Consider the following 54,620-nt stretch of genomic DNA (forward strand, 5'->3'; position numbering starts at 1 on the left):
CGGAAGGGCCCCCTTTTTAAGAGATCGGCGATTCTAGAGAAAGCAAGGCAATAGGTCAATTTCCAACCAGCCATTCCTTATGGAAGGTCGAATCAGGGTAGATCGAATCTCCCTCGAATGATGACCGTTTGCCCGCGTGGACAAAACGCAGGCAAACAGAAAAAACAAAGAGGCATATAAAAAGCTTTTTTGAAGAACTTATAGATCTTAGCTGGACAACCTTCTGTGGATAAGCCTACCAAGGCCACGTTTTACAAGCTGTACAGAGCTTCACAACCTTGTCGGTAAAGGGTGCTCTGTCTGTGCGGGCCATGAGGACAACCTGTGGGCTGAATCGGTGTTTATCCACAGAGGTTTTATCCACAGAGCTCAGTCCGGGGTTGTGCATAGCCCACAGGTGCCGTTATCCACAGGGCTTATCAACACCGCTTGAGTGATGTAACCGTCAATTTTTGGCAGTTTTACCGTGATCGCGGTCGCCAGCACGTGTGGATAACTGGCCGCCTGCCCGGTACAATGGCGGTTTGTTTTGCCTCATCCGGCTTTCAACTCAGGGGATATCCGTGTCAGTGGAACTTTGGCAGCAGTGCGTGGAGCTTCTGCGCGATGAACTGCCTGCCCAGCAATTCAACACCTGGATCCGTCCGCTACAGGTCGAAGCCGAAGGCGACGAGTTGCGCGTCTATGCGCCCAACCGCTTCGTGCTTGATTGGGTCAACGAGAAGTACCTTGGCCGCCTGCTCGAACTGCTGGGTGAACAGGGCAGCGGCATTGCCCCTGCGCTTTCCTTGTTGATCGGTAGCCGTCGCAGCTCCGCAGCGCGTGCTGCCCCCAACGCACCTGTCAGCGCTGCCGTTGCCGCGACCCTTGCGCAGCAGACGCAGGCGCAGCCGTCGGTGGCTGCGGTGCAGCATGCAAATGCTCCAGTGGCTGAGCCTGCGCAGATCGCCGAGGTCGAAGAGCCTTCGAGCCGCGACAGCTTCGACAGCATGAGCGACACCACCACGGCGCCGAAGGTCAACGGGCGTACCGAGCAGCGCACGGTGCAGGTCGAAGGTGCCTTGAAGCACACCAGCTACCTGAACCGTACCTTTACCTTCGAGACCTTCGTCGAGGGTAAATCCAACCAGCTGGCCCGTGCCGCGGCCTGGCAGGTCGCCGACAACCCCAAGCATGGTTACAACCCGCTCTTCCTTTATGGGGGCGTGGGCCTGGGTAAGACCCACTTGATGCACGCTGTGGGTAACCACCTGCTGAAAAAAAATCCGAATGCCAAGGTGGTCTACCTGCATTCCGAGCGCTTCGTGGCCGACATGGTCAAGGCGCTGCAGTTGAACGCCATCAACGAGTTCAAGCGTTTCTACCGCTCGGTCGATGCGCTGTTGATCGATGACATTCAGTTCTTCGCCCGCAAGGAGCGCTCGCAGGAAGAGTTTTTCCACACCTTCAACGCCCTGCTCGAGGGCGGCCAGCAGGTGATCCTCACCAGTGACCGCTATCCGAAGGAAATCGAAGGCCTGGAAGAGCGCCTGAAGTCGCGTTTTGGCTGGGGGCTGACGGTCGCCGTCGAGCCGCCGGAGCTGGAAACCCGCGTGGCCATCCTTATGAAGAAGGCCGACCAGGCCAAGGTCGAGTTGCCGCACGATGCCGCCTTCTTCATCGCCCAGCGCATCCGCTCCAACGTGCGGGAACTGGAAGGCGCCCTGAAACGGGTGATTGCCCACTCGCACTTCATGGGCCGCGACATCACCATCGAGCTGATCCGCGAGTCGCTCAAGGACTTGTTGGCGCTGCAGGACAAGCTGGTCAGTGTGGATAACATCCAGCGCACGGTGGCCGAGTACTACAAGATCAAGATCTCCGATCTGTTGTCCAAGCGTCGCTCGCGCTCGGTGGCGCGGCCACGGCAGGTGGCGATGGCGTTGTCGAAAGAGTTGACCAACCACAGTCTGCCGGAGATCGGCGACATGTTCGGCGGCCGCGACCACACCACCGTGCTGCACGCCTGCCGCAAGATCAATGAATTGAAGGAATCCGACGCGGACATCCGCGAGGACTACAAGAACCTGCTGCGTACACTGACGACCTGATGGCCGTCTGCGCAGCTATTTGAAGGCAAGGGACTAGACCATGCATTTCACCATTCAACGCGAAGCCCTGTTGAAACCCCTGCAACTGGTCGCAGGCGTCGTCGAGCGCCGCCAGACCTTGCCGGTTCTGTCCAACGTCCTGCTGGTCGTGCAAGGCCAGCAGCTGTCGTTGACCGGTACCGACCTGGAAGTCGAACTGGTTGGCCGCGTACAGCTGGAAGAACCGGCTGAACCGGGCGAGATCACCGTCCCGGCGCGCAAGCTGATGGACATCTGCAAGAGCCTGCCCAGCGATGTGCTGATCGACATCAAGGTCGACGAGCAGAAGTTGCTGGTCAAGGCCGGCCGCAGCCGTTTCACCCTTTCCACTTTGCCGGCCAATGACTTCCCGACCGTGGAAGAAGGCCCAGGCTCGCTGACTTGCCAGCTTGAGCAGAGCAAACTGCGCCGCCTGATCGAGCGCACCAGCTTCGCCATGGCCCAACAGGACGTGCGCTACTACCTCAACGGCATGCTGCTGGAAGTATCCCCCGGCACCCTGCGTGCCGTGGCCACCGATGGCCATCGCCTGGCACTGTGCGCCATGCAGGCACCGATCGACCAAGCTGATCGTCATCAGGTCATCGTGCCGCGCAAAGGTATCCTGGAGCTGGCGCGCCTGCTGACAGACCCGGAGGGCATGGTCAGCATCGTTCTGGGCCAGCATCACATTCGTGCCACCACCGGTGAATTCACTTTCACCTCCAAGCTGGTGGACGGCAAGTTCCCGGACTACGAGCGCGTTCTGCCTAAAGGTGGCGACAAGCTGGTAATCGGCGACCGTCAGGCACTGCGCGAAGCGTTCAGCCGCACCGCGATCCTGTCCAACGAGAAGTACCGCGGCATTCGCCTGCAACTGGCCGCTGGCCAGCTGAAGATCCAGGCTAACAACCCAGAACAGGAAGAGGCGGAAGAAGAAATCAGCGTCGACTACAGCGGCAGCTCGTTGGAGATCGGTTTCAACGTCAGCTACCTGCTGGACGTGCTGGGTGTCATGACTACGGAGCAGGTGCGCCTGATTCTGTCGGACTCCAACAGCAGCGCCCTGTTGCAGGAAGCCGGCAATGACGACTCGTCCTACGTTGTCATGCCGATGCGTCTGTAACCCCCGTAGCAGGCGACATGTCCCTTCGACGTCTCTCGGTCACCGCGGTGCGCAACCTGCACCCGGTGACCCTCACACCCTCCCCTCGCATCAACATCCTTTACGGCGCCAACGGCAGCGGCAAGACCAGCGTGCTCGAAGCTGTGCACCTGCTCGGTCTTGCGCGCTCGTTCCGCAGCACCCGGTTAAACCCGGTGATCCAGTACGATCAGCCGACCTGCACGGTGTTCGGCCAGGTCGAATTGGCTGAGGGCGGTATGAGCAACCTTGGTGTGTCGCGGGAGCGCCAGGGGGATTTCACCATTCGCATCGATGGACAGAACGCGCGCAGCGCCGCGCAACTGGCAGAGATGCTGCCGTTGCAGTTGATCAATCCGGACAGCTTCCGGCTGCTCGAAGGTGCGCCCAAAGTGCGCCGGCAGTTCCTCGATTGGGGCGTGTTCCACGTGGAACCCCGCTTCATGGCCACCTGGCAGCGCCTGCAGAAGGCCCTGCGGCAGCGGAACTCATGGCTGCGGCATGGTACACTGGACGCCGTTTCGCAAGCCGCCTGGGATCGAGAGTTATGTCTCGCCAGTGCGGAGATAGATGAATACCGTCGCAACTATATCAAGGCCTTGAAGCCTGTCTTCGAGCAGACCCTGAGCGAACTGGTCGAACTGGACGGGCTGACCCTGAGCTATTACCGAGGCTGGGACAAGGACCGGGAACTCAATGAAGTTCTCGCCGCCTCTCTCCTCCGCGATCAGCAGATGGGCCACACCCAGGCCGGGCCACAGCGTGCTGATCTGCGCCTTAGATTGGGCGCGAACAATGCGGCCGACATTCTTTCGCGTGGGCAGCAGAAGTTGGTGGTCTGCGCCCTGCGCATTGCACAGGGGCACCTGGTCAGCCAGGTTCGTCGCGGTCAGTGTATTTATCTGGTGGATGACTTGCCGTCCGAGCTGGACGAGCAGCACCGCCGCGCCCTGTGCCGCTTGCTTGAAGAATTGAACTGCCAGGTGTTCATTACCTGTGTAGACCACGAATTTCTGAGGGAAGGCTGGCAAACGGAAACGCCAGTTGCCTTGTTCCACGTGGAACAAGGCCGTATCACCCAGACCCACGACCATCGGGAGTGAAGGCATGAGCGAAAATCAAACGTACGACTCCTCCAGCATCAAAGTGCTGAAAGGGCTGGATGCCGTACGCAAACGTCCCGGCATGTACATTGGCGACACCGATGACGGCAGCGGCCTGCACCACATGGTATTCGAGGTGGTCGACAACTCGATCGACGAAGCCCTGGCCGGACACTGCGATGACATCACCGTCATCATTCACCCGGACGAATCTATCAGCGTCCGTGACAACGGCCGTGGTATTCCGGTCGATGTGCATAAAGAAGAAGGCGTTTCTGCGGCCGAGGTCATCATGACCGTGCTGCACGCCGGCGGTAAGTTCGATGATAACTCCTACAAGGTGTCCGGCGGTCTGCACGGTGTAGGTGTATCGGTAGTGAACGCACTGTCTGAACAGCTGGTGCTCACCGTTCGTCGTAGCGGCAAGATCTGGGAACAGACCTACGTCCATGGTGTGCCCCAAGCGCCGATGGCTGTGGTGGGTGACAGCGAAACCACCGGTACCCACATTCACTTCAAGCCTTCGGCTGAAACTTTCAAGAACATTCACTTCAGCTGGGACATCCTCGCCAAGCGTATCCGCGAGCTGTCGTTCCTGAACTCCGGCGTCGGTATCCTGCTGAAGGATGAGCGCAGCGGCAAGGAAGAGTTCTTCAAGTACGAGGGTGGCCTGCGTGCGTTCGTTGAGTACCTGAATACCAACAAGACTCCGGTCAACTCCCAGGTCTTCCACTTCAACGTCCAGCGTGAAGATGGCGTGGGTGTTGAGATTGCCCTGCAGTGGAACGACAGCTTCAACGAAAACCTGCTGTGCTTCACCAACAACATTCCCCAGCGCGACGGTGGTACCCACCTGGTCGGCTTCCGCTCCTCGCTTACCCGTAGCCTGAACAGCTACATCGAGCAGGAAGGCCTGGCGAAGAAGAACAAGGTTGCCACCACCGGTGACGACGCCCGTGAAGGCTTGACCGCGATCATTTCGGTCAAAGTGCCGGATCCGAAGTTCAGCTCGCAGACCAAGGACAAGCTGGTTTCCTCGGAGGTGAAGACCGCCGTGGAACAGGAGATGAACAAATACTTCGCCGACTTCCTGTTGGAAAACCCCAACGAAGCCAAGGCCGTGGTCGGCAAGATGATCGATGCCGCACGTGCCCGTGAAGCGGCGCGTAAAGCGCGTGAGATGACTCGTCGCAAAGGCGCCCTGGATATCGCTGGCCTGCCGGGCAAACTGGCCGACTGCCAGGAGAAGGACCCTGCCCTTTCCGAACTGTACCTGGTGGAGGGTGACTCCGCGGGTGGTTCGGCCAAGCAAGGCCGTAACCGTCGCACCCAGGCGATCCTGCCGCTGAAGGGCAAGATCCTCAACGTCGAGAAGGCACGCTTCGACAAGATGATCTCCTCGCAGGAGGTCGGCACGCTGATCACCGCACTGGGCTGTGGCATCGGTCGCGAAGAGTACAACATCGACAAGCTGCGCTATCACAACATCATCATCATGACCGATGCTGACGTCGACGGTTCGCACATCCGTACCTTGCTGCTGACCTTCTTCTTCCGTCAGCTGCCGGAGCTGGTCGAGCGCGGCTACATCTACATCGCCCAGCCACCGCTGTACAAGGTGAAGAAAGGCAAGCAGGAGCAGTACATCAAGGACGACGAGGCCATGGAAGAATACATGACCCAATCGGCCCTCGAAGATGCCAGCCTGCACCTGGATGAAGCAGCGCCAGCAGTATCTGGTGTCCAGCTACAAGCACTGGTAAACGAGTTCCGCGGTGTGATGAAAACGCTGAAGCGTCTGTCACGCCTGTATCCGGAAGAGCTGACCGAGAACTTCATCTACCTGCCTAAAGTTACTGTCGAGCAATTGGCTGACAAGGCGCAGATGGATGAATGGCTCAAGGCGTTCCAGCAGCGCCTGGACAACAGCCAGCGTTCTGGTTTGGCCTACAAGGCTGACTTGCACGAGGACAAGGAACGTAATATCTGGCTGCCAGTGGTGGAAACCACGTCCCACGGCTTGGCCAGCTACGTCACCTTCAACCGTGATTTCTTCGGCAGCAATGACTACCGCAGCGTCGTCGCTCTCGGCGAAAACCTCGGTACATTGTTGGGCGAAGGTGCCTACGTTCAGCGCGGTGAGCGTCGCAAGGCGGTCACCGAGTTCAAGGAAGCCCTCGACTGGCTGATGAACGAGAGCACCAAGCGTCACACCATCCAGCGATACAAAGGGCTGGGTGAGATGAACCCGGATCAGCTGTGGGAAACCACTATGGACCCGACCGTGCGCCGCATGCTCAAGGTAACCATCGAGGACGCTATCGCCGCCGACCAACTGTTCAACACCCTGATGGGTGATGCGGTCGAGCCACGTCGCGACTTCATCGAAAGCAACGCGTTGTCGGTGTCCAACCTGGACTTCTGATCAGTTGTCGTTGGGCACATCAAAGTGCCGTGAATGAAAACCCCGGCCTTCGTGCCGGGGTTTTTCTTTAGGTGTGCGTAGCTTTCTTGTGCGGTTCACAATCTGTATGAACAGCTTCAAGCCGCTTTCACTGGTTTGATCAGGCTTTCAGCTGGTATGCCGAACAGATCGTGCAGCTTCCAGATCATAGGGAGCGTCAGCGAGCGCTTTCTATTCAGTACCTCATAGACACGATTCGTCTTGCCAATGGCCGGTACAAGATCGGCTGCTGTAAGGCCTGATTGTTCCATTCGGAATTTGATGGCTTCTATCGGGTCTGGCAGGTCTACCGGAAAATTCTTTGCTTCGTAAGCTTCGATCAAGGTGATCATCACTTCAAAAGCGTCACCCTCGGCAGTTCCAGGCTGAGGCTCATTCTCGAACAGTGGAGCGAGCTCCTTGAGTGCTGCCCGGTATTCATGGTCGGTACGGATTGGGCGGATATTCATATTGGGTCACTCCATCTCCACAGTATTTGCGTCGATCTTGTCGTACGCCTTGTGGGTACCAATAAATTTAATGTAGACAGCGCCAAACTGATAGGCAATGGCTACCACTAGCCTGTAGTCATTGCCCTTGATATTGAACACGACCCGTCTGCTTTTCAGGATGCTCGCGTTTCGGTACTGAGTTTTGATCGTATCCGGGTTAACCCATGTAGCTTTCCGGGCTTCATCGACCCAGGCGCGCAATGGCTGTTCACAGTCCGGATGGATTTCCCAAAAGGATTTCAGTTGGCTAATGGCGATGATCTTCATGATTTTCAGTGTAGTCCCAAGATGGGACTATGTGCAACGACGGTTTAGCGCCAGAATGTTTCACGTGGAACATTCACAGCCCGAGGGTTTTGAGTCGTCGATACAGCGTGCGCTCACTCATGCCCAGATGTGCTGCCAGCTCGTTACGTGATCCTTTGAAAGTCTCCAAGGCATGCGCCAGCTCGGCCATTTCATTGCGTCCGCGACGGCCGAAATGACTCTGATCTGATACTGGATGGATGTCTTCGGGTAGATGTTCCGGACGAATGAAACCATCATCGGCAAACAGCCGGGCCCGTTCCAGGATGTTCCTGAGCTCGCGAATGTTGCCTGGGAAGGTATGCAGGTTGAGGCGCTCAAGGGCTTCGGCGGTAATCTTGGGCGCGTGCTTGCCGGCCATGCGTTGCAGCAGGCTCTCACAGAGCAGCGGCAAATCCTCGGCTCGCTCACGTAGTGACGGCAGGCGAATCGGGAATCCGCTGATGCGGTAATACAGGTCTTCGCGGAACGTCCCTTCTGCCGCCATCTCTTTCAATGGCTTGTGCGTAGCGGAGACCAGACGGAAATCTGAATGGACCGTGCGCGTGCTGCCGACCGGACGGAAGCTTCCGGACTCGATCAGACGTAGCAACTTCACCTGCATGGCCAGCGGCACCTCACCGATCTCGTCGAGGAACAAGGTTCCCCCGTGAGCCGCTTCTGCCAGGCCGATCTTGCGCTGGGTCGCGCCGGTGAAAGCCCCCTTCTCATAACCGAACAGTTCACTTTCGAACAGCGACTCGGTCAGCCCGGTGCAGTCCACCACCACCAAGGGGCCATTGGCTCGTGGGCTACCCAGGTGCAAGGCCCGGGCGAACAGCTCCTTGCCCGTCCCGGATTCACCCTGGAGCAAGACCGGGATCTGCGCGGGGGCGGCACGTTGCAGACTGGAAACGGCGCTCTTGAAGGACGGAGCCCGGCCAACCAGACCCTGTTGTTGAGGTTGCGCCGATGCCAGGGTGACGCTGGTCAGCCGCTCGACGAACGCCACCACCCTGCCCTCGTCGTCGAGGATCGGACGCAGCTCTACATCCACATGTTCCGGCCCGCGCGGAGTGTGATGGATGTGCAGCACACGCTCGGGCACCTTGCTGTCCAACGACTTGCGCAGCGGGCAGTGTTCACCCGCCTGGTCGCAGGGAACGGCATAGTGATGGGAAACCCGATGGCACTTATCGCCGATTGGCGCGTGCTCCTCATTGCCGAACTGGCGACGGTAGGCGGCGTTGGCGGCGAGGATGTTGTAGTCGGTGTCCAGCACGATGCTGGGCAGCACATCGTGTTCAAGGTATGACACCAGCGCGATGATCGCGGGATGGGAAGCGGCTAGCATGACAGCACCAGAGGAAGGACCTGGCGAGCGTAGCAAGGACTGCCAAACACTGCCATCGACTGACAGTCGACTGCCAGGAACTGTCACCTTTGGGTTGCTGAAATGACGGCTGCTGCGTGCCCTTCGCGGCACGAGACCGTTCCTGCAGGGGCAACGCGCCTATCTGAAAGGCTGGCATGCATCTTGATAAAGCACCTCCCACTGCCTATGCCTTCAAGGAGGCTTGGGACAACTGGAGAGTGCAATGATCATCGGCAACAACCTTCACGTTGAAGAGTTCTTCGACAAGGCGACCTGGACCATCAGCTATCTGGTCATGGATGGCGAGACGCGGCAATGCGCGCTGATCGACAGCGTGCTGGACTACGACCCCAAGTCCGGGCGTACCTGCACCGATTCGGCGGACAAGCTGATCGCCCGCGTCAAGGCGCTGGATGCCAAGGTGCAATGGATCTTGGATACCCATGTGCACGCCGACCATCTGTCCGCGGCGGCCTACCTCAAGGCCCGGCTGGGCGGCAGCATCGCGATCGGTGCGCAGATCACTCAGGTACAGAAAGTCTTCGGCACCCTGTTCAACGCTGAGCCGGGCTTTGCTCGCGACGGCAGCCAGTTCGACGTTCTGTTCGAAGATGAAGAAGGATTCCGCATTGGCAACCTGCATGCCCGTGCCCTGCACACCCCTGGGCATACCCCGGCGTGCATGAGCTATATGATCGAGGATGCGGGTGAGACCGCCGTGTTCGTCGGCGACACCTTGTTCACTCCTGACTATGGCACCGCCCGTTGCGACTTCCCGGGCGCCAGCGCAAGAACCCTGTACAAGTCGATCCGTCGCCTGCTCGCCTTCCCGGACCAGACCCGGCTGTTCATGTGCCACGACTACCTGCCTGGTGGCCGTGAGCTGCGCTTCGTCACCACCGTGGCTGAGCAACGCGCCGACAACATCCATATTCATCAAGGGGTCAGCGAAGACAGCTTCGTGCAGATGCGCGAAGCGCGTGACAAGACCCTCGACATGCCCGTGCTGATCTTGCCGTCGGTGCAGATCAACATGCGCAGCGGGCAATTCCCCGAACCTGAAGAAAACGGTGTGAGCTATCTGAAGATCCCGCTGAACAAGCTGTAAGTCACGCCGTACCCATAACGAGATTTCCAAGGAACACCGCCATGCCTGCCCTGCCCCCTGCCGATTCCTCCCGTGCCGACCACCACAAGGTGGTGATCATCGGCGCCGGTGCCGCCGGTATCGCCACCGCCTCCAGCCTGATCGCCCGTGATCCTTCGCTGGATATTGCCCTGATCGACCCCGCCGATGTGCACTACTACCAGCCCGGCTGGACCATGGTCGGTGCCGGTGTGTTCAAGGCGTCGAGTACCGCCCAGACCATGGCCGCCACCCTGCCCCGCGGTGTGCGCTGGATCAAGGCGCGGGTGGACGGCTTCGATCCCCAGGGCCAACTGGTGCTGCTCGAGGGTGGTCGCGCTGTCAGTTATGAACAGCTGGTGGTCTGCCCGGGCTTGAAGCTCGATTGGAATGCCATCGAAGGCTTGAGTGAGACCCTCGGGCGCAACGGCGTCACCTCCAACTACCGCTATGACCTGGCACCCTATACCTGGCAACTGGTGCAGGACGTCAAGCAGGGGCGCGCCCTTTTCACCCAGCCGCCGATGCCTATCAAGTGCGCCGGGGCGCCGCAGAAGGCGCTGTACCTGTCGTGTGACCACTGGCTGCGCAGCGGCCACCTGGGCAACGTGAGGGCCAGCTTCTTCAATGCCGGCGCGGTGCTGTTCGGTGTGCCGGATTATGTGCCGGCGCTGATGAGCTACATCGACAAGTACGGCGTCGACCTGAACTATCAGTATCGCCTAACGGCGGTGGATGGCGCGAACAAGCGCGCTACGTTCGTGCGCACCCTCCCCGATGGCACTACCGAGACCCGCGTCGAAGCCTTCGACATGCTGCATGTGGTTCCGCCCCAGGTGGCGCCTGATTTCATCCGCCAGAGCCCACTAGCCGACGCGGCGGGTTGGGTGGACGTCGACCCGCACACCTTGCGCCATCGCCAGTTTGGCAATATCCATGCCCTGGGCGACGTGGCCAACACCACCAACGCCAAGACCGCCGCCGCCGCCCGCAAGCAGGCACCGGTGGTGGCCAACAATGTGCTGGTGGCGCTTGGTCGGCTCGCAACCCTCGCGCAATACGATGGTTATGGTTCCTGCCCGCTGACGGTGGAGCGCGGCAAGATCGTCCTGGCCGAGTTCACCTACGGCGGCAAGCTGGCACCGAGCTTCCCGCGTTGGCTGCTCGATGGCCGCAAGCCAACCCGCCTGGCCTGGCTGCTCAAGGCGCAGATCCTGCCGCCGCTGTACTGGAAAGCCATGCTCAAGGGCCGCGAGTGGCTGGCCCGGCCACAACCTCTGGTGGTCGAGGCGCAACAGTGATCGAGCACCAACTGCTGGGCGCCGGGCTTGGCGCGATCATTGGTGCGGTGTTGGCTTTGACCGGCGCCGGTGGCGGCATCCTCGCGGTGCCGCTGCTGGTGTTCGGCTTGGGGCTGAGCATGGTCGAGGCGGCTCCGATCGGCTTGCTGGCCGTGGGGTTGGCGGCGGCAGTCGGTGCGGTACTCGGCCTTCGCCAGGGGCTGGTGCGCTACCGGGCGGCCTTGTTCATCGCGCTGATCGGGATTGCCTGCGCGCCGTTCGGCCTGATGCTTGCCCATCGTGTGCCCAACACACCGTTGGCCTTGGCCTTCGCCGGGGTGCTGGTGTACGCCTGTTCGCGGATCTGGCGCAAGGCAGCACGTGAGCTGCGTGGCGAGTCACCCTGCGGTGAACGGGAGATCATGCCTTGCGTGCTCAACCCGTTGCAGGGGCGTTTGCGCTGGACCCTGCCCTGCGCCCGCGCGCTGGCGTTTACCGGAATGCTTTCGGGGTTGCTGTCTGGCCTGTTGGGCGTCGGTGGCGGCTTCGTGATCATTCCTGCCTTGAACCGCTACACCAACCTGAACATGCAAAGTATCGTCGCCACCTCGCTGGCGGTGATCGCCCTGGTGTCCACTGGCAGTGTGGTCAGCGCCAGCGTGGCGGGTGTGATGCATTGGTGGGTCGGCGCACCGTTCGCCGCAGGGGCGGTGCTGGGCTTGCTGCTGGCGCGGCCGTTGGCTAGCAAACTTGCCGGCCCGCGCCTGCAGCAGCTGTTCGCCGTGGTGGGCTGCGGCGCTGCCGTGCTGCTCGCCGGCAAGGCGCTACTCGGCTAGCAACTCATCCTGTTCGGCGGCGCACAGCGCCAGCAGGTAGTCCCACACCACGCGCAGGCGCACCGACTTGTGCAGCTCGCGGCGAGTGCAGATCCAGTAGCTGCGCTGGATGGTCTCGCCGGGCAGCACGCGTACCAGCTTCGGATCGTGGCGGGCCATATAGTTGGGCAGCACGGCGATACCCAGCCCGGCCTGGGCGGCGTGTTGCTGGGCGATCACGCTGGTGCTGCGGAACACCACGTTGGGCGCTCGGCAGAAGCTGTTGAGGAACAGCAGTTCCTGGCTGAACAGCAGGTCGTCGACATAACCGATCCAGTTGTGCCGGGCCAGATCTTCACGTGTGTCGAGCGGTGGCGCTTGATTCAGGTATTCCTGGCTGGCGTACAGGGCCAGGCGGTAGTCGGTGAGCTTGCGGGTGATCAGCAGGTCAGCGTTGGGTCGTTCCAGGTGGATGCTGATCTCGGCTTCGCGGTTGAGGATACTCACGAACCGCGGCACCGCCACCAGTTCCACCTCCAGCCCCGGGTAACGCTGGAACAGTGCCTTCATGCGCGGAGTGAAGAACATGATGCCGATGCCTTCGGTCACGCCAAGGCGGATCTTGCCCAGCGGCGTGATGGCCTGGGTGATCTCTTCCTGCGCCAGCAAGGCGACGTTCTCCATGGCTTCGGCATGCTTGAGCAGGGCCTGGCCCGAGGGGGTGAGCTCATAACCCTGGGCGTGCTGGACGAACAGCGCGGTACCCAGGTGCTTCTCGATGCTCTCGATATGCCGGGCCACGGTGCTGTGGGTGGTGTTGAGGCGCTTGGCGGCGCTAAGCAGGCGGCCGCTGCGCTGCAACTCGAGGAAAAACCGCAGATCGTTCCAGTCGAACATGCTGATCCCTTGGCTGTTCATTGGCCGACGATTCACTGTAGGAGCGGCTTTAGCCGCGATCATCCGCGAAGCGGATGCCAAGCACCGCGGAGGCTGCATCGCGGCTGAAGCCGCTCCTACAGGATTTGCGCCGATCATGACTCCGGCGCTGTGCTAAAACGCACAACGGCTGCGCGAAATCTCGTGTTTCCTCCGCGAAATTAATCAATAAGATGGATCGGGACAAGAATAATAATCAGGCGCGAGGTTGCACATGCCATCAGCCGATTCTGTCTACGACTATGTGGTCGTGGGTGCCGGTCCCGCCGGTTGCCTGCTGGCCAATCGCTTGTCCGCCGATCCATCCTGCCGCGTGTTGCTGCTCGAGGCGGGTGGCCGTGACAACTATCCCTGGATTCATATCCCCGTTGGTTACCTCTACTGCATCGGCAATCCACGTACCGACTGGTGCATGAAGACCGAGGCCCAGCCTGGGCTGAACGGGCGTGCCCTGGGCTATCCACGGGGCAAGGTGCTGGGTGGCTGTTCATCCATCAACGGCATGATCTACATGCGCGGCCAGGCCGCCGACTACGACCGTTGGGCCGAGCAAGGCAACGAGGGCTGGGCATGGAAGGATGTGCTGCCGCTGTTCAAGGCCAGCGAGAGCCACTATGCCGGTGCCAGTGACAGCCATGGCGCCGACGGCGAGTGGCGGGTCGAGCAGCAGCGCTACAGCTGGCCGATCCTCGATGCCTTTCGCGATGCGGCCGAACAGAGTGGCATCGCCAGGATCGACGACTTCAATACAGGCGATAACGCCGGCTGTGGATACTTTCAGGTCAACCAGCGCAGCGGTGTGCGCTGGAACTCGGCCAAGGCATTTCTCAGGCCCATTCTCAAGCGCCCGAACCTGACCGTGCTTACCGGCGTGCAGGTCGACCAGGTGTTGCTCGGCAACACCCGCGCCCGGGCTGTAAGGGCGCTGTGGCAAGGTGCATGGCATGAGTTCGCGGCACGCCGCGAGATTATTCTCTGCGCAGGTTCGGTCGGTTCACCCGGTATCCTGCAGCGCTCGGGGATCGGCCCACGCAAACTGCTCGAAGGGTTGGGCATCGCCGTGCGCCACGACATGCCTGGCGTCGGTGGCAACTTGCAGGACCATCTGCAACTGCGGTTGATCTACCAGATCCAGAACACGCGCACCCTCAACCAGATGGCCAACAGCCTGTGGGGCAAGCTGGGCATGGGCCTGCGCTATGCATACGACCGCAGTGGACCACTGGCCATGGCGCCGAGTCAGTTGGGTGCCTTCGCCCGTTCGAGCCCAGAGCAAGAGACCGCTAATCTTCAGTATCACGTCCAGCCCTTGTCGCTGGAGCGCTTCGGCGAGCCGCTGCACCGGTTTCCGGCCTTTACCGCGTCGGTATGCAACCTGCGCCCGGCTAGCCGTGGGCGTGTTGATATCCGCTCGACGGACATGAATGCCGCGCCGCTGATCGACCCCAACTACCTCAGCGCCCCCGAGGACCTGCGCGTGGCCGCCGACGCCATCCGCCTTACCCGGCGCATCGTCCAGGCCCCTGCCCTGGCCGCCTTCGAACCCCGCGAGTACCTGCCAGGCCCTGCCCTGCAGAGCGAAGAAGACCTGCACCAGGCCGCCGGTCAGATCGGCACCACCATCTTCCACCCGGTGGGTACCTGCCGCATGGGCAGTGGTGCGCTCGATGTTGTGGATAACCAGCTGCGCGTGCATGGCATTCCGGGCCTGCGTGTGGCGGATGCCTCGATCATGCCGCAGATAGTCTCCGGCAATACCTGTTCACCCACATTGATGATTGCCGAAAAGGCGGCACAACTGATCCTCAAGGGGGCCAACACTCAGACCAACCTCAGCGACAGCAACGCGATACCGACGCCCTGACCCGGGTGTGTGCAACAGCGGCAGCGCGGTCAGCGGCTGCCGGCAGTGGAACAACAAGAATAATCACTGTGGCCCCAAGGGCCGAGGACAGCAACGATGTCGGATTACATCCAGGAACAGGGTGCGGTGGCGAGCAGCCCGAGCCGCCGTGAGGAACGCAAGATCATTTTCGCGTCATCCCTCGGGACAGTGTTTGAGTGGTATGACTTCTTTCTCTATGGCGCCTTGGCGGCGGTGATCAGCAAGCAGTTCTTTGCTGGCGTCAACGACACCACCGCCTTCATCTTCGCCTTGATGGCCTTCGCCGCCGGTTTCCTGGTGCGCCCGTTCGGCGCCTTGGTGTTCGGCCGTCTGGGGGACATGATCGGGCGCAAGTACACCTTCCTGGTGACCATCGTACTGATGGGCCTCTCGACCTTCGCCGTCGGTCTGCTGCCCACCTATGCCAGCATCGGTATCGCCGCGCCGATTATCCTCGTGGTACTGCGCATGCTCCAGGGACTGGCGCTGGGCGGTGAATACGGCGGTGCGGCCACTTACGTGGCCGAACACGCTCCGCCCGGCAAGCGCGGTTTCCATACCGGCTTCATCCAGTCCACCGCCACGCTCGGCCTGCTGTTGTCGTTGATCGTGGTCCTGGCCAGTCGCTACATCAGCGGCGATCAGTTCGAGACCTGGGGCTGGCGTCTGCCGTTCCTGCTATCGATTGTCCTGCTGGCGATCTCCACCTGGATCCGCATGAGCATGCACGAGTCGCCGGCGTTCGTGAAAATGAAAGCCCAGGGCAAGATAAGCAAGTCGCCGATCCGCGAATCGTTCACCTCCTGGCCGAACCTCAAGGTGGTCCTGACCGCGCTGTTCAGCATCAACGCTGGGCAAGCTGTGACCTTCTACACCGCACAGTTCTACGTGCTGTTCTTCATGACCCAGATGCTCAAGATGGACCCGGCACAGGCCAATACCCTGTTGATCATCAGCGTGGTGATTGGCGCGCCGTTCTTCGTGTTCTTCGGCTGGCTGTCGGACCGTATCGGGCGCAAGCCAATCCTCATGGTCGGCCTGCTGCTGGCCACCGTGTGCTACTTCCCGATGTTCAAGGCGCTGAGCCATTACGCCAACCCGCAGATCGACGCCGCCAGCCGGGAAGCGCCCATCGTCGTCAGCGCCAACCCGCAAGGCTGCACCTTCCAGTTCGACCCGGTGGGCAAGGCCCGTTTCGACAGCCCCTGCGACAAGGTAAAGACCTTCCTGGTCAAACAGGGTCTGCCCTACAGCTCGGTCGAGGCTGCCGGCAGCGAAGTGCAGGTGAGCATCGGTGACAAGACCATCAACGGCTTCGACGAGGCGGCCATGCGCAGCGCCATCGAAGCGGCTGGCTATCCGGCCAAGGCCGACCCGGCGCATGTGAACCAGGTGATGGTGGTGGTGCTGATCGTTGCCATGATCCTGATCGCCACCATGACCTACGGGCCACTGGCGGCGGTAATGGTCGAACTGTTCCCCACGCGGATCCGCTATACCTCGATGTCCCTGCCCTATCACATCGGCAACGGCTGGTTCGGTGGTTTCCTGCCAACGGTGTCGTTCGCGTTGGTGGTGTATACCGGGGATATCTTCTATGGACTGTGGTATCCGGTGCTGATCACCGGGGTGAGTCTGGTGGTGGGGATCTTCTGCCTGAAAGAGACCAAGGACGTGGATATCGACAAGGTCTAGGCAGTACAGATGACACTGCGTGGGAGCGGGCTTGTCCCGCGATACCGGCGCAGCCGGTGCCATCCATCGCGGGGCAAGCCCGCTCCCACGTACTCGCTGTACCACCATCAAACGAGCACAAAAAAACCGGCGTAAAAGCCGGTTTTTTTATAGCGCGAAAAAACTTATGCACGATTTTAGCAAAAACGTCATACATGGAAATAAACAGCTAATTCAACCACTTAGCATGTATTCACGATCATCCATGCAAAACTTGCTAACAAGTTATCCACAGATCGTCAGGCTGGCTGCTGCTCCGGGTTTTCCGCCAGCGGCGGCAGTGAACCCATGGCTCGCTGGGTCGCTTCGTTCCAGGCCTGGGCGCGGTCGTTCAGCTCGGCGATGGCACGTGGGCCAGTGCCCACTGCATACATCGGTTCACCGATCACCACCTCGATAGTTCCAGGGCGCTTGCCCCAGCCTTCACGCGGCCAGAACTTGCCGGCGTTGTGTGCAATCGGCAGTACCGGCAGGCCGGCGTTGACCGCCAGGGCGGTACCGCCGCGGGAGAACTTGCCGATCTGGCCATGGGGCACGCGGGTGCCTTCGGGGAAGATCAGCACCCAGGTGCCTTGCTTGAGCAGCTCGTCGCCCTGGCTGGCGACCTGGCGCAGCGCTTCCTTGGGGTTCTTGCGATCGATGGCGATCGGCCGCAGCATGGCCATGGCCCAACCGAAGAACGGCACGTACAGCAGTTCGCGCTTGAGCACCTGGCTAAGCGGCGAGAAATACGCGGAGAGCAGGAAGGTTTCCCAGGTGCTCTGGTGGTTCGACAGGATCACGCAGGGTACTTTCGGCACGTTCTCGGCACCGGTGATCTTGTAGTCGATGCCCAGGATCGTGCGCACCAAAAACAACGCACAGCGGCACCAGTACACGTTGATGAACTTGTAGCGCTTGGGGAACGGCAGGAAGGGCGCGACGAAGAAGCTCAGCGAGCACCACAGCAGCGAACTGGTGCCCAACAGCAGGTAAAAAAGAAAGATTCTGATCGCCTGCAGGATCGACATAGTGGCATGTACCGTTGCGGGGCGTGCCCGCCTAATGAAAAGTGCGCCGTTCCTGGCGCACTCATTTAAATAAGTTCTCTGGCGATGGCTGCCAGATCGTCGAAAATCAGTGTAGTTTGCGGGACGCCTTTTTCCAGGGTCCTCTCGCCCTTGCCGGTTTTTACCAGCACGGGTTGTGCATCGACGGCCAAGGCCGCCTCCAGGTCACCTTTGCTGTCGCCAACGAACCACACGCCGGCCAGGGGCACCTGGTAATGCTCGGCAATGGTCCGCAGCATGCCGGGCTTGGGTTTGCGGCATTCGCAGCCCTCGTCCGGGCCGTGCGGGCAATGCACGATCAGGCCGACCTCGCCGCCCTGCTCGGCCACCAGCGCGCGCAGGCGCGCATGCATGGCCTCGAGGGTTTGCAGCGGGTAGTAGCCGCGGGCAATGCCGGACTGGTTGGTGGCAATAGCCACCGTCCAGCCCGCCTTGCTCAACTGCGCGATGGCCTCGATCGAGCCGGGAATGGGGATCCACTCCTCCAGCGACTTGATGTAGGCGTCGGAGTCGTGGTTGATCACTCCGTCTCGATCAAGAATCAGCAGTTTCAACGACTCACCCCAGCAGCGAGATATCGGCCACGCCCAGGAACAGACCGCGCAGGCGGCTGAGCAGGGCATAACGGTTGGCGCGTACCTTGGCGTCCTCGGCGTTGACCATCACCGCCTCGAAGAAGGCGTCGACCGGGTCACGCAGGGCAGCCAGGCGGGCCAGGGCTTCGCTGTACTGGCGGGCGGCCGCCATCGGTTGCACGGCCTGGTCGGCCTGCTGGATGGCCGAGTACAGGGAGAACTCGTTGGCGTTGTCGAAGTACTTCGGCTCGACCTGATCGGCAATGGCGCCTTCGGCCTTGCCCAGCAGGTTCGAAACGCGCTTGTTCGCCGCCGCCAGGGCTTCGGCTTCCGGCAGCTTGCGGAAGGCCTGCACGGCCTGCACGCGCTGGTCGAAGTCCAGCGCCGAGCCCGGCTTCAGGGCACGCACCGACAGGTAGGTGGAGACGTCGATGCCTTCGTCCTCATAGCGCGCGCGCAGGCGGTCGAAGACGAACTCCAGTACCTGCTCGGACAGGCCGGCGGCCTTGACCTTGGCACCGAACTGCTTGACCGCGAACTCGACCGCGACATTAAGGTCCAGGTCGAGCTGCTTCTCGATCAGGATACGCAGCACGCCGAGGGCGGCTCGGCGCAGGGCGTATGGGTCCTTGCTGCCGGTGGGCAGCATGCCGATGCCGAAGATGCCGACCAGGGTGTCGAGCTTGTCGGCGATGGCCACGGCGGCACCGGTGAGGGTCTGCGGCAGCTCGGCGCCAGCGCCGCGCGGCATGTACTGCTCGTTCAGCGCCAGGGCGACGTCTTCCGGCTCGCCATCGTTGAGGGCGTAGTAGTAGCCGGCAATACCCTGCATTTCAGGGAATTCGCCGACCATTTCCGAGGCCAGGTCGCACTTCGACAGCAGGCCGGCACGACCAGCGTTGGCGGCGCTGCCACCGATGTACGGGGCAATAAAGGCGGCCAGCTTGGAGACGCGCTCGGCTTTTTCGAACACGGTACCCAGCTGAGCCTGGAACACCACGTTCTTCAGGCGCTCGTTGAAGCTTTCCAGGGGCTGCTTCTTGTCCTGTTTGAAGAAGAACTCGGCGTCGGTCAGGCGCGGGCGCACGACCTTCTCGTTGCCCTGCACGATCTGCTTGGGATCACGGCTCTCGACGTTGGCCACGGTGATGAAGCGCGGCAGCAGCTTGCCTTCGCTATCCAGCAGGCAGAAGTACTTCTGGTTGTCCTGCATGGTGGTGATCAGCGCTTCCTGCGGCACCTCGAGGAAACGCTCCTCGAACGAGCAAACCAGCGGCACCGGCCACTCGACCAGGGCGGTTACTTCGTCCAGCAGCGCCGGCGGCACGATGGCCGTGCCTTCCTGCTGCATGGCCAGCTCCGCGGTGCGCTTGCTGATCAGCTCGCGACGCTCGGCAAAGTCGGCAAGCACGTGGGCCTTGCGCAGGTCCTCGACGTAGTTGGCCGGGGTGGTGATGAGTACGTTTTCCGGGTAGTGGAAGCGGTGGCCACGGGATTCGCGGCCGGCCTTCTGGGCCAGGATGGTGCAGTCGACGACCTGATCGCCCAGCAGCATCACCAGCCACTGGGTCGGGCGCACGAACTCTTCACGGCTGGCGCCCCAGTGCATGCGCTTGGGGATCGGCAGGTCGTTGAGCGAATCCTCGACGATGGTTGGCAGCAGGCTGGCAGTGGCCTTGCCCGGAATGTGCTGGGAGAAGCGCAGCTTCGGGCCGCTCTGGTCGATGTCCGACAGCTCGACGCCGCACTTCTTGGCGAAGCCCAGGGCGGCCTGGGTCGGCTGGCCTTCGGCGTTGAATGCGGCCTGCACGGGCGGGCCGTCGATGTTGATGCTGCGGTCCGGCTGCTGCACATCCAGCTGGCGGATCAGCACGGCCAGGCGGCGCGGCGCGGCGTAGACCTGCTTGCCGGTGTAGTTCAGGCCGGCGGCCTGCAGGCCTTTCTCGATGCCGGCGAGGAAAGCATCGCCCAGCGTGGCCAGGGCCTTGGGTGGCAGCTCTTCGGTGCCCAGTTCAACCAGGAAATCTTGAGCACTCATTGTGCAGCCTCCAGCTTAGCCAACACTTCGTCACGCAGTTCAGGGGTGGCCATCGGGAAGCCCAGGCGTGCGCGAGCTTGCAGATAGCTTTGCGCCACGTCCCGGGCCAGGGTACGTACGCGCAGGATGTAGCGCTGGCGCTCGGTCACCGAGATGGCGCGGCGGGCGTCCAGCAGGTTGAAGGTGTGCGAGGCCTTCAGGACCATTTCGTAGGTCGGCAGCGGCAGGTCCAGCTTGATCAGGCGGTTCGCTTCGCTTTCGTAGAAGTCGAACAGTTCGAACAGCTTCTCGACGTTGGCGTGCTCGAAGTTGTAGGTCGACTGCTCCACTTCGTTCTGGTGGAACACGTCGCCATAGGTGACCTTGCCGAACGGGCCGTCGGCCCACACCAGATCGTAGACCGAGTCCACGCCCTGGATGTACATGGCCAGGCGCTCCAGGCCGTAGGTGATTTCACCAGTGACCGGGTAGCACTCGATACCGCCGACTTGCTGGAAGTAGGTGAACTGAGTCACCTCCATGCCATTCAGCCAGATTTCCCAGCCCAGGCCCCAGGCGCCGAGGGTTGGCGATTCCCAGTTGTCTTCGACGAAGCGAATGTCGTGAACCAGCGGGTCGATGCCGATGGCCTTCAGCGAGCCGAGGTACAGCTCCTGGAAGTTCGCCGGGTTTGGCTTGAGCACCACCTGGAACTGATAGTAGTGCTGCAGGCGGTTGGGGTTTTCGCCATACCGCCCGTCGGCAGGGCGACGGCTGGGCTGCACATAGGCGGCGTTCCAGGTCTCCGGGCCCACGGCACGCAGGAAGGTAGCGGTGTGGAAAGTGCCGGCGCCTACTTCCATATCGTAGGGCTGAAGCACCACACAACCTTGAGCTGCCCAGTAGTTCTGCAGGGCGAGGATCAGGTCTTGGAAGGTACGCACGGCTGGCGTAGGCTGGCTCACGAAATTCACCTGTATCTGGGGATGCGGATGTAAAGAGCGGGAGTATACCCGATTCGCCTCGCCCTCTACGTTATTGGAGCCTTATGCCACGCTGCTTTTGGTGTTCCGACGATCCGTTGTATCAGGCCTATCACGACCACGAGTGGGGAACGCCGCAGCGCGACCCGGCGTTGCTCTTCGAGATGCTTTTGCTCGAAGGGTTCCAGGCGGGGTTGTCGTGGATCACGGTATTGAAGAAGCGCGAGCGCTATCGCGAGGTGCTGCACGGCTTCGATCCGCTGAAACTGTCGCAGCTCAGCGATGAACGCATCGAGGAGCTTATGCTGGATGCCGGCATCATCCGCAACCGCCTCAAGCTCAAGGCCGTGCGCCGCAATGCCCAGGCCTGGCTGGCTGTGGATAACCCCGCCGAGTGGCTATGGTCGTTCGTCGGCGGCGCGCCGAAGATCAACCATTTCCAGGGGCGTGGCGACGTGCCGGCGGTCACCGACGAGGCCAAGGCGATGAGCAAGGCCTTGCAGAAGGCTGGCTTCACTTTCGTCGGGCCGACCATCTGCTACGCCTTCATGCAGGCCACCGGCATGGTCATGGACCACACCACCGACTGCGATCGCTACGCCGCGCTGGTGCGCTGACGGGGTACAATGCGCGCCTTGCTGAAATAAGGAATTCGCCTGTGGAAAAGTTCAAGGGCGCCCTGATGGTCGGGGTGCTGCGCCTGTTTGCCAAGCTGCCCTGGGGCGCCGTGCAGCGCGTCGGCGCCGGTATCGGCTGGCTGATGTGGAAAATCCCCAACGGCTCGCGCAATGTCGTGCGCATCAACCTGGCCAAATGCTTCCCGGAGATGGACCCGGCCGAGCGTGAGCAATTGGTCGGTCGCGCGCTCAAGGACATCGGCAAGTCGTTCGTCGAAAGCGCCTGCGCCTGGATCTGGCCGCCGCAGCGCTCGCTCGACCTGGTCAAGGAAGTGCACGGCCTGGAAGTGCTGGAGCAGGCCCTGGCCTCGGGCAAGGGCGTGGTCGGCATCACCAGCCACCTGGGCAACTGGGAAGTGCTCAACCACTTCTATTGCAACCAGTGCAAACCGATCATCTTCTACCGCCCGCCCAAGCTGAAGGCTGTGGACGACCTGCTGCGTGAACAGCGGGTGCAGATGGGCAACCGCGTGGCGCCTTCGACCAAGGAAGGCATTCTCAGTGTGATCAAGGAAGTGCGTCGGGGTGGTCAGGTGGGGATTCCCGCCGACCCGGAGCCTGCCGAGTCGGCAGGGGTGTTCGTGCCGTTCCTGGGGACCCAGGCGCTGACCAGCAAGTTCGTGCCGAACATGCTCGCCGGTGGCAAGGCGGTCGGGGTGTTCCTGCACGCCCTGCGCCTGCCCGATGGCTCGGGCTTCAAGGTGTTCCTGGAGGCGGCGCCAGAGGCCATGTACAGCACCGATGTGAATGAATCGGCGGCGGCCATGAGCAAGGTGGTCGAGCGTTATGTGCGCGAGTACCCGAGCCAGTACATGTGGAGCATGAAGCGCTTCAAGAAGCGCCCGGCGGGTGAGGCGCGCTGGTACTGAGATTTTTGGGGGCGCTTTGCGCCCTCTCGCTGGCAAGCCAGCTCCCACATTGATCTCTGTGAGAGCTGGCTTGTCGTGGCGACGAACCGCAGCGAAAGGGCTGCAAAGCAGCCCCGGCAATATCAGACCTTGTTCAACTTCTTCAAGAACACCGCCATCTCCTTCTCGGCCTGCTTGTCGCCATGGGCCTGCGCCGCGACTATCCCCTCTTCCCAGGCCTTGCGCGCGCCAGCCAGATCTCCGCTGAGCTGATATGCCTTGCCCAGCAGCTTCCACGCCGCCGAATACTTGGGGTCCTGCTTCACGCAGCTGGCCAGGTGCACTGCTGCCTCAGCGCCATTGCCCTCGTCCAGCCAGGCCTTGCCCAAGCCAAAGCGCAGCAGCGGGTTATCCACACCCTTGGCCAGCATCTTCTCCAGCGATTCACGCATGCCCTTCCCTCCTAGAAGAAACTCAAGCCCACGTGGAACAGCTTCTCCACGTCCCGAATATGCTTTTTATCCACAACGAACAGGATCACATGGTCGCCCGACTCGATCACCGTGTCGTCGTGGGCGATCATCACTTCGTCCTCGCGGATGATCGCGCCGATGGTGGTGCCCGGCGGCAGGTTGATGTCCTCGATGGCCTTGCCGACCACCTTGCTCGACTTCGAATCGCCATGGGCCACGGCTTCGATGGCCTCGGCCGCACCGCGGCGCAGCGAATGCACGCTGACGATATCGCCACGGCGCACGTGGGCCAGCAGGGTACCGATGGTGGCCAACTGCGGGCTGATGGCGATGTCGATGTCGCCGCCCTGCACCAGGTCGACATAGGCCGGGTTGTTGATGATGGTCATCACCTTGCGTGCGCCCAGGCGCTTGGCCAGCAGCGACGCCATGATGTTGGCCTCGTCGTCGTTGGTCAGGGCCAGGAAGATGTCGGCGTCGGCGATGTTCTCTTCGAGCATCAGGTCCTTGTCCGAGGCGCTGCCCTGCAGCACCACGGTGCTTTCCAGGGTATCGGAGAGCTGGCGGCAACGGGCCGGGTTCATCTCGATGATCTTCACCTGGTAGCGGCTCTCGATGGCCTCGGCCAGGCGCTCGCCGATCTGCCCGCCACCGGCGATGACCACGCGCTTGTTGCTCTCGTCGATGCGGCGCAGTTCGCCCATCACCGCGCGGATGTCCTTTTTCGCTGCGATGAAGAACACCTCGTCGTCGGCTTCGATCACCGTGTCACCCTGTGGGGTGATCGGCCGGTCGCGGCGGAAGATGGCCGCCACGCGGGTGTCGACGTTGGGCATGTGGGCGCGGATCTGGCGCAGTTGCTGGCCGACCAGCGGCCCGCCGTAGTAGGCCCGGACCGCCACCAGCTGGGCCTTGCCCTCGGCGAAGTCGATCACCTGCAGGGAGCCGGGGTGTTCGATCAGGCGCTTGATGTAGTTGGTCACCACCTGCTCGGGGCTGATCAGCACATCCACCGGAATATGGTCGTTGTCGAACAGTTCCTCGCGGGTCAGGTAGGCCGACTCGCGCACGCGGGCGATCTTGGTCGGGGTGTGGAACAGCGAGTACGCCACCTGGCAGGCGACCATGTTGGTCTCGTCGCTGTTGGTCACCGCCACCAGCATGTCGGCATCGTCGGCGCCGGCCTGGCGCAACACCGTCGGCAGCGAGGCGCGGCCTTGCACGGTGCGGATGTCGAGGCGGTCGCCGAGGTCGCGCAGGCGCTCGCCATCGGTATCGACCACGGTGATGTCATTGGCTTCGCTGGCCAGGTGTTCCGCCAGCGTGCCGCCCACCTGCCCTGCGCCGAGGATGATGATCTTCATCCACTACTCCCTACGTTCTTGTGCTTACCGCGAGGCGGCGATCTTGATCAGCTTGGCATAGTAGAAGCCGTCGTGGCCGCCTTCCTGGGCCAGTAGCTGGCGCCCGTGGGGCTGGCGCAGACCGGCCTCGGTGGCCAGGTCCAGCTCGCGGGCACCGGGGGTGCGGGCGAGGAAGGCGTCGATCACTTCGGTATTCTCGGTCGGCAGGCTCGAGCAGGTGGCGTAGAGCAGCATGCCGCCCACTTCCAGGGTCGGCCACAGGGCGTCGAGCAGCTCGCCTTGCAGCGCGGCCAGGGCCGGGATGTCGTCGGCCTGGCGGGTCAGCTTGATGTCCGGGTGGCGGCGGATCACGCCGGTGGCCGAGCACGGGGCGTCGAGCAGGATGCGCTGGAACGGCTTGCCGTCCCACCAGCTGGAGGTGTCGCGGGCGTCGCAGGCGATCAGCTCGGCATCGAGCTTGAGGCGGTCGAGGTTCTCGCGCACGCGGGTCAGGCGCTTGGCCTCGAGGTCGATGGCGACCATGTGCGCCAAGCCCGGTTCGGCTTCAAGCAGGTGGCAGGTCTTGCCGCCCGGGGCACAGCAGGCGTCGAGCACGCGCTGGCCGGGGGCCAGTTCCAGCAGGTCGGCGGACAACTGCGCGGCTTCGTCCTGCACGCTCACCCAACCTTCGGCGAAGCCTGGCAGGCCGCGCACGTCGCAAGCCTCGGCCAGGACGATGCCGTCACGGCTGTACTGGCAGGCGCTGGCGCCGATACCGGCCTCGGCCAGCAGCGCTAGATAAGCGTCGCGGCTGTGATGGCGGCGGTTGATGCGCAGGATCATCGGCGGGTGGGCGTTGTTGGCGGCGCAGATGGCCTCCCACTGCTCAGGCCAGAAGGCCTTGAGCGACTTCTGCAGCCAGCGCGGGTGGGCGGTGCGCACCACCGGGTCGCGCTCCATGTCGGCCAACAGTGCCTCCCCTTCACGCTGGGCGCGGCGCAGCACCGCGTTGAGCAGGCCCTTTGCCCAAGGCTTCTTGAGCTTGTCGGCACACCCGACGGTTTCGCCGATGGCGGCGTGGGCCGGGATGCGGCTGTAGAACAGCTGGTATAGACCGACCAGCAGCAGCGCCTGCACATCGGCGTCGGCGGCCTTGAACGGCTTCTGCAACAGTTGCGCGGCCAGCAGGTCCAGGCGCGGCTGCCAGCGGGCGGTGCCGAAGGCCAGGTCCTGGGTCAGGCCACGGTCGCGCTCATCGACCTTGTCCAGTTGCGCCGGCAGCGAGCTGTTCAGCGAAGCCTTGCCGCTGAGCACAGCGGCCAAGGCACGGGCGGCAGCCAGGCGTGGATTCATTGGCCGAGCACCTTGCCACTGGCGAATTTCTCGCGGCGGCTGTTGAACAGGTCGGCGAAGTTGAGGGCCTTGCCACCCGGCAGTTGCAGGCGGGTCAGGCTCAGGGCCTGGTCACCGCAGGCGACCACCAGGCCATCTTTGCTGGCCGACAGGATTTCGCCGGGGGCGCCCTGGGCTGTGGACAAGTTGGCGGCCAGTACCTTCACGCTTTCGCCGTCCAGGGTGCTGTGACACACCGGCCAGGGGTTGAAGGCGCGGATCAGGCGCTCAAGCTCCACGGCCGGGCGGCTCCAGTCGATACGCGCTTCGTCCTTGTTCAGCTTGTGGGCGTAGGTGGCCAGGGCATCGTCCTGCACTTCACCTTGCAGGCTGCCATCGGCCAAGCCGGCGATGGCCTGCACCACGGCGCCCGGGCCCATGGCGGCGAGGCGGTCGTGCAGGGTACCGCCGGTGTCCTCGGCGCTGATCGGGGTGACCACCTTGAGCAGCATCGGGCCGGTGTCCAAGCCCGCTTCCATGCGCATCACGGTGACGCCGCTCTCGGCGTCGCCGGCTTCAACGGCGCGCTGGATCGGCGCGGCGCCGCGCCAGCGCGGCAGCAGCGAGGCGTGGCTGTTGATGCAGCCCAGGCGTGGGATATCCAGCACAGCTTGCGGCAGGATCAGACCGTAGGCGACCACCACCATCAGGTCCGGCTTCAGTGCGGCGAGCTCGGCCTGGGCGTCGGCGTTGCGCAGGGTCTGCGGCTGGTACACCGGGATTTCGTGGGCCACAGCCAGCGCCTTGACCGCGCTCGGCATCAGCTTCTGGCCGCGCCCGGCCGGGCGGTCGGGCTGGGTGTAGACGGCCACGATCTCGTACGGGCTGTCGAGCAAAGCCTTGAGGTGTTCGGCGGCAAACTCTGGAGTGCCTGCGAAGACGATGCGCATGGAGTTCTCGCTTCTTGAAAAAGAAAAAGGCTTGCCGGAGCAAGCCTTCTGGAAGGTGGGGATCAGGCTTGCTGGCGGTGCTGCTTTTCCAGCTTCTTCTTGATCCGGTCACGTTTGAGCTGCGACAGGTAGTCGACGAACAGCTTGCCGTTGAGGTGATCGAACTCATGCTGCACGCACACCGCCAGCAGGCCTTCGCATTCCAGCTCGTACGGCTTGCCGTCGCGGTCTTGGGCCTTGACCCGGACGCGCAGCGGGCGGTCGACGTTCTCGTAGAAGCCCGGCACCGACAGGCAGCCTTCCTGGTACTGGCCCATGTCGTGGGTCAGCTCTTCGACGCTGGGGTTGATGAAGACGCGCGGTTCGCTGCGATCTTCGCTCAGGTCCATCACCACGACTTGCTGGTGCACGTTGACCTGGGTGGCCGCCAGGCCGATGCCCGGGGCCTCGTACATGGTTTCGAACATGTCGTCGATCAGCTGGCGCAAGGCGTCGTCAAACACCGTTACCGGTTTGGCAATGGTACGCAGGCGCGGATCGGGAAATTCGAGAATGTTCAAAATGGCCATGGCGGTCAGGCAGTCACTGTGCGGTCGGTTGAAAACTGAGCACACATAATAAAGGGAAACGGTGGCCAAGGCACCTGTGAAAGCTCGGCTAGGGTCTTTATGGGCTTGATAGCTGCCATTTAATAGACAGCTTTTCAAAGTATTACCCACAAAGTTATCCACAGGTTGTGCCACGCCGATGGCCCCCTGTCGATCAAGGAGGATCACCCATGAGCACTCTCCGTTCGTCGCCTTGCTCGCCTGCCGAACTGGAGGCGCGGCTGCGTCTGCATCGCCTCCCCGACATCGGCCTGCGCCGCTTTCTTACCCTGATCGAAGCCTTTGGCAATGCTTCATCGGCACTCAGTGCGCCGGCCAGTGCCTGGCGTGCGCTGGGGTTGCCAGCCGCCAGTATCGATGCCCGTCGCAGCCCTGAGGTGCGCGACGGCGCATTGGCTGCAATGGCTTGGTTAGAGCGCCCGGGCCAGCATTTGCTGATGTGGGACGGGCCTGGCTACCCCGCATTGCTGAGTGAAATCGATGACCCGCCATCCCTGCTGTTCGTCGCCGGTGACCCCGCTTTGCTGGAGCATCCGCAGCTGGCGATTGTGGGTAGCAGGCGTGCTTCACCACCGGCGCTGGATACCGCGGCTGCGTTTTCGCGTTGCCTGGCGCAAGCCGGGTTCACCATCACCAGCGGGCTGGCGCTGGGCGTTGACGGTGCCGCTCATCGGGCCGCGCTGAAAGGCGGGGGGCAGACTATTGGGGTGCTCGGCACGGGGTTGCAAAAACTTTATCCACAGCGCCACCGTGACCTTGCCCGGACGATGCTCGACAGTGGCAGCGCGCTGGTTTCCGAGTACCCGCTGGATGCCGGGCCGCTGGCCGGTAATTTCCCCAGGCGCAACCGCATCATCAGCGGGCTGTCGCTCGGCGTGCTGGTGGTCGAGGCGAGCATCGCCAGCGGCTCATTGATCACCGCGCGCCTTGCCGCGGAACAAGGGCGCGAGGTGTATGCCATTCCGGGTTCGATCCACCACCCCGGCGCCAAGGGCTGCCACCAGCTGATCCGCGATGGTGCGCTGTTGGTGGAAAGCGTGGAACAGATCCTCGACAGCCTGCGCGGTTGGCAGAACCTGCCGGGCGCGCCTGTGGGTAAAGCCGACCATCCCCTGCTCGCCTTGCTCCACGCCGCACCCCACACCAGCGAGGGCTTGGCGCACAGCAGCGGCCAGCCGTTGGCCCAGGTGCTGGCCAGCCTGACCGAGTTGGAGCTAGAGGGCCGGGTCAGCAATGAAGCCGGGCGTTGGTTTGCCCGTTCCGGCTAAGTACACTGCGCACACGGCGTTTATGCGGAGAGACGGAAATGGTGAGCAGTTGGCGTGTGCAACAAGCCGCGCGTGAGGTGAAGGCGGGTGCGGTGATCGCCTATCCGACGGAAGCGGTCTGGGGCCTGGGCTGCGACCCGTGGAACGAGGACGCGGTGTATCGCCTGCTGGCGCTCAAGTCGCGCCCTGTGGATAAAGGCCTGATCCTGGTCGCCGACAGCATCCACCAGTTCGACTTCCTGTTCGAAGACTTCCCCCAGGACTGGATCGACCGCATGGCCGCCACCTGGCCGGGGCCGAACACTTGGCTGGTGCCGCACCAGGACCTGCTGCCCGAGTGGGTGACCGGGCAGCATGACAGCGTGGCATTGCGGGTCAGCGATCACCCACAGGTGCGTGAACTGTGCGCGCTGGTGGGCCCATTGATTTCCACGTCCTGCAACCCGGCCGGGCGCCCGGCGGCCAAGAGCCGGTTGCGGGTGGAGCAGTATTTCCACAAGCAGCTGGACATGGTGCTGGGTGGGGCGTTGGGTGGGCGGAAGAATCCGAGCCTGATTCGGGACCTGGCGACCGGCGAGGTTGTGCGCCCGGGGTGAAGACTTAAGCCCTGTGAGTAACCTTTGTGGGAGCTGGCTTGCCAGCGATGAGGCCAGCAGGGGCAGCATCATTGCCTGAACTGGCCCTATCGCTGGCAAGCCAGCTCCCACAGGGGCGGTGCTAGCTTCAGCATTTTCTGATCTTGATCCCCAAGGCTGCCCATCTCGAATTCAGAGAATTATCCTACGCAGTCTGTCGACTGCCATTACCTTCTCAGTGGGAACGCCTGCCTCTAGGCTCCAGACCGTCGCCGAATAACTTGGCGATCGGGTGTGGTAACCCGAGCTGGGAGAGATCTTCGCAGTCTATGGTGGCTGCATGCGGGAGGCCTCGTGCCTGCCGGGTTTTGAGATCTCTCCCGGTTTACCACCCCGTATGCAGCTGCCACCCATCCGTGTGGTAACGGATGCGTGCCGGCCTAGATGCGAGATCTCATGATGAAAAAGATCGTCCCCGACCCACCCCTCCCCAATACCTCCACCCACCCCTTCGGTCGCTGCGATGCCGGCCACCCACCGCTCTTCACCGTAAACCCCAACATCGAAGCCCACGACGCGCTGGTGCACGTAGCGCTTTACCTGCGCTGCGCCTATGACACCGGCATCAAGGCACTCGACCACCTGCGTGACGAGGGGCGCGGGATGTACTGGTCGAGCCTGCATTCGCTGGAAATGGCGGAGGGATTGGTGGAGGCGATGCTCGATGGCCTCGAGTCGGTGCCAGCGGCTAAGAACTCCGCCGGCTGAACTGACGCAATCGCGGAGCAAGCCCGCTCCCACGCCATGACCAGAGATCGGCGTGGGAGCGGCGGTTCGCCGCTGCGACGTGCCCCGCGATGAAATAGAAACAGGGAAATACCCTACGTGTCACACCGATCCAATCACGTTCCCGCTGAAGGTTTGGGCCGGTAATCTCCCTTTGCTTTGCGCAGCACTCCATCCCGAGTGATGAAGACGCCGACGGCGGGTCGTTGAGATTTGTACATAGCTTTGTACAATGTTCGCTCAGCTCTCCTTTGTAATCCGGGAAGGATTGGACAAATGCATGTACTGACTTTTAGCCAAGCTCGCGCCGACCTGAAGCAAACGATGGATGACGTATGCCGTGACCACGAGCCGGCGATCATCACGCGCCAACGTGGCGAGCCGGTGGTCATGCTGTCCCTGGAGGATTACAACGGCATGCAGGAGACCCTTTACTTGCTAGGGTCATCTGCCAACGCAAGGCGCTTGCGTTCATCAGTCGAGCAGCTGCGGTCGGGTCAGCCAGTTACTCAAGAGCTGATCATCGATGAACATGAAGTCAAAGCAACGCAACAAGACTGAGGCTCGGAATTCCGTGAGCGTTGCGTTCACTGCCGAGGGATGGGACGACTATCACCATTGGCGGGAAGCTGATTCGGCGATCTTCGAGACAATCAATGTGCTGATCCGCGAGTCCTGCCGTACGCCTTTCAAAGGAACGGGCAAACCTGAACCCCTAAAGGGTGATCTTTCCGGATTCTGGTCTCGCCGCATCACCCGAGAGCATCGTCTGGTCTACCTGTATGAGGGCGGCCAGTTGACGGTGCTGCAGTGCCGGTTTCATTACGACTGAAAAATCTTAATCGCGGGGCAAGCCCGCTCCCACGAGATCAACGCCGATCCAGCGTGGGAGCGGGCTTGCCCCGCGATAGGGACCTCAAGGCAAAAGAACAGTCGAGCCGACAGTCCGCCGCGCCGACAACTCCGTCTGCGCCTTGGCCGCCTCGCTCAATAGATACCGCTGCTGGATATCCACAACCAGCTTGCCACTGGCGATCATCGCGAACAGGTCATCTGCCATGGCCTGAGTATTCTCGGCATTGTTGGCATAGCTCCCCAGCGTCGGTCGGGTCACATACAGTGAGCCCTTCTGCGACAGGATCCCCAGGTTCACCCCGCTCACCGCCCCCGACGCATTGCCGAAACTCACCATCAACCCTCGCGGCCTGAGGCAATCAAGCGAGGTCAGCCAGGTATCGGCCCCCACGCCGTCATACACCACTGCGCACTTTTGATCGTCGGTCAGCTCCAGCACGCGTTTAGCCACGTCTTCATGGCTGTAGTCAATGGTCGCCCAAGCTCCGAGCGCCTTGGCCCGCTCAGCCTTCTCGGCGGAACTGACAGTACCGATCAGCTTCGCCCCCAGTGCCTTGGCCCACTGACAAGCCAGCGATCCCACCCCACCGGCAGCCGCATGGAACAGCACGAAATCCCCAGGCTGCACGGCATAAGTCTGCTTGAGCAGGTACTGCGTGGTCAGCCCCTTGAGCATCACCGCCGCCGCCTGCTCGAAGCTGATCGCATCCGGCAGCTTGACCAGGTTGGCCTCCGGCAGTGTATGCACCTCGCTGTAGGCCCCCAGCGGCCCGCCGGCATAGGCCACACGGTCGCCGACCTTGATCCGGCTGACGCCCTCGCCCACCGCCTCGACCACCCCTGCCGCTTCGGTACCCAGCCCGGAAGGCAGCGACGGCGGCGCATACAGCCCGCCACGGAAATAGGTGTCGATGAAGTTCAGGCCGATCGCATGGTTGCGCACGCGCACTTGCTGCGGGCCGGGCGGGGCCGGGTCGAACTCTACCAACTGCAACACTTCCGGGCCGCCATGCTGGCTGAACTGAATACGCTTGGCCATCACACACTCCTGTCATTGGGGCTGCAAAGGCCTCCTATCGGACGCCTTTGCTTGATCGCCGTCAACTGCGGCGCGGGGTTTGCCGGTGGTATGCTACGCGGCGAATTTTCCCCGCTCCTTCCAGGTGACCCGATGACCAGCCGCACCGAGGCCGTGAAAGCCTACCTGCTCGACCTGCAAGACCGCATCTGCACTGCCCTCGAGACCGAAGACGGCGGCGCCCGCTTCGTCGAGGATGCCTGGGTGCGCGATGCCGGCGGCGGCGGTCGCACGCGGGTGATCGGCGACGGCAAGGTGATCGAGAAAGGCGGGGTGAACTTCTCCCACGTGTTCGGCAGCGGCCTGCCGCCGTCGGCCAGTGCCCACCGCCCGGAGCTGGCGGGCCGTGGGTTCGAGGCGCTGGGCGTGTCGCTGGTGATCCACCCGCACAACCCGCATGTGCCGACCTCCCACGCCAACGTGCGGTTCTTCATCGCCGAAAAAGAGGGTGAAGAGGCAGTATGGTGGTTCGGCGGCGGTTTCGACCTGACCCCCTATTACGGCAATGAAGAAGACTGCGTGCACTGGCACCGCGTGGCCGAGCAGGCCTGCGCGCCGTTCGGTGCCGACGTGTACCCGCGTTACAAGGCCTGGTGCGACCGCTACTTCCACCTCAAGCACCGTGGCGAGCCGCGCGGCATCGGCGGCCTGTTCTTCGATGACCTGAACGAGTGGGACTTCGATACCTGCTTCGCCTTCATCCGCGCCATCGGTGACGCCTATGTCGAGGCTTACCTGCCGATCGTCCAGCGCCGCAAGGGCACCCCGTACACCCCCGCCCAGCGCGAATTCCAGGAATACCGTCGTGGCCGCTACGTCGAGTTCAACCTGGTCTACGACCGTGGCACCCTGTTCGGCCTGCAGTCCGGTGGCCGCACCGAATCGATCCTGATGTCGCTGCCACCGCAAGTGCGCTGGGGCTACGATTGGAAAGCCGAACCAGGCAGCGAAGAAGCGCGCCTGACCGAGTACTTCCTGCAAGACCGCGACTGGCTCGCCCAGTAAGCCTGTGGAAACCTGAGGATCACCCATGGACCAGTACGTCGTTTTCGGTAACCCCATCGGCCACAGCAAATCGCCGCTGATCCACCGTCTGTTCGCTGACCAGACCGGCGAGGACCTGGAGTACGCCACCCTGCTGGCGCCGCTGGACGAGTTCAGCGACTGCGCCCGTGGCTTCTTCAAGCAAGGCTGCGGCGCCAACGTCACCGTGCCGTTCAAGGAAGAGGCCTACCGCCTGTGCGACAGCCTCACCCAACGTGCCAAGCGTGCCGGCGCGGTGAACACCTTGAGCAAGCTGGCCGACGGTACGTTGCAAGGCGACAACACCGATGGCGCCGGGCTGGTACGCGACCTCACCGTCAACGCCGGGGTCGAGCTGGCCGGCAAGCGCATCCTCATCCTTGGTGCCGGCGGCGCGGTGCGTGGCGTGCTGGAGCCGATCCTGGCGCACAAGCCGCAGTCGCTGGTGATCGCCAACCGCACGGTGGAGAAGGCCGAGCAGTTGGCCCGTGAGTTCGATGAGCTGGGGCCGGTGGTGGCCAGCGGTTTTGCCTGGTTGCAGGAGCCGGTGGACGTGATCATCAATGCCACCTCGGCGAGCCTGGCTGGCGAGCTGCCGCCGATTGCCGACAGCCTGATCGAAGCCGGGCGTACCGTTTGCTACGACATGATGTACGGCAAGGAACCGACGCCGTTCTGCCAGTGGGCGACCAAGCTGGGTGCGGCCAAGGTGCTGGATGGGTTGGGGATGCTGGCTGAGCAAGCGGCCGAGGCGTTCTTTATCTGGCGTGGGGTTCGGCCTGAGACCGGGCCGGTGCTGGATGAGCTGCGCCGGCAGCTAGCTCGCGGCTGAATTCGAGATTTTGGGGCCGCTTTGCGGCCTTTTCGCTGCGGTTCGTCGCACGACAAGCCAGCTCCCACAGGTACCGCACTAGTCTTGAGCAAAGCGCGGTCTATGTGGGAGCTGGCTTGTCGTGGCGACGAACCGCAGCGAAAGGGCTGCAAAGCAGCCCCAGGATTTCAAAGCTCATTCCTCAAATCGAATGGGACACAGTTCAACCCCCTCCAGCTTCTGCAACTCCTCCATCACCTGCGGCCTTGCCCGCTGCAACGTCAGGCTCCCGCCACTGCGCATCAGCCGTCGCGCCTCGCGGTGCAACATATCCACACCCGAGTAATCGATGAAGTTCACCTGTCGCGCATCGATCACCACGTGTGGCCCCTGGCAGCGCTGAAGGCGCACCTGCAGATAATGCGCCGCGCCAAAGAAGATCGACCCGCCCACCCGCAAGATGTCCGCCTCCCCTTCCCGGCTTTGCTGCACCCGTGGCCGTGAGGTGCGCTTGAGGTAAAAGAACAATGAGGCCAGCACCCCGGCATAAATCGCCGTCTGCAACTCCAGCAGCAACGTCGCCGCCGCCGTCAGTGCCATCACCAGGAACTCCGAGCGGCTGACCCGGAACAGCGCGCGAATGCCGCGATGGTCTACCAATCCCCAGCAGATCAGCAGGATGCTCCCCGCCATCGCCGGGATCGGCAGGTGGGCGATCAGCCCCGCACCGGTCACGGCGAACAGCGCCACCCACAAGGCTGAGAACACCCCAGCCAGTGGCGAGCGGGCGCCGGCATCGTAGCTCAGGCCCGAGCGAGTGAAGGAACCTGCGGACAGGTAGCCGGAGAAAAACGCGCCGCCGATGTTCGACAGGCCCTGTGCGCGGATTTCCTGGTCAGGGTCGATCAATTGCTCCGAACGTGCCGACAACGAGCGGGCAATCGACAGGCTGGTGACCAGCCCCAGCATGCCCACCGCCACAGCGCTGGGCAGCAGGCGCAGCATCAGTTCCACGTCCAGCAGAGGCAGCGGGCTGAAGGGCGGGAGCTGCCCGGTGAACGCAGCCACCCTGGGCACGTGGCCGAACACGCTGGGTAATAGCCAAGCCACCAGGCTGACCAGCAGCAGGCTTATCAACAGGCTTGGCCAGCGCGGGCGCCACAGCTTCAGGGCAATACCTATGACCAGCGTGGCCAGGCCCAGGGCCAGCGATGGCAGATCCACTTCGCCCATGTGCCCAGCCAGGTCCTGCACGGTCTTCAATGCAGTGGCCTGGCTCGGTAGGTCCATCCCCAGCAGGTTCGGCAGTTGCCCAAGGGCGATGACGATGGCGGCGCCGAGGGTGAAGCCCAGCACCACCGAGTGGGAAACGAAATTGACCAGCGCACCGAAGCGCAACAGCCCCAGCAGTAACTGGAAGATGCCGCCGAGGAAGGTCAGCAGCAGTACCAGGGTCACATAGTCGGCGCTGCCGGCCACGGCCAGGGGGTTGATGCTGGCGTAGAGGACGATGGAGATGGCGGCCGTGGGCCCGCAGATCAGGTGCCAGGACGAGCCCCACAGGCAGGCGATCGGCACGGGGATGATGGCGGCGTACAGGCCGTACTCGGCGGGCAGCCCGGCGATCAGGGCGTAGGCGATTGACTGCGGCAGGGCGAGGATGGCGCCGCTCAGGCCTACCAGCAGGTCCTGCCGCAGGCTGCGACCCGATTGGCGGGGTAGCCAGGTGAGGAATGGCAGCAGGTGGGTCAGGCGGGGCATGGGGCAACTCGCTCAGGGTCGGTTCTTGTACTGGCCGTGCTGGCCTTATCGCCGGCAAGCCGGCTCCCACGGGGATACCACAAGCCTAAAGGCTGTCGCTGTACCTGTGGGAGCTGGCCTGCCGGCGATAAGGCAAGACTGGCAGCAAGGCTCTAGAGTCTGTCTTTTACGGCTTCTTGGGCGCTGCCACCGGCTTTGGTGGTCACCCCAGCCAACCACCCTTCCAACACCTGCGGATGCGCCTTCACCCAAGCCTTGGCCGCCTCATCGAAGCTCACCTTCTTATCCACAACCTCGGCCATGATGCTGTTCTCCATCTCCAGCGAGAACTTCAAGTTCCCCAGCAGCTTCGCCGCATTCGGGCAGGCTTGTGGATAACCTTTGCGGGTCAGGGTGTAGACATCGCCCTTGCTGCCGAACCATTTCTCCCCGCCCGTGAGGTAATGCATCTTCAGCTTCACGTTCATCGGATGCGGAGTCCAGCCAAGGAAGGTGATGAACTGCTGCTTCTTCACTGCCCGGTCCACTTGAGCGAGCATCGCCTGCTCGCTGGACTCGACCAGTTTCCACTGGCCCAGGTCGAACTCATTCTTGTCGATGATCTCTTTCAGCGACAAGTTGGCCGGCGCGCCGGAGCCGATGCCGTAGAGCTTCTTGTCGAACTGAGCAGCGTGCTTGTGCAGGTCGGCGAAGTCCTTCACGCCCGCGTTCCATACATAGTCGGGCACCGCCAGGGTGAACTCGGTGCCTTCCAGGTTCTTCGCCAGTTGCTGCACATCGCCATTGGCGATGAACTTGTCATGGAAGCCCTGCTGCGCCGGCATCCAGTTGCCGAGGAAAGCATCCACCCGGCCATCTTTCAGGCCGCCGTAGATGATCGGCACGGCCAGGCTGTCGATCTTCACCTGGTACCCCAGGCTTTCCAGGAGCAGCCGGGCCACGGCGTTGGTGCTGGCGATATCGCTCCAGCCGGGGTCGGCCATCTTCACGGTGCTGCATTGCGCGTCGCTGTCGGCGGCGTGTGCCGTGCCCAGGCTCAGGGCCAGGGTGAGCACGGCGGTGGAGAACTTCTGCATGGCGGTCTCTCTTCTCAATCCAGGGGTGCGGGCTGTGGATAACGTGCCTTGCGCTCGAGGTCGTCGAGATCGATATGGTTGCGCATGTACTGTTGGCTGGCGTCCACCAACGGTTGGTGGTCCCAGCTTTTCAGCTTGCCGATGGCCAGTGCCTCGGCCACCAGGCGGCGGCGCCGTTGGCTGGCCAGCACCTGCTGGCGCAGGGCCGGGATATCCCAGCGCTGCCTGGCTTCATCGGCAAATGCCTGCAGCAGCGCCTGGTGGCCCGGGCTGCCGGTGAGGTTCTCCCGCTCGTGCGGGTCGCGGCTCAGGTCGTAGAGTAGCCATGGGTCGTCTTCGCTGTACACGAACTTGTAGGGGCCACGGCGGATCATCATCAGCGGGCCGACCGTGCCTTCGGCCATGTACTCGCCGATTACCTCGTCATGCCCGCCCTGCCCTTGCAGGTGGCCGAGCAGCGAGCGGCCATCCAGGTGCAGGTGGTTATCCACAGCGCCGCCGGCCAGTTCGACCAGGGTCGGCAACAGGTCGCAGGTGGAAACGCTGGCGCTGACGCGAGCTGGCCCGAAGCGCTTGGGCGCATGGATCAACAGCGGCACCCGCGCCGCCATCTCGAACCAGTGCATCTTGTACCAGAGCCCGCGCTCGCCAAGCATGTCGCCGTGATCGCCCGAGAACACGATCAGGGTGTCGTCGGCCAGGCCACAGTCCTCGAGGGTTTGCAGGAGCTTGCCGATGTTGTCGTCGATGTAGCTGCAGGCGCCGAAGTAGGCGCGGCGGGCGTCGCGGATCTTGTCCACGGGCAGCGGCTTGTTCCACAGGTCGTAGACCTTGAGCAGGCGTTGCGAATGCGGGTCCTGCTCGCCTTGGGCGATCTCGTCCCGCGGCAGCGGGATATCCACAGCCTCGTACATGTCCCAGTAGTGCTTGGGAATGGTGTAGGGGTCATGGGGGTGGGTCATGGAGACGGTCAGGCAGAATGGCCGGTCGTCGTCCTCGCGCACATGGTCATAGAGGTACTGGCGCGCCTTGAACACCACCTCTTCGTCGAAATCCAACTGGTTGGTGCGCACGCAGGGCCCGGCCTGCAACACCGAAGACATGTTGTGGTACCAGCTCGGGCGCACGTCCGGTTCATCCCAGTTCACCGCCCAGCCGTAGTCTGCCGGGTAGATATCGCTGGTCAGGCGTTCTTCGTAGCCGTGCAGTTGGTCCGGGCCGCAGAAGTGCATCTTGCCCGATAGCGCTGTGCGGTAGCCGAGGCGGCGCAGGTAGTGGGCGTAGGTGGGCACGTCGGCGGGGAAATCGGCAGCGTTGTCGTAGGCGCCGATACGGCTGGGCAACTGACCGCTGACCAGGGTGAAGCGCGACGGCGCACACAGAGGGCTGTTGCAGTAGGCACTGTCGAACACCACGGCCTGTTCGGCGAGGCGGGCCAGGTGGGGCATCTTGATCGGCGACGGGGTGTAGATCGGCAGCAAGGGCGCGGCCATCTGATCGGCCATGATGAACAGGATGTTGGGTCGCTTCATGGGTGCCTTCCATCGTCGAGGGTTATGGGTGCCACTTGCAATCCAGCATGCGGCTGTGGATAACAGGGGTAAAGCCCATGCCGGGCAATGACTGGGATTAGCCAAGCTTATGTTTGAGCATCTTGCCGACCTGCCCCTCGACACCTTGCGCGTGTTCGAGGCCGCCGCCCGCCTGCGCAGTTTCACCAGTGCCGCCGTGGAGCTGGGCACCACCCAGCCGGCGGTCAGCCAGCAGATGAAGCGCCTGGAGGCGCAGCTGGGCACGCGGTTGTTCGACCGGATCTACCGGGGCATTGAGCTGACCGAGGCGGGGTTGCTGTTGTTCGAGCAGGTGCACCAGGGCTTGCAGGCGATGGATGATGGCGTTGCCCAAGCCAGTGGGCGCGGCCAGCGCGAGGTGCTGCAGGTGGCTACCGACTTCGCCTTTGCGGCGTTCTGGCTGATGCCGCGCCTGCAGCGTTTCCACGAGGCATATCCACAGGTGGACGTCAGCCTGGTGACCGGCGAGCGCAGCCAGGCGATGTTGCGCCCTGACATCGATGTGGCGGTGCTGTTCGGTGATGGGCGCTTCCATCAGGGCGAGAGCCGCTGGCTGTTCGATGAGGAAGTTTTTCCGGTGTGCAGCCCGCGGCTGATTCATGGCAAACCCTTGTCAGCCGTGGCTTTGCAGCGATTGCCATTGCTGCACTTGAAGGGTGAGCAGGCCAGTCGCTGGTTCGATTGGGCCGGGGTTTTCCGTGGTCTTGGTGTGGACAGCCCTCCTCCGTCCGGTCAGTTGCGGTTCGACAACTACACCCTGCTGATTCAGGCCGCAATTGCCGGCCAGGGCGTGGCGATCGGCTGGGCGCACCTGGTGGATGGGCTGGTCGAGCAGGGGCTGCTGTGCCGGCCGCTGGAAGGCAGTTTGCGCTCGAAGCGGGGGTATTACGTGGTGCTGCCGCCACGCAAGCGGCGTGGGGCGTTGATCGAGCGGTTTGTGGATTGGCTGGAGCAGGAGCGCCTGTAATGAGATGGCGTAGACTTCAAGATGTTCGCATTACTGCAATCAGGAGCCACCGTGCAAAGGATCAAGGGCTATCACGCCCACGTGTACTACGACGCATCGACCATGGAACAGGCCCGTGAACTATGCGAGGAGGCGACGCGGCTGTTCCCCGTGACCATGGGCCGCATGCACCAGAAACCGGTCGGGCCGCACCCGGACTGGAGCTGCCAGCTGGCGTTCGGGCCTGAGGTGGTGGGGGTGGTGCTGCCGTGGCTGGCGCTGTATCGCAAGGGGCTGGTGGTGTTCCTGCACCCGGAAACCGGGGATGAACTGGCGGATCACCGCGATCATGCGATCTGGATGGGGGCAATCAGGCCGTTGGATCTGTCGATTTTCGAAGGCTAGTTGCTTGGGCCGGCCAGCTCCCACGAGTCGTGTGGGAGCCGGCTTGCCGGCGATCGAGGGCGAAGCCCTCGCGCTTAGTTGCGTGCCGCGCGCACACCTTCGGCCAGCGCCGAGCACAGGCTCAGCACATCAATCACGGCCTGCTCGGCACCCTTGGCCTGGGCGATCTTGTCGACCAGCGCCGAGCCCACCACCACGCCATCGGCCAGGCGGGCGATAGCCGCAGCCTGCTCCGGCGTACGAATGCCGAAACCAACGCTGATCGGCAGGTCGGTATGTCGACGCAGGCGCGCAATGGCCTCGGTCACATGCTCGGTGGTCGCCGAGCCCGCCCCGGTCACGCCGGCCACCGAGACGTAGTAGACGAATCCGGAGCTGCGCTCCAGCACGCGCGGCAGGCGCGCGTCGTCGGTGGTCGGGGTGGTCAGGCGGATGAAGTCGATGCCGGCGGCCTGGGCCGGGGTGGCCAGCTCGGCGTCATGCTCGGGCGGCAGGTCGACGATGATCAGGCCATCGACACCAGCTTCCTTGGCTTCTGCGACGAACTGCTCCACGCCGAAGCGATGGATCGGGTTGTAGTAACCCATCAGCACGATCGGGGTGGTTTGGTTATCCACACGGAATTCACGCACCATCTGCAAGGTCTTGGCCAGGGTCTGGCCGGCTTCCAGGGCGCGCAGGGTGGCGAGCTGGATCGCCACGCCATCGGCCATCGGGTCGGTGAACGGCATGCCCAGCTCGATCACGTCGGCACCGGCGGCCGGCAGGCCCTTGAGGATTTGCAGCGAGGCATCGTAGCCGGGGTCGCCTGCGGTAACGAAGGTGACCAGTGCCGAGCGGCCTTCGGCCTTGAGATCGGCGAAGCGTTGTTCGAGACGGCTCATGCCTGTTTCTCCTGGGCGGCCATATGGTTCATCACGGTTTGCATGTCCTTGTCGCCGCGACCGGACAGGCAGATCACCATCAAGTGGTCCTTGGGCAGCGTCGGCGCGCGCTTGATCGCCTCGGCCAGGGCGTGGGAGCTCTCCAGCGCCGGAATGATGCCTTCCAGGCGGCAGCTGGTGTGGAAAGCGTCCAGCGCTTCGTCGTCGGTGATGCTGACGTATTCCACGCGCTTCACTTCATGCAGGTAGGCGTGCTCCGGGCCGATGCCGGGGTAGTCCAGGCCTGCGGAAATCGAGTGGGCGTCGGTGATCTGGCCGTCGTCGTCCTGCAGCAGGTAGGTGCGGTTGCCGTGCAGCACGCCTGGTACGCCGCCGTTGAGGCTGGCCGCGTGCTTGTCGGTGTGCACGCCGTGGCCGCCGGCCTCGACGCCGATGATCTTGACGCTCGGCTCTTCGAGGAACTCGTGGAACAGGCCCATGGCGTTGGAGCCGCCGCCGACGCAGGCAATCAGGCTGTCGGGCAGGCGCCCTTCCTTCTCGTGCAGCTGGGCGCGGGTTTCTTTGCCGATGATCGACTGGAAGTCGCGGACCATCGCCGGGTACGGGTGGGGACCTGCCACGGTGCCGATCAGGTAGAAGGTGTCATCGACGTTGGTGACCCAGTCGCGCAGGGCCTCGTTCATGGCGTCCTTGAGCGTGCCGGTGCCAGCGGTGACCGGGACGATCTCGGCGCCCAGCAGCTTCATGCGGAACACGTTGGCCTGCTGGCGTTCGATGTCGGTGGCGCCCATGTAGATCACGCAGGGCAGGCCGAAGCGCGCGGCGACGGTAGCGGTAGCCACGCCGTGCATGCCGGCGCCGGTCTCGGCGATCAGGCGTTTCTTGCCCATGCGCTTGGCCAGCAGCACCTGGCCGATGCAGTTGTTCACCTTGTGCGCGCCGGTGTGGTTGAGTTCTTCACGCTTGAAGAAGATCTTGGCGCCGCCGCAGTGCTCGGTCAGGCGCTCGGCGAAGTACAGCGGGTTGGGGCGGCCAATGTAGTCGCGCTGGAAGTAGGCCAGCTCTTCGAGGAACTTGGGGTCGGCCTTGGCGGCTTCGTACTCGCGGGCAAGGTCGAGTACCAGCGGCATCAGGGTTTCGGCCACGTAGCGGCCGCCGAACGAGCCGAACAGGCCGTTGGCGTCGGGGCCGGGGCGGTATTGGGTCTGGGTCATGGGGCGCTCCGTAGGCGAAGTAGAGATTCGATGGGCTTTACTCTAACCACGACGTGGCCGGCTGAAAACCGATAAGATTGCGCAAACCTGTCAGGAAAACTCACAAGTAAGATGGCTCAGGACCTTCCTCCCCTCAATGCGTTGCGGGCCTTCGAGGCGACAGCCCGGCTGAACAGCGTCAGCCAGGCAGCAGAAGCGCTTCATGTCACCCATGGCGCGGTCAGCCGGCAGATCAAGGTGCTTGAGGAGCATCTGGGGGTAGCCTTGTTCGTCAAGGACGGGCGCGGCGTCAAACTCACAGATGCCGGTGTGCGTCTGCGCGATGCCAGCTTCGAGGCCTTCGACCGGCTGCGCGGTGTCTGCGCCGAGCTTTCCCGCGATGCTGACGAAGCGCCGTTCGTGCTCGGTTGCTCCGGTAGCTTGCTGGCGCGTTGGTTCATCCCCCGCCTTGGACGCCTGAAAGCCGACCTGCCGGAGCTGCGCCTGCACCTGTCAGCGGGCGAAGGTGACCTTGATCCGCGACGCCCGGGGCTGGACGCACTGCTGGTCTACGCAGAGCCACCGTGGCCGGCGGACATGCAGGTGCATGTGCTCGCCGAGGAGCGCATCGGCCCGGTGATGAGCCCGCGCTTTGACGCCTTCGATCGTTTGAAAGCCTTGCCAGCCGTGGCTTTGCAGCATGTTGCCGTACTCCATACGACCTCGCGGCCGCAGGCTTGGCCTACCTGGGCGCGACAGCATGGGCTGGCGCCCGAGGCGCTGAGCTACGGGCAAGCCTTCGAGCATCTCTACTACTTGCTGGAAGCAGCGGTGGCCGGGCTGGGTGTGGCCATCGCCCCGCAACCGCTGGTGGCGGACGACCTGAAGGCCGGGCGGTTGGCCGCGCCATGGGGCTTTTCCCCCACCAATGCGGCACTGGCCTTGTGGGTACCCCGGCGCGCCGCGGACGGGCGCGCCGAGCAACTGGCGCAATGGCTGCGCCAGGAGCTGCAGCGACAGACGGGTTAGTTGCGGCGGCACATCAGGTAGGCGGCCAGCAGGCCCAGGGCGCCCACCGCGACACCTGCGGTGGTCCAGGGGTGTTCCTGGGCATAGTCGCGGGTGGCTACGCCGGTTTCGCGGGTGCGGGTCTTCACTTCCTCGTAGGCATCGCTGAGCAGGCTGCGTGAGTGCTTGAGGGCACTTTCGGCGTTGCCGCGCAGCGTCTTCATGGTCTTTTGCGTTTCTTCCGACGCATCGTGCTTGAGGCCTTCCAGAGTCTTGAGGAGGCTTTCGATCTCGGCTTCCATGCTTTCCAGTGAGGTTTTGCGCAACGCATTGCGTGCCATGTCGACTCTCCTTGCTGAGTGGGGATGTACAGGTTGCGACTGCGCAGCTGGGTGAAAGTGCGATCGAACTTTCCCCTGCGGCGATCGCTCGCAGGTAAACCGGGCCTGTGCTGCTAGGCTCAAGCCACTACCCACTAAGGAGAGCGCTCATGTCGGATCATCACACCTACAAGAAGATCGAGCTGGTCGGGTCTTCGCCCACCAGCATCGAAGAAGCGATCAACAATGCCCTGGCCGAGGCCGGCAAGAGCATCAAGCACCTGGAATGGTTCGAAGTGATCGATACCCGCGGGCATATCCGTGACAACAAGGCCGCGCATTTCCAGGTGACGCTGAAGGTTGGGTTCCGCATCGCCAACAGCTGAAACCAAGCTGGGCTAGGCTTGCCCGGCGTGTTGGAGTATCAAGGTTGCAGGGCGCGTGCTTCGCGCCCTTTTTGTCTTTGATCTGTACAAGGAAAGCGATCGATGAAGAAATTGATTCTGGCCGTGGGGCTGATGGTGTTGGCTGGCGGCGCGATGGCGGCGGGCAAGCCGTGCGAGGAACTCAAGGCTGAGATTGCGGCGAAGCTCGATGCCAAAGGGGTGAAGGGGTACTCGCTGGAGATCGTCAACAAGGGCGAGCCGGCCGGCAAGGTAATCGGCAGCTGCGAGGGTGGGACCAAGGAAATCGTCTACCGCCGCGGCTGATCGAATCCTTATCGCGGGGCAAGTCGCAGCGGCTTGCCCCGCGATTGAGTTCACTCGGCTTTGAGCGCCTGCGCCATCAGCTCATAGGACTTGATCCGGTCGGCGTGTTCATACAGGTCACTGGTAAAGATCAGCTCGTCCGCCCCCGTCTGCTCCAGCAACACCTCGACCTTCGCCCGCACCTTCTGCGGGCTGCCGATCATCGCCAGGCCCAGGAAGCTGCTCACCGCATCACGTTCATGGGGCAGCCAAAGGCCATTCATGCTCTCGACGGGCGGACGCTGCATCAGGCTCTGGCCACGGATCAGCGCGAGGATGCGCTGGTACACCGAGGTGGCCAGGTATTCGGCCTTTTCGTCGGTTTCAGCCACTACCATCGGAATGCCTAGCATCACGTAAGGCTTGTCCAGCGTCGTCGACGGTTTGAAATGGTCGCGATAGATACGGATCGCCTCGTGCATGTAGCGCGGCGCGAAATGCGAAGCGAAGGCGTAGGGCATGCCGCGCATGCCGGCGAGCTGGGCGCTGAACAGGCTGGAGCCGAGCAGCCACATGGGCACCTCGGTGTCGTGGCCGGGCACGGCGATGACCTTCTGGTCGTCGGTGCGCGGGCCCAGGTAGCGCGACAGTTCCTCGACATCGTCCGGAAAGTCGTCGGCGCTGCCGGAGCGCTCGCGGCGCAAGGCGCGGGCGGTCATCTGGTCGGAACCGGGGGCGCGGCCCAGGCCCAGGTCGATGCGGCCTGGGTACAGGCTGGCGAGGGTGCCGAACTGTTCGGCGATCACCAGCGGTGCGTGGTTGGGCAGCATCACCCCGCCAGAGCCGATGCGGATGGTCGAGGTACCACCGGCGAGGTAACCGATCAGCACGGCGGTGGCCGAGCTGGCGATACCGTCCATGTTGTGATGCTCGGCGACCCAGAAGCGGTTGTAGCCGAAACCCTCGACGTGTTGCGCCAGGTCCAGCGAATTGCGCAGCGATTGCGCCGGGCTGCCGTCGGCGCGCACGGGCACCAGGTCGAGGGTGGAAATCTTCAGGTCTCGCAGGTGCGTCATTGGAGCCTCCGCTACAGGTGGTTGGCCATGGGCCTTCTGGACTCTGTATGGGCACATTCGCTGGATTCAATGCCTTCTTGCAGATTGATCTGAACTTGGCGTGGGCCTGGTCCTCAGAACCTTAGACACCCCAACCCTGTGACAGGAGGCAGCATGAAGAAGACAGCATCGGCGGTCTGGCAAGGTGGCCTGAAGGACGGCAAGGGCCAGATCTCTACTGAAAGCGGCGCGCTCAAGCAAGCGCCCTACGGTTTCAACACCCGTTTCGAAGGCACGCCCGGGACCAACCCGGAAGAGCTGATCGGCGCTGCCCATGCCGGCTGCTTCTCCATGGCGTTGTCGATGATGTTGGGCGAGGCGGGATTCACGCCTGAACGGATCGACACTCACGCCGAGGTAAGCCTGGACAAGCAGGCCGATGGCTTTGCCATCACCGCCGTTCACCTGCCCCTCAAGGCCACCGTGCCTGGGGCCAGCGAGGCGCAGTTCCAGGAGATCGCCAACAAGGCCAAGGCCGGCTGCCCGGTGTCCAAGGTGCTGAACGCAACCATCAGCCTGGATGCCACGCTGCTTTCCTAGGCGGCGCAACGGCGGCGGTTTCCTGTAGTCTAATCAGCGTTGGCAGCTCGTCTGCCCTGCCTCAGGAGCCGTTCCATGATCCGCGTAGCATTTGGTGTGCTGGCTTCCCTGCTGGCCACCGCCGCACTGGCCGCGCCCAAGCCGTGCGAGGAACTGAAGGCCGAGATCGAAGCGAAGATCCAGGCGAACAAGGTTTCCTCCTACACCCTGGAGATCGTGCCCAACGCCGAGGTCAGTGACCCCAACATGATCGTTGGCAGCTGCGATGGCGGCACGAAGAAGATCATCTACCAGAAGAATGATCGGTAAGGCTCGACAGTCGGGGCTGCACAGCAGCCCCACCATCGATCAAGGAATGCAGGTGACGTTGCTCGGCTCGTTTACCACCACCTTGCGGCTGGCGTCGTACAACAACACCTGCGGCTGCATGGCCGGAGCCCGGGCCTCCAGGCGGTAACGCTCGCCCGCCTTGAAATCGTTGTAGCGCACGGTCAGGTAGCAGGTCCGCTCGGTCGGGTCGGTACTGAAACCACCGGCGTAGATCTCGTAGTCGAAGCGCACCACCAGTTCATGCCGGCCCGGCGTCACCTGAAAATAGCGGCCATCGTCCAGGCGCTTGCCGTCCAGGCGGTCGGCCATGAGGGTGCGACCGGGGGTGATGGTGTACATGTCGATCCAGGCCTTGCCGGGGTCGGCGGGGGGCAAGGGGCTGGCGCAAGCCCCCAAAGCACTGAGGGCCATCAGCATCATGGGCTGGCGCATGGTGAAACTCCCGCTCGCGGTTTACAGGCTACAAGCATAGCGCCGTTCGCGGTGTTCAGGTGCGCTGGCAGCCTGCCGGTTCGCCCTGGCCGATCAGCTTCTGGCGCTGGTCGTAGAGTTTGATCCACGGCCGGAAGCCGATGCTGCCGGCTTGCATCTGGTAGCGCTGGCCGGCAGTGAAATCCTTGAAGGTGAGGTTGAGCTGGCAGTCGCGCCACAGCGGCTCCTCCACCGGGCCGATGTTGCTGGGCGTCACGGCGAACTGGTAGCGCACGGTCAGTTCATGGTTACCGGGCTGTACCTCGAAATAGCGGCTGTCCGCCCAGTCGCGCTCATCCACTTGCAGGGCGTGCAGCGAATCGTTGTCACCCGGTGCCAGGTCTACCCAGGCCTGATTCGGGTCCGGGTCGGGCAAGGTGGAACACCCGGTCAACAGCACGAGCGTGCCGACGGCAAACAGTGTACGCATGGCAAAGCTTCCCCTTGGCGAGATAGTCTTGGTCGCATTCGGCCGACGAGCGAGATAGACAGCCTCGATGTTTGGACTTTTTCTTTTCATGCGCTGCAGCCGTCGGGCTCTCGACCGCGTTTTCACCCGGTTTGTTCCCGTGACGCTGGCTGTCCTGCTGAGCGGTTGCTCCAGCGTGGGCTATTACGGTCAGTTGGCCGAGGGGCAATGGCAGCTGTTGCGGGCACGCCAACCGCTGGATCGGGTGATTGCAGACCCTGCCACCAGCCCGGCCTTGCGTCAGCGCCTGCTGTTCGCCGAAAAAGCCCGGGCGTTTGCCAGCGCGCAACTGAAGTTGCCGGACAACGGCAGCTATCGGGTGTATGCCGATCTCGGCCGGCCATACGTGGTGTGGAACGTGTTCGCCACCCCGGAGCTGTCATTGCAGCCGGTGACCCATTGTTTCCCCATTGCTGGATGCGTGGCTTATCGCGGCTACTATCGCCAGGGTGCCGCCCGCGGAGCGGCGGCGCTGATGCGCCAGGACGGGCTGGATGTCTATGTCGGAGGTGTGGAGGCCTACTCCACCCTGGGCTGGTTCGACGACCCGATTCTTTCGACCATGACCGGCTGGGGCGAGGAGCGGCTGGCTACGGTGATTTTCCATGAGTTGGCGCATCAGCGCTTCTACGTACAGGACGATACCGAGTTCAACGAATCGTTCGCGTCGTTCGTGGAGCAGGAGGGCACCCGGCAATGGCGCGCGGCGCGCGGGCTGGCGGCGGTCGAGGATGGCGGAGTGGCGCAGCGCGAGCAATTTACCCGCTTGGTGCTGGCCAGCCGCGAGCGATTGCAAGCGATCTATGCGGGCCCCTTGGATGAGGCAGGCAAGCGTGCGGCCAAGCAGGCTGAGTTCGAGCGGTTGCGACGGGAATACCGGGAGGTGCGGGATCGGGATTGGGGCGGGGATCGGCGCTTCGATGCCTGGATCTTCGCGCCGTTGAACAATGCAAAGTTGCTGCCGTTTGGGTTATATGACCAATGGGTGCCGGCGTTTTCGCGGCTGTTCAAAGAGGTTGGTGGGGATTGGCTGCGGTTTTATGAGCGAGTAGAACAGTTGGGTCAGATGCCCATTGATAGGCGCAAGGCACAGTTGGAGCGTCTGATGCCATCGCGGGGGCAAGTCGCAGCGGCGAACCGCCGCTCCCACGCTGGCATCTGATCATGGCGTGGGAGCGGGCTTGCCCCGCGATGGGGTCAGCGTGTAAAGCCCTGGTGCAGCTCAGCCAGCGTCTCGAAGTGGAACGCCGGTGCCTCGGCCTCGAGTTCTTCCCGGCTGCCGAACCCATAGCCCACCGCCACCGCCTGCAAACCGTTGCTGCGCGCACCGATCAGGTCATGCTTGCGATCCCCGATCATCAAGGTCTGCGTCGGATCCAGCCCCTCCTCGTCCAGCAGGTGGCGGATCAGCTCGACCTTGTTGGTCCGCGTGCCATCGAGCTCGCTGCCGTAGATCACCTTGAAGTGATGGTCGAAGGCGAAATGCCGGGCAATTTCGCGGGCGAACTCCCAGGGTTTGGAGGTGGCGATATACAGGGTGCGGCCCTGGCCATTGAGCGCTTGCAGCAACTCGGGCACGCCGTCGAACACCAGGTTTTCGTACAGCCCGGTTACCTTGAAGCGCTCACGGTAGAAGTTCACCGCGTCCCAGGCCTTGGCCTCGTCGAAGGCATAGAACTGCATGAACGCCTGCAGCAAGGGCGGGCCGATGAAGTGCTCGAGGCGGGTAAGGTCCGGCTCGTCGATACCCAGCTTGGCCAGCGCGTACTGGATCGAGCGGGTGATGCCCAGGCGCGGGTCGGTCAGGGTGCCGTCGAGGTCGAAGAGGATGTTCTGCTGGTGCATGGTGTTCTCTGCAGTCGAATTCATTCCGGGAGGTCGTAGCCTTCGGCCAGGTGCTGGTCCTTGAGCTTGACGTAGTTGCCGGCGCTGTAGGGGAAGAACGCGTGTTCCTGCTCGCTCAGCAGGCGCACCTGCTTCACCGGGCTGCCCATGTACAGGTAGCCGCTGACCAGGCGTTTGCCGGGTGGCACCAGGCTGCCGGCGCCGATGATCACTTCGTCCTCGACGATGGCGCCGTCCATGATGGTGCTGCCCATGCCGACCAGGATGCGATTGCCCAGGGTACAGCCATGCAGCATGACTTTGTGACCGATGGTCACCTCGTCGCCTATGATCAGTGGGTAGCCATCGGGGTTGAAGGGCCCGGCGTGGGTGATGTGCAGCACGCTGCCGTCCTGCACGCTGGTGCGTGCGCCGATACGGATGCGGTGCATGTCGCCACGCACCACGGTCAACGGCCAGATCGAGCTGTCCTCGCCGATCTCGACGTCGCCGATGACCACCGCCGAACGGTCGACGAAGGCCCGTGGTCCCACTTTCGGCGTGTGTTCCCGAAACGCGCGGATGGCCATGATAGTGTTCCTCTGCAATGCCGATAGGCAGGCTGCCTGCTGCGGTCGGCGTCGATTGTAATTAAGATGGTCCCGTGTTTCTCCTGCCAAGGTACCCGAACCGTGAGTGCGAACAACCCGCTGCTGCAGTCCCATGATCTGCCGCCCTTCTCGGCGATCCGCGCCGAGCATGTGCTGCCGGCGATCGAGCAGATCCTCGCCGACAACCGCAAGGCTATCGCCGAGATCCTTGAAAAGCAGGGCAAGAACCCGACCTGGGCCGGCCTGGTGCTGGCAATGGACGAACTCAACGACCGCCTGGGCGCCGCCTGGAGCCCGGTCAGCCACCTCAACGCGGTGTGCAACAGCCAGGAACTGCGCGAGGCCTACGAGTCGTGCCTGCCGGCCCTGAGCGCCTATTCCACCGAACTGGGCCAGAACCGTGCCCTGTTCGAAGCTTATGAGGCCCTGGCCGCCAGCCCTGAAGCCGCAAGCTTCGACGTGGCGCAGAAGACCATCATCGACCACGCCCTGCGCGATTTCCGCCTGTCGGGCATCGACTTGCCGGCCGACAAGCAGCAGCGCTACGCCGAGGTGCAGAGCAAGCTCAGCGAACTGGGCAGCCGCTTCTCCAACCAACTGCTCGACGCCACCCAGGCCTGGACCAAGCACGTCACCGACGAAGCCGCGCTGGCTGGCCTGACCGACTCGGCCAAGGCGCAGATGGCCGCCGCAGCGCAGGCCAAGGGCCTGGACGGCTGGCTGATCACCCTGGAGTTCCCCAGCTACTACGCAGTGATGACCTACGCCAGCGACCGCGCCCTGCGCGAAGAGCTGTATGCCGCCTACTGCACCCGTGCCTCCGACCAGGGCCCGAATGCCGGCCAGTTCGACAACGGCCCGGTGATGGAAGAGATCCTCGACCTGCGCCAGGAATTGGCCGGGCTGCTGGGTTACAAGAACTTCGCCGAGCTGAGCCTGGCCACCAAGATGGCCGAATCCAGCGACCAGGTGCTGAGCTTCCTGCGCGACCTGGCCAAGCGTTCCAAACCATTCGCCGCCCAGGACCTGGAGCAGCTCAAGGCCTATGCCGCCGAGCAAGGCACCCCCGAGCTGGCCAGCTGGGACGCCGGGTACTTCGGCGAGAAGCTGCGCGAGCAGCGCTACAGCGTGTCCCAGGAAGCGCTGCGCGCCTACTTCCCGATCGACAAGGTGCTGTCCGGCCTGTTCGTCATCGTGCAGCGCCTGTACGGCATCGAGATCAACGAACTCAAGGGCTTCGACAGCTGGCACCCGGACGTGCGCCTGTTCGAAATCAAGGAAAACGGCCAGCACGTCGGCCGCTTCTTCTTCGACCTCTATGCCCGCGCCAACAAGCGTGGCGGTGCCTGGATGGATGGCGCCCGCGACCATCGCCGCACCGCCAATGGCAGCCTGCAGAGCCCGGTGGCCAACCTGGTGTGCAACTTCACCCCGGCCACGCCCGGCAAGCCCGCGCTGCTTACCCACGACGAAGTCACCACCCTGTTCCACGAGTTCGGGCACGGCCTGCACCACCTGCTGACCCGCATCGAGCATGCGGGTGTGTCCGGCATCAACGGTGTGGCCTGGGATGCGGTGGAGCTGCCGAGCCAGTTCATGGAGAACTGGTGCTGGGAGCCCGAGGGCCTGGCGCTGATCTCCGGCCACTACGAGACCGGTGAGGCATTGCCCCAGGACCTGCTGGACAAGATGCTCGCGGCGAAGAACTTCCAGTCCGGCATGATGATGGTGCGCCAGCTGGAGTTCTCGCTGTTCGACTTCGAGCTGCACGCCACCCACGGCGACGGCCGCAGCGTGCTGCAGGTGCTCGAGGGCGTGCGTGACGAGGTCTCGGTGATGCGTCCGCCGGCCTACAACCGCTTCCCCAACAGCTTCGCGCACATCTTCGCCGGCGGTTATGCGGCGGGTTACTACAGCTACAAGTGGGCCGAAGTGCTGTCGGCCGACGCCTTCTCGCGCTTTGAGGAAGAAGGTGTGCTCAACGCCGAGACCGGCCGCGCCTTCCGCGAAGCCATCCTGGCCCGTGGCGGTTCCCGCGAGCCGATGGTGCTGTTCGTTGACTTCCGTGGCCGCGAGCCTTCCATCGATGCATTGTTGCGCCACAGCGGCCTCACCGAGGACGCGGCGGCATGAGTGAGGTAGCCGTGAGCAAGAGCAAGCGACGCTTCATCGCCGGGGCGGTTTGCCCGGCATGCAGCGAGATGGACAAGCTGATGATGTGGAACGAGGACGGCGTGCCGCACCGTGAGTGCGTGGCCTGTGGGTTCACTGACACCCTGAACGAACAAGGCCTGTCAGTACCCAGCGAGCTCGGCACCCGGGTCAACCACCTGGCGCCGAAAGCGCCGCCGGCCAAGGTGCAGACCGTGCAGTTCTTCCCCAATCCGAAGCTGAAGAAGCCTTCGGAATAACGACCTTTCGGGCGCCCTCGGGACGCTCTTTGGGCTCAAGGTAGATATTGCTGCCTGTACCGCTTGGGTGGGTCACTAAGGTGTAGGTCCCTTGACCCGCACCGAGGTGCACGATGACCCACCCATTCGTTTTTCTTCCTGGCGGGCTGCTTGATTACGCGTCGTTGCGGCCCGAGCAGCTCGAACCGGCCGTTCGCCAGATTCATGATGCCAACCTGACAGCGCTTGAGCGGATCGTTGCCGATCAGGCGCATGTTCCTGGATGGAATGACCTGGTCCTGGCAATCGAGCGGCTCGACCAGCGGCTGGAGGACACTTTTCACTCACTGGTCCCCCTCGCTTACGAGGGCGGGGATTGGGCCGATGCGGTGAGTGCCTGCCATGGTTTGCTCGGCGACTGGAAGCGACGTAAACATGAATGCCCGGGGCTGTTGCAGGCCTATCAACGCATCGACGAGGCGACACTCGACACTGAGCAACGTGTGGTGCTGTCGAGGCTTCTCAGGGACTTTCGCCTGGGTGGCTTTCAGCTGGGGGGCGCTGAACGGGCCCAATTGCGCGCGACCGAAGCTGCCATTAGCGGGCTCGAATGGCAGTTCATGAGCAATCTGAGCGGCGCTCGAAGTGCCGGGGCACGTTTGTTGACCGATGAATCGCAATTGAGTGGTCTTGACCGACCGCAACGGCGACGCCTGCGTGACAACGCCCAGGAAGAGGAGCTGGATGGCTGGCTGATCGACCTGGGGGAAACGACCGTCGAGGCGATTCTCGAATCGGCTGATGATCGCTCGCTGCGTGCCTGGGTTTATCGAGCCTCCCGATCGCTGGCAACGGACCCTGACCACGACAATGCCCAGGTAATGCAAGCGTTGTTGCGTTTGCGACACGAGCGGGCCCAGCTGCTGGGATTGGCCAACGCTGCCGAGGTCGGGCTCGAGCTGAAAGCTGCTCGTACCACAAGCGAGGTCGAAACATTCATCGAGGGTCTGATCGAAGAGAACCGTCCCAGGCTGCAGGCCGACCTCAAGGAACTGCAGGAGCGGGCTGACCAGTTGGGTATGGGGGCGCTTGAGCCTTGGGATATCGCTTATCTGACCAGGAAAATCAGGGACGATGCTGTCGCCGGGCTGCAACTGCGTGATCGCTTCCCACTCGATACAGCCCTGACCGCTTTGCGCGAGCTGCACGAGCGATTGTTCGATATCCGCATGGTGCCGCGTGCCGTCGCGGTCTGGCACGCAGATGTGCAAGTGCTGGAGGTATGCGAGCAGGGTAGCGTCCTGGGGTACATCTACCTCGACCTTCACGCGCGCCCTGGCAAAGTGTCCTGGCCGTACTGCTACCCCATGCGTCAGCGCCATGTCGATACCGGCGGTGCGCTGACATTGCCAACCACCTTGCTGTCCTGCTCCTTCGCACACGGCCCCGATGGATCTACGTCGCGCCTTGGTCACAGCGATTTGTGCAAGTTCCATCATGAGTTCGGCCATGCGCTGCACCAGATTCTCGTGACCCATCGTCATCGTCGCCTCAATCGCACCCTGCCGGCGATGCTCGGCCCGGACAGCTGCGAGTTCGTTGGCATCCTGTTCGAGCAATGGTGCTGGTCCGCACCTGCTCTGCAAGGCGTCACTGCCCTCATGGCGGATACTGCCCCGGTTCCCCTGGAAGCCTTGCGGCGCTGGCTGGCGAGCCGGCGGCGGCTGCGGGGTGTGGCCGAGGCCGAGAAGTTGCGGCGTGCCTGGTTCGACTTCATTGCGCACCGGGATGGGGATGCACGTCTTGACCTGCAAGACCTGGCCCGCCAGGCCAGTCATCTGGTCGGGCTTCCTGCGGCATTCGCGCAGGAGCGCTTCGCCGAGTCTTTCGACTACCTGGTGACAGGTTATGAGGCCGGGTACTACAGCTACAAATGGGCCCAGGCGCATGCCATCGATGCGTTCACCCGTTTCGAGGAACAAGGTGTCGATCAGCGGGAGGTCGCGCGGATCATGCGGCGGGAGCTCATGACCAAGATTGCTTTGCGCGGGCTTTCCGCTTCATTCAACGCGTTCGTCGGCAGGGGGCTTTCCCTGGCGGCCTACCGTGACTGGCATCAGCCTGCCTGACGGTACTGGTTATCGATGACGACTCATTGTACTGTACAAAAATACAGTAAATGGGTTGTCGTCATGTCTACTTCTCCCATCCGCGGCCGCGGCACCGCCAGCAATCCGCACAACCGTTTCGCCCCGAGTCGTGCGGTGGCCGAGGATGACGGGTGGTACCAGGAGGTGCCGATAACCCAGGGCACCGAGGTCCGGATCGAGGTGGCGAAGACCATCATCGCGCGCAACACTTCACCCGACCTGCCTTTCGACCGTTCTATCAACCCCTATCGCGGTTGCGAGCATGGCTGCATCTACTGTTACGCCCGTCCCAGCCACGCCTACTGGGACCTCTCCCCCGGCCTGGACTTCGAAACCAAGCTGATCGCCAAGACCAACGCCGCCGAGGTGCTCGAGCAGCAACTGAGCAAGCCTGGCTACGTCTGTGCGCCGATCAACCTGGGGTCCAACACCGACCCTTATCAGCCCATCGAGCGCGAACAACAGCTGACCCGGCGCCTGCTCGAAGTTCTGCTGCGTTACCGCCACCCAGTGACCATCGTCACCAAGGGCTCGCTGGTGCTGCGCGACCTGGACCTGCTGAGCGAGTTGGCCAGCCAGCGCCTGGCGCGGGTGATGATCAGCCTCACCACCCTGGACGATGAGCTCAAGCGCACCCTCGAACCACGTGCGGCCGCTCCAAAGGCACGCCTGCGCGCTATTCGCGTGCTGCGTGAGGCGGGTGTTCCGGTGGGCGTGCTGTGCTCGCCGATGATCCCGATGATCAATGACAGCGAACTGGAGCACTTGCTGGAGGCGGCGAAGGAGGCCGGCGCGCAGAGCGCGGCGTACATGATGCTGCGCTTGCCGCTGGAGGTGGCGCCGTTGTTCGAGCAGTGGCTGCACGATCAC

At 63.0% G+C, this 54,620-nt stretch carries 55 protein-coding genes (1 of these 55 running past the window's edge); 30 read left to right on the plus strand and 25 right to left on the minus strand.

From position 1 onward, the window contains the following. Window positions 1–563 precede the first annotated feature (563 nt). Genes dnaA through gyrB form a run of 4 tightly spaced genes read left to right on the plus strand, consistent with a single transcriptional unit; the run spans window position 564 to window position 6,780 of the window. Window positions 564–2,090, plus strand: a complete 1,527-nt coding sequence (dnaA, locus tag CCOS191_RS00005) for a chromosomal replication initiator protein DnaA (protein WP_046853564.1) — start codon at window positions 564–566, stop codon at window positions 2,088–2,090. Window positions 2,091–2,130: 40 nt separating this feature from the next. After that, window positions 2,131–3,234 carry a DNA polymerase III subunit beta gene (gene dnaN / locus CCOS191_RS00010; RefSeq protein WP_046853565.1) on the plus strand — a complete coding sequence of 368 codons (1,104 nt, stop codon included), beginning with the start codon at window positions 2,131–2,133 and terminating at the stop codon, window positions 3,232–3,234. Window positions 3,235–3,251: 17 nt separating this feature from the next. Next, complete coding sequence (recF, locus tag CCOS191_RS00015) at window positions 3,252–4,355, plus strand: DNA replication/repair protein RecF (RefSeq protein ID WP_046853566.1); 1,104 nt, start codon at window positions 3,252–3,254, stop codon at window positions 4,353–4,355. Window positions 4,356–4,359: 4 nt separating this feature from the next. Then, complete coding sequence (gene gyrB / locus CCOS191_RS00020; protein ID WP_046853567.1) at window positions 4,360–6,780, plus strand: DNA topoisomerase (ATP-hydrolyzing) subunit B; 2,421 nt, start codon at window positions 4,360–4,362, stop codon at window positions 6,778–6,780. A gap of 116 nt (window positions 6,781–6,896) precedes the next feature. Here gyrB and CCOS191_RS00025 read toward each other — a convergent pair whose 3' ends face one another. From CCOS191_RS00025 to CCOS191_RS00035, 3 genes are all read right to left on the minus strand, one after another. Continuing rightward, on the minus strand, window positions 6,897–7,268 hold the full coding sequence (locus CCOS191_RS00025) for a helix-turn-helix domain-containing protein (RefSeq protein ID WP_046853568.1): 372 nt from the start codon (window positions 7,266–7,268) through the stop codon (window positions 6,897–6,899). A 6-nt stretch (window positions 7,269–7,274) separates the two neighbouring features. Continuing rightward, entirely contained in the window at window positions 7,275–7,577 is a 303-nt protein-coding gene (locus tag CCOS191_RS00030) for a type II toxin-antitoxin system HigB family toxin (RefSeq protein WP_046853569.1), read from the minus strand. A 73-nt stretch (window positions 7,578–7,650) separates the two neighbouring features. Then, window positions 7,651–8,949 carry a sigma-54 interaction domain-containing protein gene (locus tag CCOS191_RS00035; protein WP_046853570.1) on the minus strand — a complete coding sequence of 433 codons (1,299 nt, stop codon included), beginning with the start codon at window positions 8,947–8,949 and terminating at the stop codon, window positions 7,651–7,653. Between the two features lie 244 nt (window positions 8,950–9,193). On the opposite strand from CCOS191_RS00035, the gene CCOS191_RS00040 reads away from it, so the two are divergent. Genes CCOS191_RS00040 through CCOS191_RS00050 form a run of 3 tightly spaced genes read left to right on the plus strand, consistent with a single transcriptional unit; the run spans window position 9,194 to window position 12,212 of the window. Continuing rightward, a complete protein-coding gene (locus CCOS191_RS00040) occupies window positions 9,194–10,078 on the plus strand; it encodes an MBL fold metallo-hydrolase (RefSeq protein ID WP_046853571.1) in 885 nt (294 codons plus the stop codon). 41 nt (window positions 10,079–10,119) lie between these two features. Beyond that, the gene (locus CCOS191_RS00045; RefSeq protein WP_046853572.1) at window positions 10,120–11,397 is read left to right on the plus strand and encodes an NAD(P)/FAD-dependent oxidoreductase; all 1,278 of its coding nucleotides are present in this window, start codon (window positions 10,120–10,122) and stop codon (window positions 11,395–11,397) included. Continuing rightward, entirely contained in the window at window positions 11,394–12,212 is an 819-nt protein-coding gene (locus tag CCOS191_RS00050) for a sulfite exporter TauE/SafE family protein (RefSeq protein WP_046853573.1), read from the plus strand. The genes CCOS191_RS00045 and CCOS191_RS00050 overlap by 4 nt, the downstream gene beginning before the upstream one ends. Here the strand turns inward: CCOS191_RS00050 and CCOS191_RS00055 are convergent. Beyond that, window positions 12,201–13,088, minus strand: coding sequence for a LysR family transcriptional regulator (locus CCOS191_RS00055; protein ID WP_046857656.1), 888 nt, complete (start codon window positions 13,086–13,088; stop codon window positions 12,201–12,203). The genes CCOS191_RS00050 and CCOS191_RS00055 overlap by 12 nt on opposite strands. 253 nt (window positions 13,089–13,341) lie before the next feature. Here CCOS191_RS00055 and CCOS191_RS00060 point away from each other — a divergent pair, with 253 nt between their 5' ends. Both CCOS191_RS00060 and CCOS191_RS00065 read left to right on the plus strand, forming a co-directional pair. After that, complete coding sequence (locus CCOS191_RS00060; RefSeq protein ID WP_046853574.1) at window positions 13,342–14,991, plus strand: GMC family oxidoreductase; 1,650 nt, start codon at window positions 13,342–13,344, stop codon at window positions 14,989–14,991. A 96-nt stretch (window positions 14,992–15,087) separates the two neighbouring features. Continuing rightward, window positions 15,088–16,707 carry an MFS transporter gene (locus CCOS191_RS00065; protein WP_046853575.1) on the plus strand — a complete coding sequence of 540 codons (1,620 nt, stop codon included), beginning with the start codon at window positions 15,088–15,090 and terminating at the stop codon, window positions 16,705–16,707. Between the two features lie 278 nt (window positions 16,708–16,985). Here CCOS191_RS00065 and CCOS191_RS00070 read toward each other — a convergent pair whose 3' ends face one another. The 4 genes from CCOS191_RS00070 to glyQ all read right to left on the minus strand — a co-directional run bounded on the left by CCOS191_RS00070 (window position 16,986) and on the right by glyQ (window position 21,352). Next, complete coding sequence (locus CCOS191_RS00070; protein ID WP_046853576.1) at window positions 16,986–17,756, minus strand: lysophospholipid acyltransferase family protein; 771 nt, start codon at window positions 17,754–17,756, stop codon at window positions 16,986–16,988. Window positions 17,757–17,821: 65 nt separating this feature from the next. After that, the gene (gmhB, locus tag CCOS191_RS00075; RefSeq protein WP_046853577.1) at window positions 17,822–18,349 is read right to left on the minus strand and encodes a D-glycero-beta-D-manno-heptose 1,7-bisphosphate 7-phosphatase; all 528 of its coding nucleotides are present in this window, start codon (window positions 18,347–18,349) and stop codon (window positions 17,822–17,824) included. Between the two features lie 4 nt (window positions 18,350–18,353). Then, window positions 18,354–20,408: a glycine--tRNA ligase subunit beta gene (gene glyS, locus CCOS191_RS00080; RefSeq protein WP_046853578.1), complete on the minus strand. Its 2,055-nt coding sequence runs from the start codon at window positions 20,406–20,408 to the stop codon at window positions 18,354–18,356. Next, on the minus strand, window positions 20,405–21,352 hold the full coding sequence (gene glyQ / locus CCOS191_RS00085; RefSeq protein WP_023629852.1) for a glycine--tRNA ligase subunit alpha: 948 nt from the start codon (window positions 21,350–21,352) through the stop codon (window positions 20,405–20,407). The genes glyS and glyQ overlap by 4 nt, the downstream gene beginning before the upstream one ends. Before the next feature lie 83 nt (window positions 21,353–21,435). Here glyQ and CCOS191_RS00090 point away from each other — a divergent pair, with 83 nt between their 5' ends. Together CCOS191_RS00090 and CCOS191_RS00095 are read left to right on the plus strand one after the other, a co-directional pair. Further along, window positions 21,436–21,987: a DNA-3-methyladenine glycosylase I gene (locus CCOS191_RS00090; protein ID WP_046853579.1), complete on the plus strand. Its 552-nt coding sequence runs from the start codon at window positions 21,436–21,438 to the stop codon at window positions 21,985–21,987. Between the two features lie 41 nt (window positions 21,988–22,028). Next, the gene (locus CCOS191_RS00095; RefSeq protein WP_023629851.1) at window positions 22,029–22,916 is read left to right on the plus strand and encodes a lysophospholipid acyltransferase; all 888 of its coding nucleotides are present in this window, start codon (window positions 22,029–22,031) and stop codon (window positions 22,914–22,916) included. A gap of 122 nt (window positions 22,917–23,038) precedes the next feature. Here CCOS191_RS00095 and CCOS191_RS00100 read toward each other — a convergent pair whose 3' ends face one another. From CCOS191_RS00100 to def, 5 genes are all read right to left on the minus strand, one after another. Then, window positions 23,039–23,347 carry a tetratricopeptide repeat protein gene (locus CCOS191_RS00100; RefSeq protein ID WP_046853580.1) on the minus strand — a complete coding sequence of 103 codons (309 nt, stop codon included), beginning with the start codon at window positions 23,345–23,347 and terminating at the stop codon, window positions 23,039–23,041. 11 nt (window positions 23,348–23,358) lie between these two features. Then, window positions 23,359–24,732: a Trk system potassium transporter TrkA gene (gene trkA / locus CCOS191_RS00105; protein ID WP_023629849.1), complete on the minus strand. Its 1,374-nt coding sequence runs from the start codon at window positions 24,730–24,732 to the stop codon at window positions 23,359–23,361. A gap of 24 nt (window positions 24,733–24,756) precedes the next feature. Continuing rightward, window positions 24,757–26,064, minus strand: coding sequence for a 16S rRNA (cytosine(967)-C(5))-methyltransferase RsmB (rsmB, locus tag CCOS191_RS00110; protein WP_046853581.1), 1,308 nt, complete (start codon window positions 26,062–26,064; stop codon window positions 24,757–24,759). Next, window positions 26,061–26,993, minus strand: a complete 933-nt coding sequence (gene fmt / locus CCOS191_RS00115; protein ID WP_046853582.1) for a methionyl-tRNA formyltransferase — start codon at window positions 26,991–26,993, stop codon at window positions 26,061–26,063. The genes rsmB and fmt overlap by 4 nt, the downstream gene beginning before the upstream one ends. A gap of 62 nt (window positions 26,994–27,055) precedes the next feature. Beyond that, window positions 27,056–27,562 carry a peptide deformylase gene (def, locus tag CCOS191_RS00120; RefSeq protein WP_038707094.1) on the minus strand — a complete coding sequence of 169 codons (507 nt, stop codon included), beginning with the start codon at window positions 27,560–27,562 and terminating at the stop codon, window positions 27,056–27,058. 209 nt (window positions 27,563–27,771) lie between these two features. On the opposite strand from def, the gene dprA reads away from it, so the two are divergent. From dprA to CCOS191_RS26915, 5 genes are all read left to right on the plus strand, one after another. Beyond that, window positions 27,772–28,869, plus strand: coding sequence for a DNA-processing protein DprA (gene dprA, locus CCOS191_RS00125; protein ID WP_046853583.1), 1,098 nt, complete (start codon window positions 27,772–27,774; stop codon window positions 28,867–28,869). A gap of 38 nt (window positions 28,870–28,907) precedes the next feature. Continuing rightward, the gene (locus CCOS191_RS00130; protein WP_038707096.1) at window positions 28,908–29,465 is read left to right on the plus strand and encodes an L-threonylcarbamoyladenylate synthase; all 558 of its coding nucleotides are present in this window, start codon (window positions 28,908–28,910) and stop codon (window positions 29,463–29,465) included. A gap of 435 nt (window positions 29,466–29,900) precedes the next feature. Beyond that, entirely contained in the window at window positions 29,901–30,212 is a 312-nt protein-coding gene (locus tag CCOS191_RS00135; protein ID WP_046853584.1) for a hypothetical protein, read from the plus strand. 294 nt (window positions 30,213–30,506) lie between these two features. After that, the gene (locus CCOS191_RS00140; protein ID WP_046853585.1) at window positions 30,507–30,791 is read left to right on the plus strand and encodes a type II toxin-antitoxin system Phd/YefM family antitoxin; all 285 of its coding nucleotides are present in this window, start codon (window positions 30,507–30,509) and stop codon (window positions 30,789–30,791) included. Further along, on the plus strand, window positions 30,757–31,062 hold the full coding sequence (locus CCOS191_RS26915) for a Txe/YoeB family addiction module toxin (protein WP_082120336.1): 306 nt from the start codon (window positions 30,757–30,759) through the stop codon (window positions 31,060–31,062). Before CCOS191_RS00140 ends, CCOS191_RS26915 begins: the two co-directional genes overlap by 35 nt. Before the next feature lie 84 nt (window positions 31,063–31,146). Here CCOS191_RS26915 and CCOS191_RS00145 read toward each other — a convergent pair whose 3' ends face one another. Further along, complete coding sequence (locus CCOS191_RS00145) at window positions 31,147–32,124, minus strand: NADPH:quinone reductase (RefSeq protein WP_046853586.1); 978 nt, start codon at window positions 32,122–32,124, stop codon at window positions 31,147–31,149. Between the two features lie 132 nt (window positions 32,125–32,256). Between CCOS191_RS00145 and hemF the strand changes: the two genes are divergently transcribed. Together hemF and aroE are read left to right on the plus strand one after the other, a co-directional pair. Beyond that, window positions 32,257–33,168, plus strand: coding sequence for an oxygen-dependent coproporphyrinogen oxidase (hemF, locus tag CCOS191_RS00150; RefSeq protein ID WP_046853587.1), 912 nt, complete (start codon window positions 32,257–32,259; stop codon window positions 33,166–33,168). A gap of 25 nt (window positions 33,169–33,193) precedes the next feature. Next, window positions 33,194–34,018 (plus strand): shikimate dehydrogenase, encoded by an 825-nt coding sequence (gene aroE / locus CCOS191_RS00155; RefSeq protein ID WP_046853588.1) that lies wholly within the window; start codon window positions 33,194–33,196, stop codon window positions 34,016–34,018. 174 nt (window positions 34,019–34,192) lie between these two features. Here aroE and CCOS191_RS00160 read toward each other — a convergent pair whose 3' ends face one another. The 3 genes from CCOS191_RS00160 to betC all read right to left on the minus strand — a co-directional run bounded on the left by CCOS191_RS00160 (window position 34,193) and on the right by betC (window position 38,366). Then, the gene (locus CCOS191_RS00160) at window positions 34,193–35,758 is read right to left on the minus strand and encodes a SulP family inorganic anion transporter (protein ID WP_046853589.1); all 1,566 of its coding nucleotides are present in this window, start codon (window positions 35,756–35,758) and stop codon (window positions 34,193–34,195) included. Window positions 35,759–35,910: 152 nt separating this feature from the next. Then, window positions 35,911–36,834 (minus strand): choline ABC transporter substrate-binding protein, encoded by a 924-nt coding sequence (gene choX, locus CCOS191_RS00165; RefSeq protein ID WP_046853590.1) that lies wholly within the window; start codon window positions 36,832–36,834, stop codon window positions 35,911–35,913. A gap of 14 nt (window positions 36,835–36,848) precedes the next feature. Beyond that, window positions 36,849–38,366 (minus strand): choline-sulfatase, encoded by a 1,518-nt coding sequence (gene betC / locus CCOS191_RS00170; RefSeq protein ID WP_046853591.1) that lies wholly within the window; start codon window positions 38,364–38,366, stop codon window positions 36,849–36,851. Between the two features lie 109 nt (window positions 38,367–38,475). Between betC and CCOS191_RS00175 the strand changes: the two genes are divergently transcribed. Both CCOS191_RS00175 and CCOS191_RS00180 read left to right on the plus strand, forming a co-directional pair. Then, on the plus strand, window positions 38,476–39,372 hold the full coding sequence (locus CCOS191_RS00175; RefSeq protein ID WP_046853592.1) for a choline sulfate utilization transcriptional regulator: 897 nt from the start codon (window positions 38,476–38,478) through the stop codon (window positions 39,370–39,372). A 51-nt stretch (window positions 39,373–39,423) separates the two neighbouring features. Next, the gene (locus CCOS191_RS00180; protein ID WP_011531491.1) at window positions 39,424–39,756 is read left to right on the plus strand and encodes a DOPA 4,5-dioxygenase family protein; all 333 of its coding nucleotides are present in this window, start codon (window positions 39,424–39,426) and stop codon (window positions 39,754–39,756) included. Window positions 39,757–39,830: 74 nt separating this feature from the next. Here the strand turns inward: CCOS191_RS00180 and trpA are convergent, their stop codons facing one another. Together trpA and trpB are read right to left on the minus strand one after the other, a co-directional pair. Next, window positions 39,831–40,640 (minus strand): tryptophan synthase subunit alpha, encoded by an 810-nt coding sequence (gene trpA / locus CCOS191_RS00185; RefSeq protein WP_046853593.1) that lies wholly within the window; start codon window positions 40,638–40,640, stop codon window positions 39,831–39,833. Next, window positions 40,637–41,854 carry a tryptophan synthase subunit beta gene (gene trpB / locus CCOS191_RS00190; RefSeq protein WP_023631191.1) on the minus strand — a complete coding sequence of 406 codons (1,218 nt, stop codon included), beginning with the start codon at window positions 41,852–41,854 and terminating at the stop codon, window positions 40,637–40,639. Before trpB ends, trpA begins: the two co-directional genes overlap by 4 nt. A 111-nt stretch (window positions 41,855–41,965) precedes the next feature. On the opposite strand from trpB, the gene CCOS191_RS00195 reads away from it, so the two are divergent. Further along, window positions 41,966–42,862 (plus strand): LysR family transcriptional regulator, encoded by an 897-nt coding sequence (locus tag CCOS191_RS00195; protein WP_046853594.1) that lies wholly within the window; start codon window positions 41,966–41,968, stop codon window positions 42,860–42,862. On the opposite strand, the gene CCOS191_RS00200 is transcribed toward CCOS191_RS00195, so the two are convergent. Beyond that, on the minus strand, window positions 42,859–43,182 hold the full coding sequence (locus tag CCOS191_RS00200; protein ID WP_023632598.1) for a DUF883 family protein: 324 nt from the start codon (window positions 43,180–43,182) through the stop codon (window positions 42,859–42,861). The two genes, CCOS191_RS00195 and CCOS191_RS00200, sit on opposite strands and share 4 nt — an antisense overlap. A gap of 149 nt (window positions 43,183–43,331) precedes the next feature. Here CCOS191_RS00200 and CCOS191_RS00205 point away from each other — a divergent pair, with 149 nt between their 5' ends. After that, window positions 43,332–43,547, plus strand: coding sequence for a dodecin (locus CCOS191_RS00205; protein WP_023632599.1), 216 nt, complete (start codon window positions 43,332–43,334; stop codon window positions 43,545–43,547). 102 nt (window positions 43,548–43,649) lie between these two features. Beyond that, on the plus strand, window positions 43,650–43,871 hold the full coding sequence (locus CCOS191_RS00210) for a DUF1161 domain-containing protein (RefSeq protein ID WP_023632600.1): 222 nt from the start codon (window positions 43,650–43,652) through the stop codon (window positions 43,869–43,871). 50 nt (window positions 43,872–43,921) lie between these two features. Here CCOS191_RS00210 and CCOS191_RS00215 read toward each other — a convergent pair whose 3' ends face one another. After that, window positions 43,922–44,926 (minus strand): LLM class flavin-dependent oxidoreductase, encoded by a 1,005-nt coding sequence (locus tag CCOS191_RS00215; RefSeq protein ID WP_038707101.1) that lies wholly within the window; start codon window positions 44,924–44,926, stop codon window positions 43,922–43,924. Between the two features lie 153 nt (window positions 44,927–45,079). Here CCOS191_RS00215 and CCOS191_RS00220 point away from each other — a divergent pair, with 153 nt between their 5' ends. Beyond that, window positions 45,080–45,505, plus strand: a complete 426-nt coding sequence (locus CCOS191_RS00220) for an OsmC family protein (protein ID WP_046853595.1) — start codon at window positions 45,080–45,082, stop codon at window positions 45,503–45,505. Between the two features lie 75 nt (window positions 45,506–45,580). Continuing rightward, window positions 45,581–45,814: a DUF1161 domain-containing protein gene (locus CCOS191_RS00225; protein ID WP_046853596.1), complete on the plus strand. Its 234-nt coding sequence runs from the start codon at window positions 45,581–45,583 to the stop codon at window positions 45,812–45,814. A 39-nt stretch (window positions 45,815–45,853) separates the two neighbouring features. On the opposite strand, the gene CCOS191_RS00230 is transcribed toward CCOS191_RS00225, so the two are convergent. Together CCOS191_RS00230 and CCOS191_RS00235 are read right to left on the minus strand one after the other, a co-directional pair. Beyond that, a complete protein-coding gene (locus CCOS191_RS00230) occupies window positions 45,854–46,267 on the minus strand; it encodes a PA0061/PA0062 family lipoprotein (protein WP_023628733.1) in 414 nt (137 codons plus the stop codon). 55 nt (window positions 46,268–46,322) lie between these two features. Next, on the minus strand, window positions 46,323–46,736 hold the full coding sequence (locus CCOS191_RS00235) for a PA0061/PA0062 family lipoprotein (protein WP_046853597.1): 414 nt from the start codon (window positions 46,734–46,736) through the stop codon (window positions 46,323–46,325). 67 nt (window positions 46,737–46,803) lie between these two features. Here CCOS191_RS00235 and CCOS191_RS00240 point away from each other — a divergent pair, with 67 nt between their 5' ends. Beyond that, complete coding sequence (locus CCOS191_RS00240; RefSeq protein ID WP_442963656.1) at window positions 46,804–47,937, plus strand: aminopeptidase; 1,134 nt, start codon at window positions 46,804–46,806, stop codon at window positions 47,935–47,937. A 35-nt stretch (window positions 47,938–47,972) separates the two neighbouring features. Here the strand turns inward: CCOS191_RS00240 and CCOS191_RS00245 are convergent, their stop codons facing one another. Together CCOS191_RS00245 and CCOS191_RS00250 are read right to left on the minus strand one after the other, a co-directional pair. Continuing rightward, the gene (locus CCOS191_RS00245; RefSeq protein WP_046857658.1) at window positions 47,973–48,620 is read right to left on the minus strand and encodes an HAD family hydrolase; all 648 of its coding nucleotides are present in this window, start codon (window positions 48,618–48,620) and stop codon (window positions 47,973–47,975) included. 20 nt (window positions 48,621–48,640) lie between these two features. Further along, a complete protein-coding gene (locus CCOS191_RS00250) occupies window positions 48,641–49,189 on the minus strand; it encodes a gamma carbonic anhydrase family protein (protein WP_046853598.1) in 549 nt (182 codons plus the stop codon). A 66-nt stretch (window positions 49,190–49,255) separates the two neighbouring features. On the opposite strand from CCOS191_RS00250, the gene prlC reads away from it, so the two are divergent. From prlC to CCOS191_RS00270, 4 genes are all read left to right on the plus strand, one after another. Continuing rightward, complete coding sequence (prlC, locus tag CCOS191_RS00255; protein WP_082120337.1) at window positions 49,256–51,343, plus strand: oligopeptidase A; 2,088 nt, start codon at window positions 49,256–49,258, stop codon at window positions 51,341–51,343. Continuing rightward, the gene (locus CCOS191_RS00260; protein ID WP_046853600.1) at window positions 51,340–51,621 is read left to right on the plus strand and encodes a YheV family putative zinc ribbon protein; all 282 of its coding nucleotides are present in this window, start codon (window positions 51,340–51,342) and stop codon (window positions 51,619–51,621) included. The genes prlC and CCOS191_RS00260 overlap by 4 nt, the downstream gene beginning before the upstream one ends. A 113-nt stretch (window positions 51,622–51,734) precedes the next feature. Next, complete coding sequence (locus tag CCOS191_RS00265; RefSeq protein WP_046853601.1) at window positions 51,735–53,729, plus strand: M3 family metallopeptidase; 1,995 nt, start codon at window positions 51,735–51,737, stop codon at window positions 53,727–53,729. 63 nt (window positions 53,730–53,792) lie between these two features. Beyond that, a protein-coding gene (locus tag CCOS191_RS00270; protein ID WP_046853602.1) for a PA0069 family radical SAM protein crosses the window boundary here: on the plus strand, window positions 53,793–54,620 show its 5' portion. It continues 228 nt past the right edge of the window; only the first 828 of its 1,056 coding nucleotides appear in the window; it begins with the start codon at window positions 53,793–53,795; its stop codon lies beyond the right edge, outside the window.

Source organism: Pseudomonas sp. CCOS 191, assembly GCF_001007005.1.
GTDB classification, from domain to species: Bacteria; Pseudomonadota; Gammaproteobacteria; order Pseudomonadales; family Pseudomonadaceae; genus Aquipseudomonas; species Aquipseudomonas soli.

What these genes read in the sequence shown, in the direction of transcription:
- dnaN (WP_046853565.1), top strand. Translation starts at nt 2,131, where the DNA reads ATGCATTTCACCATTCAACGCGAAGCCCTGTTGAAACCCCTGCAACTG.
- recF (WP_046853566.1), top strand. Translation starts at nt 3,252, where the DNA reads ATGTCCCTTCGACGTCTCTCGGTCACCGCGGTGCGCAACCTGCACCCG.
- gyrB (WP_046853567.1), top strand. Translation starts at nt 4,360, where the DNA reads ATGAGCGAAAATCAAACGTACGACTCCTCCAGCATCAAAGTGCTGAAA.
- CCOS191_RS00025 (WP_046853568.1), bottom strand. Translation starts at nt 7,268, where the DNA reads ATGAATATCCGCCCAATCCGTACCGACCATGAATACCGGGCAGCACTC.
- CCOS191_RS00030 (WP_046853569.1), bottom strand. Translation starts at nt 7,577, where the DNA reads ATGAAGATCATCGCCATTAGCCAACTGAAATCCTTTTGGGAAATCCAT.
- CCOS191_RS00035 (WP_046853570.1), bottom strand. Translation starts at nt 8,949, where the DNA reads ATGCTAGCCGCTTCCCATCCCGCGATCATCGCGCTGGTGTCATACCTT.
- CCOS191_RS00040 (WP_046853571.1), top strand. Translation starts at nt 9,194, where the DNA reads ATGATCATCGGCAACAACCTTCACGTTGAAGAGTTCTTCGACAAGGCG.
- CCOS191_RS00045 (WP_046853572.1), top strand. Translation starts at nt 10,120, where the DNA reads ATGCCTGCCCTGCCCCCTGCCGATTCCTCCCGTGCCGACCACCACAAG.
- CCOS191_RS00055 (WP_046857656.1), bottom strand. Translation starts at nt 13,088, where the DNA reads ATGTTCGACTGGAACGATCTGCGGTTTTTCCTCGAGTTGCAGCGCAGC.
- CCOS191_RS00060 (WP_046853574.1), top strand. Translation starts at nt 13,342, where the DNA reads ATGCCATCAGCCGATTCTGTCTACGACTATGTGGTCGTGGGTGCCGGT.
- CCOS191_RS00065 (WP_046853575.1), top strand. Translation starts at nt 15,088, where the DNA reads ATGTCGGATTACATCCAGGAACAGGGTGCGGTGGCGAGCAGCCCGAGC.
- CCOS191_RS00070 (WP_046853576.1), bottom strand. Translation starts at nt 17,756, where the DNA reads ATGTCGATCCTGCAGGCGATCAGAATCTTTCTTTTTTACCTGCTGTTG.
- glyS (WP_046853578.1), bottom strand. Translation starts at nt 20,408, where the DNA reads ATGAGTGCTCAAGATTTCCTGGTTGAACTGGGCACCGAAGAGCTGCCA.
- CCOS191_RS00090 (WP_046853579.1), top strand. Translation starts at nt 21,436, where the DNA reads ATGCCACGCTGCTTTTGGTGTTCCGACGATCCGTTGTATCAGGCCTAT.
- CCOS191_RS00100 (WP_046853580.1), bottom strand. Translation starts at nt 23,347, where the DNA reads ATGCGTGAATCGCTGGAGAAGATGCTGGCCAAGGGTGTGGATAACCCG.
- trkA (WP_023629849.1), bottom strand. Translation starts at nt 24,732, where the DNA reads ATGAAGATCATCATCCTCGGCGCAGGGCAGGTGGGCGGCACGCTGGCG.
- rsmB (WP_046853581.1), bottom strand. Translation starts at nt 26,064, where the DNA reads ATGAATCCACGCCTGGCTGCCGCCCGTGCCTTGGCCGCTGTGCTCAGC.
- fmt (WP_046853582.1), bottom strand. Translation starts at nt 26,993, where the DNA reads ATGCGCATCGTCTTCGCAGGCACTCCAGAGTTTGCCGCCGAACACCTC.
- def (WP_038707094.1), bottom strand. Translation starts at nt 27,562, where the DNA reads ATGGCCATTTTGAACATTCTCGAATTTCCCGATCCGCGCCTGCGTACC.
- dprA (WP_046853583.1), top strand. Translation starts at nt 27,772, where the DNA reads ATGAGCACTCTCCGTTCGTCGCCTTGCTCGCCTGCCGAACTGGAGGCG.
- CCOS191_RS00130 (WP_038707096.1), top strand. Translation starts at nt 28,908, where the DNA reads ATGGTGAGCAGTTGGCGTGTGCAACAAGCCGCGCGTGAGGTGAAGGCG.
- CCOS191_RS00135 (WP_046853584.1), top strand. Translation starts at nt 29,901, where the DNA reads ATGATGAAAAAGATCGTCCCCGACCCACCCCTCCCCAATACCTCCACC.
- CCOS191_RS00140 (WP_046853585.1), top strand. Translation starts at nt 30,507, where the DNA reads ATGCATGTACTGACTTTTAGCCAAGCTCGCGCCGACCTGAAGCAAACG.
- CCOS191_RS26915 (WP_082120336.1), top strand. Translation starts at nt 30,757, where the DNA reads ATGAACATGAAGTCAAAGCAACGCAACAAGACTGAGGCTCGGAATTCC.
- CCOS191_RS00145 (WP_046853586.1), bottom strand. Translation starts at nt 32,124, where the DNA reads ATGGCCAAGCGTATTCAGTTCAGCCAGCATGGCGGCCCGGAAGTGTTG.
- hemF (WP_046853587.1), top strand. Translation starts at nt 32,257, where the DNA reads ATGACCAGCCGCACCGAGGCCGTGAAAGCCTACCTGCTCGACCTGCAA.
- aroE (WP_046853588.1), top strand. Translation starts at nt 33,194, where the DNA reads ATGGACCAGTACGTCGTTTTCGGTAACCCCATCGGCCACAGCAAATCG.
- CCOS191_RS00160 (WP_046853589.1), bottom strand. Translation starts at nt 35,758, where the DNA reads ATGCCCCGCCTGACCCACCTGCTGCCATTCCTCACCTGGCTACCCCGC.
- choX (WP_046853590.1), bottom strand. Translation starts at nt 36,834, where the DNA reads ATGCAGAAGTTCTCCACCGCCGTGCTCACCCTGGCCCTGAGCCTGGGC.
- betC (WP_046853591.1), bottom strand. Translation starts at nt 38,366, where the DNA reads ATGAAGCGACCCAACATCCTGTTCATCATGGCCGATCAGATGGCCGCG.
- CCOS191_RS00175 (WP_046853592.1), top strand. Translation starts at nt 38,476, where the DNA reads ATGTTTGAGCATCTTGCCGACCTGCCCCTCGACACCTTGCGCGTGTTC.
- trpA (WP_046853593.1), bottom strand. Translation starts at nt 40,640, where the DNA reads ATGAGCCGTCTCGAACAACGCTTCGCCGATCTCAAGGCCGAAGGCCGC.
- trpB (WP_023631191.1), bottom strand. Translation starts at nt 41,854, where the DNA reads ATGACCCAGACCCAATACCGCCCCGGCCCCGACGCCAACGGCCTGTTC.
- CCOS191_RS00195 (WP_046853594.1), top strand. Translation starts at nt 41,966, where the DNA reads ATGGCTCAGGACCTTCCTCCCCTCAATGCGTTGCGGGCCTTCGAGGCG.
- CCOS191_RS00200 (WP_023632598.1), bottom strand. Translation starts at nt 43,182, where the DNA reads ATGGCACGCAATGCGTTGCGCAAAACCTCACTGGAAAGCATGGAAGCC.
- CCOS191_RS00205 (WP_023632599.1), top strand. Translation starts at nt 43,332, where the DNA reads ATGTCGGATCATCACACCTACAAGAAGATCGAGCTGGTCGGGTCTTCG.
- CCOS191_RS00210 (WP_023632600.1), top strand. Translation starts at nt 43,650, where the DNA reads ATGAAGAAATTGATTCTGGCCGTGGGGCTGATGGTGTTGGCTGGCGGC.
- CCOS191_RS00215 (WP_038707101.1), bottom strand. Translation starts at nt 44,926, where the DNA reads ATGACGCACCTGCGAGACCTGAAGATTTCCACCCTCGACCTGGTGCCC.
- CCOS191_RS00220 (WP_046853595.1), top strand. Translation starts at nt 45,080, where the DNA reads ATGAAGAAGACAGCATCGGCGGTCTGGCAAGGTGGCCTGAAGGACGGC.
- CCOS191_RS00225 (WP_046853596.1), top strand. Translation starts at nt 45,581, where the DNA reads ATGATCCGCGTAGCATTTGGTGTGCTGGCTTCCCTGCTGGCCACCGCC.
- CCOS191_RS00230 (WP_023628733.1), bottom strand. Translation starts at nt 46,267, where the DNA reads ATGCGCCAGCCCATGATGCTGATGGCCCTCAGTGCTTTGGGGGCTTGC.
- CCOS191_RS00235 (WP_046853597.1), bottom strand. Translation starts at nt 46,736, where the DNA reads ATGCGTACACTGTTTGCCGTCGGCACGCTCGTGCTGTTGACCGGGTGT.
- CCOS191_RS00240 (WP_442963656.1), top strand. Translation starts at nt 46,804, where the DNA reads ATGTTTGGACTTTTTCTTTTCATGCGCTGCAGCCGTCGGGCTCTCGAC.
- CCOS191_RS00245 (WP_046857658.1), bottom strand. Translation starts at nt 48,620, where the DNA reads ATGCACCAGCAGAACATCCTCTTCGACCTCGACGGCACCCTGACCGAC.
- CCOS191_RS00250 (WP_046853598.1), bottom strand. Translation starts at nt 49,189, where the DNA reads ATGGCCATCCGCGCGTTTCGGGAACACACGCCGAAAGTGGGACCACGG.
- prlC (WP_082120337.1), top strand. Translation starts at nt 49,256, where the DNA reads ATGGTCCCGTGTTTCTCCTGCCAAGGTACCCGAACCGTGAGTGCGAAC.
- CCOS191_RS00260 (WP_046853600.1), top strand. Translation starts at nt 51,340, where the DNA reads ATGAGTGAGGTAGCCGTGAGCAAGAGCAAGCGACGCTTCATCGCCGGG.
- CCOS191_RS00265 (WP_046853601.1), top strand. Translation starts at nt 51,735, where the DNA reads ATGACCCACCCATTCGTTTTTCTTCCTGGCGGGCTGCTTGATTACGCG.